Annotated in this window: 42 protein-coding genes (2 of these 42 only partly in view); 31 read left to right on the plus strand and 11 right to left on the minus strand. The window is 70.7% G+C overall.

Going from position 1 to position 57,671, the window contains the following annotated elements; genetic code table 11:
• The 4 genes from RUR_RS07895 to RUR_RS07910 all read left to right on the plus strand — a co-directional run.
• Positions 1–39: the final stretch of an ArsR/SmtB family transcription factor gene (locus tag RUR_RS07895; protein WP_283134253.1), read on the plus strand. It extends 657 nt beyond the left edge of the window; 39 of the gene's 696 nt are visible here — the last part of the coding sequence; its start codon lies beyond the left edge, outside the window; the stop codon is at positions 37–39.
• Positions 40–279: 240 nt separating this feature from the next.
• A complete protein-coding gene (locus RUR_RS07900) occupies positions 280–1,026 on the plus strand; it encodes an IclR family transcriptional regulator (RefSeq protein ID WP_283134254.1) in 747 nt (248 codons plus the stop codon).
• Between the two features lie 54 nt (positions 1,027–1,080).
• The gene (locus RUR_RS07905) at positions 1,081–1,422 is read left to right on the plus strand and encodes a hypothetical protein (protein ID WP_283134255.1); all 342 of its coding nucleotides are present in this window, start codon (positions 1,081–1,083) and stop codon (positions 1,420–1,422) included.
• A gap of 172 nt (positions 1,423–1,594) precedes the next feature.
• Positions 1,595–1,786 carry a hypothetical protein gene (locus RUR_RS07910; RefSeq protein WP_283134256.1) on the plus strand — a complete coding sequence of 64 codons (192 nt, stop codon included), beginning with the start codon at positions 1,595–1,597 and terminating at the stop codon, positions 1,784–1,786.
• A gap of 173 nt (positions 1,787–1,959) precedes the next feature.
• Here the strand turns inward: RUR_RS07910 and recD2 are convergent, their stop codons facing one another.
• The gene (gene recD2, locus RUR_RS07915; RefSeq protein ID WP_428846980.1) at positions 1,960–4,212 is read right to left on the minus strand and encodes an SF1B family DNA helicase RecD2; all 2,253 of its coding nucleotides are present in this window, start codon (positions 4,210–4,212) and stop codon (positions 1,960–1,962) included.
• A gap of 213 nt (positions 4,213–4,425) precedes the next feature.
• Between recD2 and RUR_RS07920 the strand changes: the two genes are divergently transcribed.
• On the plus strand, positions 4,426–5,781 hold the full coding sequence (locus tag RUR_RS07920; protein ID WP_283134364.1) for a sensor histidine kinase: 1,356 nt from the start codon (positions 4,426–4,428) through the stop codon (positions 5,779–5,781).
• Here the strand turns inward: RUR_RS07920 and RUR_RS07925 are convergent.
• From RUR_RS07925 to RUR_RS07935, 3 genes are all read right to left on the minus strand, one after another.
• Positions 5,771–7,267, minus strand: coding sequence for a phosphodiester glycosidase family protein (locus RUR_RS07925; RefSeq protein WP_283134258.1), 1,497 nt, complete (start codon positions 7,265–7,267; stop codon positions 5,771–5,773). The two genes, RUR_RS07920 and RUR_RS07925, sit on opposite strands and share 11 nt — an antisense overlap.
• An 82-nt stretch (positions 7,268–7,349) precedes the next feature.
• Positions 7,350–8,963, minus strand: a complete 1,614-nt coding sequence (locus RUR_RS07930; RefSeq protein WP_283134259.1) for a PucR family transcriptional regulator — start codon at positions 8,961–8,963, stop codon at positions 7,350–7,352.
• 105 nt (positions 8,964–9,068) lie between these two features.
• On the minus strand, positions 9,069–9,845 hold the full coding sequence (locus tag RUR_RS07935) for a TetR/AcrR family transcriptional regulator (RefSeq protein WP_283134260.1): 777 nt from the start codon (positions 9,843–9,845) through the stop codon (positions 9,069–9,071).
• Between the two features lie 110 nt (positions 9,846–9,955).
• Here RUR_RS07935 and RUR_RS07940 point away from each other — a divergent pair, with 110 nt between their 5' ends.
• The 5 genes from RUR_RS07940 (at position 9,956) to RUR_RS07960 (ending at position 17,162) form a co-directional block, all read left to right on the plus strand.
• On the plus strand, positions 9,956–11,434 hold the full coding sequence (locus RUR_RS07940) for an MFS transporter (protein ID WP_283134261.1): 1,479 nt from the start codon (positions 9,956–9,958) through the stop codon (positions 11,432–11,434).
• 85 nt (positions 11,435–11,519) lie between these two features.
• On the plus strand, positions 11,520–12,842 hold the full coding sequence (locus RUR_RS07945; protein ID WP_283134262.1) for an aspartate aminotransferase family protein: 1,323 nt from the start codon (positions 11,520–11,522) through the stop codon (positions 12,840–12,842).
• Positions 12,839–14,350, plus strand: a complete 1,512-nt coding sequence (locus tag RUR_RS07950; RefSeq protein ID WP_283134263.1) for a CoA-acylating methylmalonate-semialdehyde dehydrogenase — start codon at positions 12,839–12,841, stop codon at positions 14,348–14,350. The genes RUR_RS07945 and RUR_RS07950 overlap by 4 nt, the downstream gene beginning before the upstream one ends.
• A 590-nt stretch (positions 14,351–14,940) precedes the next feature.
• Entirely contained in the window at positions 14,941–15,786 is an 846-nt protein-coding gene (locus tag RUR_RS07955; RefSeq protein ID WP_283134264.1) for a siderophore-interacting protein, read from the plus strand.
• A 164-nt stretch (positions 15,787–15,950) separates the two neighbouring features.
• A complete protein-coding gene (locus RUR_RS07960) occupies positions 15,951–17,162 on the plus strand; it encodes an extracellular solute-binding protein (RefSeq protein ID WP_283134265.1) in 1,212 nt (403 codons plus the stop codon).
• A gap of 823 nt (positions 17,163–17,985) precedes the next feature.
• Here the strand turns inward: RUR_RS07960 and gabT are convergent.
• Positions 17,986–19,326 carry a 4-aminobutyrate--2-oxoglutarate transaminase gene (gabT, locus tag RUR_RS07970; protein WP_283134267.1) on the minus strand — a complete coding sequence of 447 codons (1,341 nt, stop codon included), beginning with the start codon at positions 19,324–19,326 and terminating at the stop codon, positions 17,986–17,988.
• Between the two features lie 116 nt (positions 19,327–19,442).
• Here gabT and RUR_RS07975 point away from each other — a divergent pair, with 116 nt between their 5' ends.
• Positions 19,443–20,888 (plus strand): PucR family transcriptional regulator, encoded by a 1,446-nt coding sequence (locus tag RUR_RS07975; RefSeq protein WP_283134268.1) that lies wholly within the window; start codon positions 19,443–19,445, stop codon positions 20,886–20,888.
• Between the two features lie 18 nt (positions 20,889–20,906).
• Here the strand turns inward: RUR_RS07975 and RUR_RS07980 are convergent, their stop codons facing one another.
• A complete protein-coding gene (locus RUR_RS07980) occupies positions 20,907–21,494 on the minus strand; it encodes a TetR/AcrR family transcriptional regulator (RefSeq protein WP_283134269.1) in 588 nt (195 codons plus the stop codon).
• Positions 21,495–21,758: 264 nt separating this feature from the next.
• On the opposite strand from RUR_RS07980, the gene RUR_RS07985 reads away from it, so the two are divergent.
• Positions 21,759–23,186 (plus strand): aldehyde dehydrogenase family protein, encoded by a 1,428-nt coding sequence (locus RUR_RS07985; protein ID WP_283134270.1) that lies wholly within the window; start codon positions 21,759–21,761, stop codon positions 23,184–23,186.
• Between the two features lie 16 nt (positions 23,187–23,202).
• Here RUR_RS07985 and RUR_RS07990 read toward each other — a convergent pair whose 3' ends face one another.
• Positions 23,203–24,186 (minus strand): trypsin-like serine peptidase, encoded by a 984-nt coding sequence (locus RUR_RS07990; RefSeq protein WP_283134271.1) that lies wholly within the window; start codon positions 24,184–24,186, stop codon positions 23,203–23,205.
• Positions 24,187–24,295: 109 nt separating this feature from the next.
• Here RUR_RS07990 and dxr point away from each other — a divergent pair, with 109 nt between their 5' ends.
• From dxr to RUR_RS08065, 15 genes are all read left to right on the plus strand, one after another.
• Positions 24,296–25,477 (plus strand): 1-deoxy-D-xylulose-5-phosphate reductoisomerase, encoded by a 1,182-nt coding sequence (dxr, locus tag RUR_RS07995; RefSeq protein WP_283134272.1) that lies wholly within the window; start codon positions 24,296–24,298, stop codon positions 25,475–25,477.
• 13 nt (positions 25,478–25,490) lie between these two features.
• Positions 25,491–26,687, plus strand: coding sequence for a M50 family metallopeptidase (locus tag RUR_RS08000; RefSeq protein ID WP_283134273.1), 1,197 nt, complete (start codon positions 25,491–25,493; stop codon positions 26,685–26,687).
• Positions 26,684–27,850, plus strand: a complete 1,167-nt coding sequence (gene ispG / locus RUR_RS08005) for a flavodoxin-dependent (E)-4-hydroxy-3-methylbut-2-enyl-diphosphate synthase (RefSeq protein ID WP_283134274.1) — start codon at positions 26,684–26,686, stop codon at positions 27,848–27,850. Before RUR_RS08000 ends, ispG begins: the two co-directional genes overlap by 4 nt.
• Positions 27,851–27,941: 91 nt before the next feature.
• Positions 27,942–29,537: an alpha/beta hydrolase gene (locus tag RUR_RS08010; RefSeq protein ID WP_283134275.1), complete on the plus strand. Its 1,596-nt coding sequence runs from the start codon at positions 27,942–27,944 to the stop codon at positions 29,535–29,537.
• Between the two features lie 55 nt (positions 29,538–29,592).
• On the plus strand, positions 29,593–30,435 hold the full coding sequence (locus RUR_RS08015) for a GNAT family N-acetyltransferase (protein ID WP_283134276.1): 843 nt from the start codon (positions 29,593–29,595) through the stop codon (positions 30,433–30,435).
• A 110-nt stretch (positions 30,436–30,545) separates the two neighbouring features.
• The gene (locus tag RUR_RS08020; RefSeq protein WP_283134277.1) at positions 30,546–32,417 is read left to right on the plus strand and encodes a S9 family peptidase; all 1,872 of its coding nucleotides are present in this window, start codon (positions 30,546–30,548) and stop codon (positions 32,415–32,417) included.
• Complete coding sequence (locus tag RUR_RS08025; RefSeq protein ID WP_283134278.1) at positions 32,366–33,691, plus strand: serine hydrolase domain-containing protein; 1,326 nt, start codon at positions 32,366–32,368, stop codon at positions 33,689–33,691. Before RUR_RS08020 ends, RUR_RS08025 begins: the two co-directional genes overlap by 52 nt.
• A gap of 9 nt (positions 33,692–33,700) precedes the next feature.
• Positions 33,701–35,056 (plus strand): serine hydrolase domain-containing protein, encoded by a 1,356-nt coding sequence (locus RUR_RS08030; RefSeq protein ID WP_283134279.1) that lies wholly within the window; start codon positions 33,701–33,703, stop codon positions 35,054–35,056.
• 73 nt (positions 35,057–35,129) lie between these two features.
• On the plus strand, positions 35,130–36,005 hold the full coding sequence (locus tag RUR_RS08035) for a serine hydrolase (RefSeq protein ID WP_283134280.1): 876 nt from the start codon (positions 35,130–35,132) through the stop codon (positions 36,003–36,005).
• Positions 36,006–36,040: 35 nt separating this feature from the next.
• The gene (locus RUR_RS08040) at positions 36,041–37,630 is read left to right on the plus strand and encodes a PucR family transcriptional regulator (RefSeq protein ID WP_283134281.1); all 1,590 of its coding nucleotides are present in this window, start codon (positions 36,041–36,043) and stop codon (positions 37,628–37,630) included.
• Between the two features lie 94 nt (positions 37,631–37,724).
• Positions 37,725–39,311, plus strand: coding sequence for an ABC transporter substrate-binding protein (locus RUR_RS08045; protein WP_283134282.1), 1,587 nt, complete (start codon positions 37,725–37,727; stop codon positions 39,309–39,311).
• Positions 39,311–40,243 (plus strand): ABC transporter permease, encoded by a 933-nt coding sequence (locus RUR_RS08050; RefSeq protein WP_283134283.1) that lies wholly within the window; start codon positions 39,311–39,313, stop codon positions 40,241–40,243. The genes RUR_RS08045 and RUR_RS08050 overlap by 1 nt, the downstream gene beginning before the upstream one ends.
• Complete coding sequence (locus tag RUR_RS08055) at positions 40,243–42,090, plus strand: dipeptide/oligopeptide/nickel ABC transporter permease/ATP-binding protein (protein ID WP_283134284.1); 1,848 nt, start codon at positions 40,243–40,245, stop codon at positions 42,088–42,090. The genes RUR_RS08050 and RUR_RS08055 overlap by 1 nt, the downstream gene beginning before the upstream one ends.
• The gene (locus RUR_RS08060; RefSeq protein WP_283134285.1) at positions 42,087–42,779 is read left to right on the plus strand and encodes an ABC transporter ATP-binding protein; all 693 of its coding nucleotides are present in this window, start codon (positions 42,087–42,089) and stop codon (positions 42,777–42,779) included. Before RUR_RS08055 ends, RUR_RS08060 begins: the two co-directional genes overlap by 4 nt.
• Before the next feature lie 127 nt (positions 42,780–42,906).
• A complete protein-coding gene (locus tag RUR_RS08065; protein WP_283134286.1) occupies positions 42,907–44,496 on the plus strand; it encodes an ABC transporter substrate-binding protein in 1,590 nt (529 codons plus the stop codon).
• 38 nt (positions 44,497–44,534) lie between these two features.
• Here the strand turns inward: RUR_RS08065 and RUR_RS08070 are convergent, their stop codons facing one another.
• Entirely contained in the window at positions 44,535–45,362 is an 828-nt protein-coding gene (locus RUR_RS08070; protein ID WP_283134287.1) for a helix-turn-helix transcriptional regulator, read from the minus strand.
• 117 nt (positions 45,363–45,479) lie between these two features.
• Here RUR_RS08070 and RUR_RS08075 point away from each other — a divergent pair, with 117 nt between their 5' ends.
• The 4 genes from RUR_RS08075 to RUR_RS08090 all read left to right on the plus strand — a co-directional run bounded on the left by RUR_RS08075 (position 45,480) and on the right by RUR_RS08090 (position 52,754).
• On the plus strand, positions 45,480–46,172 hold the full coding sequence (locus tag RUR_RS08075; protein ID WP_283134288.1) for an SDR family oxidoreductase: 693 nt from the start codon (positions 45,480–45,482) through the stop codon (positions 46,170–46,172).
• 644 nt (positions 46,173–46,816) lie between these two features.
• Entirely contained in the window at positions 46,817–48,583 is a 1,767-nt protein-coding gene (locus RUR_RS08080) for a serine/threonine protein kinase (protein ID WP_283134289.1), read from the plus strand.
• Positions 48,584–48,655: 72 nt separating this feature from the next.
• Positions 48,656–50,899 (plus strand): MMPL family transporter, encoded by a 2,244-nt coding sequence (locus tag RUR_RS08085; RefSeq protein WP_283134290.1) that lies wholly within the window; start codon positions 48,656–48,658, stop codon positions 50,897–50,899.
• An 82-nt stretch (positions 50,900–50,981) separates the two neighbouring features.
• Entirely contained in the window at positions 50,982–52,754 is a 1,773-nt protein-coding gene (locus tag RUR_RS08090) for a serine/threonine protein kinase (RefSeq protein ID WP_283134291.1), read from the plus strand.
• Here RUR_RS08090 and RUR_RS08095 read toward each other — a convergent pair.
• The 3 genes from RUR_RS08095 to RUR_RS08105 form a co-directional block, all read right to left on the minus strand.
• On the minus strand, positions 52,735–53,685 hold the full coding sequence (locus tag RUR_RS08095; RefSeq protein WP_283134292.1) for a CHAP domain-containing protein: 951 nt from the start codon (positions 53,683–53,685) through the stop codon (positions 52,735–52,737). The genes RUR_RS08090 and RUR_RS08095 overlap by 20 nt on opposite strands.
• Positions 53,686–54,235: 550 nt before the next feature.
• Entirely contained in the window at positions 54,236–57,283 is a 3,048-nt protein-coding gene (locus tag RUR_RS08100) for a serine/threonine protein kinase (protein ID WP_346349025.1), read from the minus strand.
• Between the two features lie 381 nt (positions 57,284–57,664).
• Positions 57,665–57,671, minus strand: partial view of a CHAP domain-containing protein gene (locus RUR_RS08105; protein ID WP_283134294.1) — the end only. 665 nt of this gene lie beyond the right edge of the window; only the last 7 of its 672 coding nucleotides appear in the window; the start codon falls outside the window, past its right edge; it ends in the stop codon at positions 57,665–57,667.

Here is a 57,671-nt window from a genome sequence, read left to right on the forward strand (position 1 = left end):
TTCCGTACCCCGCTCGGCGACGCTTTGCTGCAACGGTGAGGCGGATCCGCTGTCACCATGGGTTCCGCCCGCCGCAATCAATCGGGTGAGGCCGGAGACGGCACCGTCGCCCGCGGGAGGCCGATCGGGGGTCTTCAGACGCGCTGACTCCCAGCAGACGATCAGCACAAGGACTAAATCCTCCAAGCCCCTACATATCTCGAAACCATGCCGCATAACGGAACGTGGGTGCCATAATCCGTTGGGCTGACCCTGAGAAGCCGACTGGGGAGTCAACGTATGCGTAGCGTGACGATCGCCTTCGCCGTACTGGACGAGGTCGCCGTCCACCAGCCGGTCGGGGTCAGCGAACTCGCCCGCCTCCTCGACCTCCCCAAGAGCACGGTGCAGCGGAGCCTGCGGGTGCTGGCGGAGGTGGAGTGGATCCGGCCGTCCAAGCACGGGGAACAGACGAGGTGGATGCTGACCAGCCGTCCGCTGGTGATGGCGGGGCTGCTGCAGCGGCGCGAGAAGACCCTGCGCGCGGCCGCGACACCGATCATGCATGAGCTCGGACGGCAGACCAAGGAGACGGTACGCCTGATGGTCCACGACCGATCGTGGATGGTCCTGCTGGACAAGGTGGAGAGTACGCAGCCGGGACGGAGCCTGACCTGGATCGGAGCGCAGGCGCCGATCCACGCGAGCGCGGCCGGTCTGGTGCACCTGGCCTATCTGCCCGAGGAGCGGGTGGAGCCGATCGTCGCGGGCCGGCTCGAACGCTTCACCGAATCCACCGTGACCGAGCTCCCGGCGCTGCTCGCCGCACTGGAGGAGGTACGGGCCCGCGGGTACGCCGTCAACGCGGGAATGTGGCGCGACGAGGTCAACGCCGTGGGGGCGGCCGTGCTGGACCCCGAGCGGCGTCCTATCGCGGCCATCACCGTGTCGACCCCGGCGCAGCGGCTCCCCCGGCGCCTGTGGCCGCAGTACGGGGCGATGATTCATGAGGCCGCGATGCGGATTTCTCGCGAAATGTATGACTAGACGGGACGGGTTGATCGGCTCGCGTTCGGAAAACTCGCGATGTATCGTGAACGCATGCTCAACCTGCCGCCCGACGAGGTCGCCTCCACGCTCGCCGCACGAAGCGAGCTGGGGTCACAGTATGACAAGGCGCTCGCGGAGAGCTTTGTCGAGCGGGTCGGCGAGGAGATCGACAAACGGGTCGACGCCCGGCTGGCCGCCTCCGGTGCCGCCAAGCGCCCAAAGTCGAGCCACGGGGCGGCGGTCGGGCTCGCACTCGGCTCCATGGGCATGGGATTGGTGATCACCGCGATCGCGCTCGGCGCCGCAGGTGGGTTCGCCGGTGTCCTCGTCGTCCTCATCGCCTGGATCGCGATCGCGGTGGTGAACATCAGCTTCAACAATTCGCGTTCCTGATCAGCCGTAGCTGATTAATCAGACTAAAGCCGCATTTGCCTACAATCCATCTGGTCATTGCGGGCTAAATCCCATGGTCTCTCAGCGCGCCGCCGTCCCTTGGTCGTAACCTTCGGCGCAAGCCTGTTCCCGATCCACGGAGCAGGGGCTCTTTTGCGTGGAGGCAGCCGTCATGGGCCTCGGACTTCTTCTCTCGATCCTCGCCAGCCTGCTCTTCGGATTCATCGTCGGCGCCGTGGTCACCCGCCCACGGCGCTGGGTGGGTTACGGCTGCGAACACCGCTACCACGACCTGGCCGGCGCCCCGGTCCGACCCCGCCTGGACGAAGCCGCGGACGGGGTGGGAACCGGCGCCACCCGCTGACCGACCCGGCCCGGCGGCATTTCACCGAGCCGGTGCAGCCATCCGTGTCGACCGACCGTCGGCCGACCTCGGTTGCATCAGCACGGGTACGGCCACCGCAGTCCGTGACATCCTTCGACACCGTACGCCGATGGTCCGTACGGCCGCCGCGGGGGACCGGGCTGGGCCGAGCGTCAGCGGTTGAGGCGGTGGTCCAGCGCGGTGTGCCGTCGTCCGGCCCCGACGGTCCGTACGGCCACCGCGAGCGCGCGGCGGGAGCCGACCAGGACCACGAGCTGCTTCGCCCGGGTGACCGCGGTGTAGAGCAGGTTGCGCTGAAGCATCATCCAGGAGCTTGTGGTGATCGGGATGACCACGACCGGATACTCGCTCCCCTGTGAACGGTGGATCGTCACCGCGTAGGCGTGCGCCAGCTCGTCGAGTTCGTCGAAGGCGTAGTCGACGGACTCGTCCTCGTCGGTGAGCACGGTGAGCTTGTGGTCCTCCGCCGACAGGTCGGTCACCACGCCGACCGTGCCGTTGAACACCCCGGCGGCACCCTTGTCGTAGTTGTTGCGGAGCTGGGTGACCTTGTCGCCCACGCGGAAGACGCGGCCGCCGTACCGGCGCTCCGGCTGTCCTTCGCGGGAGGGGGTCAGGGACTGCTGGAGCAGGATGTTGAGGTTGCCCGCCCCGGCCGGTCCGCGGTGCATCGGGGCCAGCACCTGGATGTCCCGCCGGGCGTTGAAGCGGAACTTCCGGGGGATCCGCCGCGCGACGATGTCGACGGTGAGCGCGGCGGTCGCCTCGGCGGGATCCTCTTCCGGCTCACAGGCGAAGTAGTAGAAATCCGGATAGCCCGTGAGGTGGGGTGACGAACCGGAGTTGATCCGGTGGGCGTTGACCACGATGCCGGACTGCTCCGCCTGACGGAAGATCCGCGTCAGCCGTACCCGCGGGATCGCCGGGGAGGCGAGCAGGTCGCGCAGCACCTCGCCGGCGCCGACCGAGGGGAGCTGGTCCACATCGCCCACCAGGAGCACGTGGGCACCGCGGGGCACCGCCTTCACCAGCTTGTTCGCCAGGATCAGATCGAGCATCGAGGACTCATCGACGACGAGCAGGTCGACGTCGAGGGGGTTGTCGCGATCGTAGGTCGGGTCGCCGCCGGGCCGGAGCTCCAGCAGGCGGTGGACGGTGGCGGCCTCGTGCCCGGTGAGCTCGGAGAGCCGCTTGGCCGCCCGCCCGGTCGGCGCCACCAACGTGATCTTGGCTCGCTTGGCCTTGGCCAGCTCCACGATGGAGCGGACGGTGAAGCTCTTGCCGCACCCGGGACCCCCGGTGAGCACCGCGACCTTGGAGGTGAGCGCCAGTCGTACCGCCTCCTCCTGCTCGGGGGCGAGATCGGCGCCGGTACGGCCGCGCAGCCAGGCGAGGGCGCGCTCCCAGTCGACGCCCGCGAACTCCGGCATCCGGTCCTCGGTGGTGCCCAGCAGGTCGAGCAGCCCGGAGGCGAGCGAGCGTTCGGCGCGGTGGAAGGGGACGAGGTAGACGGCGGGCACGGTGGGCGGAGGTTCGTCGGCGGGCTGCGCGGGGGAGCCGCCGACCGGTACGTCCTCGCGGACCACGCCCTCGTCGGCGACGAGCTCGGTGAGGCAGGGTGCGATCAGCTCGTGCGGGACGTCGAGGATCTTGGCGGCGTCGGCGACCAGATTGGGGTCGGGGAGGAAGCAGTGACCGTTGTCGGCCGCTTCGGAGAGGGTGTACTGGAGGCCCGCCTTGATCCGCTCCGGACTGTCGTGCGGGATGCCGACCGAGCGGGCGATCGTGTCCGCGGTCTTGAAGCCGATGCCCCAGACGTCGGAGGCGAGCCGGTACGGCTCGTTCTTGACGACGGAGATCGACGAGTCGCCGTACTGCTTGAAGATTCGGACGGCGAGGGAGGTGGAGACGCCGACCCCTTGGAGGAAGACCATCACCTCCTTGATCGACTTCTGCTCCTCCCACGCCTTGGCGATCATTTTGGTGCGCTTGGGGCCGAGGCCGGGGACCTCGATGAGCCGGGCGGGGGACTCCTCGATCACCTCCAGGATGTCCGTGCCGAAGTGGCCGACCATCCGCTCGGCCATTTTCGGGCCGATTCCCTTGATCAATCCCGAGCCCAGATAGCGCTGAATACCTTGAATGGTGGCGGGAAGTATCGTGGTGTAGGAATGGACTTCGAACTGTTTGCCATATTTTGGGTGAGATGTCCATCGACCGGTGAGCCGCAGACTCTCGCCGGGCTGGGCGCCCAGCAGCGGCCCGACCACGGTGAGCAGATCGGCCCCGCTTCGGTCGGCGGCCACCCGGGCGATCGTGTACCCGGTCTCCTCGTTGGCGTAGGTGATGCGTTCGAGAACCGCTTCCAGGACGGCGGCGGACGGGGCACTGGACACGCCTGACATTCTGCCCGACCAACCGGGCGCCGAGGGTCGTTTGACCCAGGCCTCGCGAGGCGGCCGATGGGATGTCGCTCAGGGTCACCGCCGAATCCCACTAGGGTCATATATTACTATTTGAGGTAAGTGGGTAACCTATGGTTACCACTGGGGGATTGTGGCTTGATCTGATCGGGGGATCATCGTGAAGGCTCAGACAACCCTGCACCGGTGACGGCGATGTCGGTTTACCTCTGGCCGCGATCCATCCGCGGGCGGATCACACTGATCGTCGGCGTCATCACCGCGCTGCTGCTGATTCCGCTGACCATCGGAGTGGATCTGACGGTCCGCGACGTCATCACCCGCCACATCTTCAACGACGCGCATCTGGCGGCGGCGCGGACGAGCACCGCGATTCCGGCCATGATCTCCCGGATTCCGGAGACGGTGCACGGGATCAACCTGATCCAGGTGGTCGACAAGGACGGCCGGGTCATCGCCGCCAGCAAGGACGCCTCGCCCGTCAAGCCGATGAACACCGTCCGCCCGTCGGCGACGGATGGGACGTGGAACCTGCTCACCTGTGACAACGGTACCTGCCTGATGCTGGCGGCGGTCCGGGTGAACGTCGGGCCGGACTCCCCGGTGGTTTACGCGGGCAAGGTCCGGCCGCCGATTCTGGCCGGCGGGTTCATCGAGGCCGTGAGCGTCGCGGCGGCGGCCGCGCTGACCGGCCTGGTCAGCTGGTTCACGTGGGCGGTGACCGGCCGGACCCTGGGACCGGTGCGGGCGATCCGCGCCCAGCTCGCCGAGATCAACGAGAGCGACCTGAGCCGCCGGGTCTATCAGCCTCCGGGCGAGGACGAGGTGGCGCTGCTGGCCAGGACCGCCAACGCCACCCTGGACCGGCTGGAGCGCGCGGCCGAACATCAGCGGCGGTTCGCCTCCGACGCGTCCCACGAGCTCCGCTCGCCCATCACCGGGCTCCGCCTGGAGCTTGAGGACGCACTCGACCACCCGTACGACACCGATTTGATCGCGACGTTGAAGGCGGCGCTCCGGGACACCGAGCGGCTGGAGGCGATCGTCACCGACCTGCTGCTGATGGCGCGGATCAGCACCGGCGGCGTCGCGGACAAGGAGCGGATCGACCTCGCCGAGCTGGTCGCCGCGGAGCTAGGCACCCGCCACCCCCAGGTGGAGATCCGGACCCGTCTGGTGAAGGGAACGGACGTCGTCTGCGCCCGGATGCAGATCGCCCGCGTCGTCACCAACTTGATGGACAACGCCGAACGTCACGCCCGGGGCCTGGTGGAGGTGGAGGTACGACCTGACGGCCCCTTCGGTCTGCTCAGCGTCACCGACGACGGGTCGGGCATCCCCCCGGAGGACCGCGAACGGGTGTTTGAGCGGTTCGTCCGGCTGGACGAAGGGTGGCGGCTGGACGAGCGGGGGAGCGGTCTCGGCCTGGCGATCGCCCATGACATCGCCGCCGCGCACCAGGGCACCCTCAAGGTCGAGGACGGCCCCGCAGGCTGGGGCGCCCGCTTCGTCCTGCGGCTCCCCCTCGTCCGGGAATCGGCTAGGGGGTGACCAGGAGGGCGTCGCCCACGGTCCGCTCGCGCCCGTCCGAGGGGCGGTTCCGCACCTTGTTTCCGACGACCATCGTGGTCGAGCCGCCGCCGTCGAGGTTGATCGCCTCCCGTGCGCCGAGCCAGAGCATGAGCCTGGCCGCCTCGTGCATCGTGGCGCCGACGCTCGACTCCGGCTTGCGCCCGTCGACCGTCACGAGGATGAGCCTGCCGCCCCGGCCGACCCCCGCCAGGGTCCGCGGGTGGCGCCGGACGAGCATGTTGAGCGAGGCGTGCCCGTTGGTCTTGGCGTTGATCCAGGTTTTTCCGTTCCGGACGACGGCGATCCCCCCGCCGACGATGTGGGTGGTCGGGTCGAGGGTGATCCGGCGCTTGGCCCGCAGGTCCACCACACTCGTCGTGACCTTCAGGGTCGCGCCCACCGCGACGTTCTGCTCCAGCCAGGCGACGCCCTCGCCGACCCCCTGGATCACGCTGCCGCCTGCGGGGACCTTGCCGCCGCGGGGCCGTAGCTCGGTCACGGTCCCCGCCGCGTCCAGCACGGCCTCGGTCCCGTCGCCCGCCGGGGTGGCGACCCCCCATTCCGCGGTGTACTGCATGATCCGGTCCGCCTCGACGGCCGGGCGGTTGACGCCGTCGACCCGGTGGTGACCACCGTTCGGGGTGTTCAGCCGGACCGTCGCCGACAGCTCGGTGACCTGGGCTTTCTTGCCACGCAGCACCAGTGCCGTCCGGCCGCTCACGCCTTCGCTGAGCAGTTTGCCCGCGACGACCGAGATGCCCACCGGCTCACCGCGCATTTCGGCCGGGGCGTGGATGTTGAAGAATCCGCCGTTGATCGCGGCGATCGCCTTGCGCGCCTTCGCCATCGACGTCGTGGTCTCCCGGGCGGCGACGCTCTTGCCGAGCGAGGCCTCGAATGCGCCGCCGAACCTCCTGGGGTCGACGGTGACGACCCGGAGATCCCACGGTCCCCCCGCGGTGTCGGCCCCGTCGTCGCCGAGGAAGTCCACCTTCGCGGGGATCTGGGCGTCGGCGAGCTCCTTCTGGAGGTCCGTCGCGAGCTTCTTCTCGGTGGGCCCGAACATCCCCACCCGGACCGTGTAGCCGGCGATCCTGGCCGGCGCGTCGGCGACCGCGCGCTGGTTGATCGGCTCGACCCGGGGTTCGAACCCGGCGGCGATCACCTCCTGCGCCTTGCTTTCTGCCATTGCGAGCGTGCCGTACTCCCGGCCGCGGTTGACGATGACCGACACCGTCCAGCCGTCGGAGGCGACGCCGTGCGTGTACTTGTAGAGGTCGACTCCCGGGCCGACCCGGGTGAGCGTCGCGGCCGTCTTGCCCTGCGGCCCGAGGGGGAACCGGGTCACCTCGACGACCACGGGTGGCGGCGGCGCCGAGGTCGCGGCGACGCTCTGCGGGGCGATCACCAAGGGGGCGGTGAACGTCGAGGCGGCGATTCCGGCGAACAGGGAGCGGCGCACCATGAAGTCATTCCTTCCATAGATTCGCTCCATCGTGTCGGCTCGACACGCCCGGCGAGGGCGATTCCGTGGAATTCGGCGGTGCTCAGGGGTGCTCTCGGCGGAACGACTCCAGGGCGAGGAGGGCGACGTGGAGCGACAGGCACGACTCGATGTCGTCCAGATCGGTGTTGAGGACCCGTTCGAGGCGGCGGAGCCGTTCGTAGAAGGCGGGGCGGGACAGATGGGCCCGCCCCGCGGCGACCGCCTTGTTCCGGCCGGACTCCAGATAGGCGGTGAGGATGCGGGTGAGGTCGCCGCCCCGGGAGGCGTCGTGGGCGAGGAGGGGTCCCAGCTCGCGCTCGGCGAAGGTCTGCAGGCGGGCGTCGTCGCGGAGCAGGTGGAGCAGGCCGCGGAGCCTGAGGTCGGGGAGGCGGTAGAAGGGGCGACCGTCCGGCCGCCGGACGGCGACGTCGGCGACCTGCTCGGCCTCGGAGAAGCTGCGGCGGACGTCGCGTACGGCGTCCACCAGCGAGCCCGCGGCCAGCACGAACGGCGGGGCGAACGCCGTACGGAGCCGGCCGGCCAGCGCGGTCAGGGTGGCCTCGGCCGAGGAGCGGGGCGGCAGGGGGAGCAGGACGCCGACCCGGCTCTGGTCGAGGGCGCCGACGAGCGCGGGCAGCCGCGCCTCCCGGCACGCCGCGGCGGTCGCCTCGGCGAGCTCGCTGAGCAGGGCTTGGGCGTCCAGGGTCTGCTCGGTGGCGACCTCGCGCAGCCGCAGGACCACCCCGAGCAGTTTCTTTCCGCTGAGCGTGACCCCCATGGCCCGGGCCCTGGCCGCGGCTTCGTCGGGGTCGGAGTAGGCGTGGGTGAGGATGCCCGCGATGATCGTCCCATGGGCCTGGCGCTCCAGGCTCTCCTGATGGCGTTCGAGCAGGCGGCCGAGGGCGAGGGTGGTGGCGGCCCGCTCGGCGAGCACGATGTCGCGCGGGCCCGGGGCCTGGTCGCAGAGCAGGATCAGCCGGCCCCAGTCCTGCCCCCGGGCGCCCACGGTGGTGACGAGCCAGCCGCTCGCCGGGTCGTAGGCGGTCCGCTCCGCCGGGGCGACGGTCCTCGATCTGATCTCCCAGCTCGCCAGCAGGGCCGACGGGTCCTGGTCGGCCGAGTCGCAGGCGAGCACCTGGTGGGCGAGGTTCTCCAGGATGCAGGGACGGCCGGAGAGCCTGGTGACCTGGGCGATCACCTCGGCGGGGGAGGCGCCCTCCACGGAGAGTTCGGTGAACACCTCGTGCAGCTGCTTGGAGGCGCGCAGCTCCTCCAGCTGGATGTCGATGATCCGGGCGTGCACCGACTCGGTGATCTGGACGAACGGGGTCTCCCTGGCCAGGGTGATCAAGGGCAGGCCGTGCTCCTCGGCGGCCTTCACCACTTCCAGGGGGAGTTCACCGACGAACTTGCGGCCTAGCTCCACGATGAGCCCGGAGGCGCCCACCTCGGCGAGTTCCACCACGTAGTCGACGAGCCGCTCGGGCTCGTCGGGCATGGCGATCCCGGTGGTCAGGATCAGCTCGCCGCCCTTGAGCAGGTGGGCGATGTCGGTGATCTCTCCGACGTGCACCCAGCGGACGCGGGTCTCCAGCCGGTCCGAGCCCGCGACGACCCGGGGGTTGCCACGACGCAGCGCGTCCAAGGCGAGGACGTCGGCCAGCGTGGGGAGCATAGGCCCGAGCGTAACCCACCAATGTGTAAGCGAGACCAGACGAGTGTTAGCAGTCTGTTATCCGATGTACATCATCGGACGCTACCGTTGCGCCGCCTCGGCCGATCAGCCGGGTGCCGACCGGTGGTCGAAGGCCGGCCTGTGCGCGGGCGCCGGGGGATCGGGGCGCAGGCGGGCCTCCAGGCCGTCGAGCACCGCCAGGAGCCCGAAGTCGAAGGAGACCGCCTCCTGCTGGGCCGAGGTGGTGTGCCCCAGGTCGTCGAAGCGGCGGAGAATCCGCCGGTGCTCGGGGGAGGCCGTCCGCAGTGCGGCCTTCACCGCGGCCATCCAATCCTGCTGGGTCATCCCGGAGCGGATCGCCGAGGTGTGCCACGAGACCTCCCCGTGCGTGGCCCCGATGACGTAGGCGGTGAGTGCCTGGAACGCGTAGTGCACCTGTAGCCCGGTGAACCCGGCCTTCTCCATGAGCGTCTGGACCCAGTCGGTCACCCGCACCGCGTTGGGCCCGAAGTCCGGACGGGTGTAGATGAGCGTGACCACCCAGGGGTGCTTGAAGATCATTTCACGGGTGCGGTACGCGAACACGTTGGCGCCCTCCCGCCAGGTGACCGTCGCCACATCGGGGAGGCGCACGGTCCCCCAGATCTCGTCCAGGACGAGCTCCAGCAGGTCGTCTTTGCCGGGGACGTGCCAGTAGAGCGAGGTGGCCGCGGAGTCGAGCCGGGTCGCCAGCCGCCGCATGCTCAGCGCGTCGAGCCCCTCGGCGTCGAGCAGGCCGATCGCCTCGCGCACGATCTGGGCGCGGCTCAACGCGGGGCCGCGTCCCGCGCGGGGATCGGCCGCCGTCCTGACCCAGATCGAGGTGAAGGGCTTGTGCGTCATGCGCCCAAGGATAAGAGCGAAACGCCTCGACGGCACACTGTACGATCCTGTCGTACAGTGTTCGAGGCATCGAATGCCGTACGAGAGCCGCACGAGAGAGGGCACCCCCCGTGAATCACCCCCGCCGCTGGTGGATCCTCGTGGTCCTATGTCTCAGCCTGATGGTCGTCGTCGTCGACAACTCGGTGCTCAACGTCGCGATCCCATCCCTGATCAGGGACCTCGGCGCCACCAACGCCGACATTCAGTGGATCATCGACTCCTACGTGCTCGTCTTCGCCGGGCTCCTGCTCACCGCCGGGAGCCTGTCCGACCGGTACGGCCGGCGGCGGGCGCTCGTCGTCGGCCTCGTGCTCTTCGGCGTGGCCTCCGCGGTGGCGGCGCTGGCCCGGACCCCGGAACAGCTGATCGCGGCCCGCGCCTTCATGGGCGTCGGGGGCGCGATCCTGATGCCGAGCACCCTCTCCATCCTCGTCACGGTCTTCGACGACCGGGACCGCAAGAAGGCGATCGCGATCTGGAGCGCCGTCGCCATGGTCGCCGTGATCGCCGGTCCGGCCTTGGGCGGGCTGCTGATCGAGCATTTCTGGTGGGGATCGGTCTTCCTGCTCAACATCCCGGTGGCGGTGGTCGCCTTGATCGCCGCGCTCGTGATCATGCCGGAGTCCACGGGCGGGCGGCGGCGCCTGGACCCGATCGGCGCGCTGCTGTCCATGGTGGGGATGTCGGCCCTGGTGTGGGCGGTCATCTCCCTGCCGCAGCACGGCTGGACGGACTACCGGACGCTCACGGCCTTCGGGGTGGCCCTGGTGGGGCTGACCGCTTTCACGCTCTGGGAGCTGCGCCGCAGCGAACCGATGCTGCCGCTCGCGCTCTTTCGCGACCGTGACTTCAGCGGCGCGAGCCTGTCGATCGTGCTGCTCTCCTTCGGCAGCGGCGGGCTGACCCTGGTGCTTACGCAGTATCTGCAGTTCGTGCTGGGTTACGGCGCCATGCAGGCCGGTTTCGCCCTGGCCCCCATGGCCGTGACCGCGCCGATCTTCAACGGTGTGGGGGTCGTGCTGGACCGGCGGATCGGCAGCCGCTTCACGATCGTCGTCGGGTTCGTCCTGATGGCGGCCGGGTTCGGGGTGCTGACCTCGGTCGACGGCTACCCGATCCTGGTGGCCGCGCTGATCGTCATGGGGATGGGCGCCGGTGTCGCCACCCCGGCCGCCTACGGCACGATGATGGGCGCCGTTCCGCGGGAGCACGCGGGGGTGGGCTCCGCGGTGAACGACACCGTGCAGCAGGTCGGGTACGCGATCAGTGTCGCGGTGCTGGGGAGCGTGCTCGCCGCCGCCTACCGCGCCGAGATGCCGGCCGGGACGCCCGCCCAGGCGCTCGACTCGATCGGGGCGGCGCTCGCGATCGGGGATCCCGGCCTCGCCGAGACGGCCAAGGACGCCTTCACCTCGGCCATGACGATCGGCTCGATCGTCGGGGCCGTCGCCGCCCTGGGAGCTGCCGTGGTGGCGTTCGCACTGGTCAGAGCAGGTAAGCCGAATGCACAGGCCGACTCGCAGGAGCCCGAGAAGGTAGGGGTCTGACCCCTGACAAACTGTGAAGCCATTCCGAGAAATACTGACACTGTGCTTGGTATGAGCATGCACCTGGACAAGTGATACTCAAGGCATGCCGACAGAGCCCTCCCCCGAGACCCCCGACCTGCTCGCCCGCCATCGCGCAGTGATCCCGAACTGGGTCGCCCTCTACTATGACGAGCCCATCGAGATCGTCTCCGGCCGCGGCAATCGGGTCGTCGACGCCACCGGCAAGAGCTACCTCGACTTCTTCGCGGGAATCCTCACCAACATGATCGGCTACGACGTGGCCGAGGTACGGGAGGCCGTCGAGCGTCAGCTCGCCACCGGTGTGGTGCACACCTCCACCGTCTATCTGCTGCGCGGTCAGGTGACCCTGGCCGAGAAGATCGCGAGGCTCTCCGGCATCCCCGACGCGAAGGTGTTCTTCACCAACTCCGGCACCGAGGCGAACGAGACCGCGCTGCTGCTCGCCACCTACGCCCGCAAGACCGACCAGGTGCTGGCGATGCGGCAGAGCTACCACGGCCGCTCCTTCGGCGCGATCGGCGTCACGAGCAACCGGTCCTGGAAGAACAACTCCTACTCCCCGCTCAACGTGCACTTCCTGCACGGCGCGGACCGGCACCTGCCGCAGTTCCGGGGGATGGGCGACGCCGACTACATCGAGGCGTGCACGGCGGACTTGAGACACGTGCTCGCCACCGCGGTGGGGGGCGACGTGGCAGCCTTGATCGCCGAGCCCATTCAGGGCGTCGGCGGGTTCACCACGCCCCCCGACGGACTCTTCGCCGCCTACCGCGAGGTCCTCGCCGAGGAGGGGATCCTGTTCATCTCCGACGAGGTGCAGACCGGGTGGGGCCGGACCGGTTCGGCGTTCTTCGGCATTCAGAACCACGGGGTCGTCCCCGACATGATGACCTTCGCCAAGGGGCTGGGCAACGGCTTCGCGGTGGGCGGCGTCGTCGCCCGCGGCGACCTGCTGGACGCGCCGCACGCGATCGGCCTGGCGACCTTCGGCGGAAACCCGATCTCCATGGCCGCGGCCAACGCGACGCTGGACTACGTCCTCGACCACGACCTCCAGGCCAACGCCCTCAAGACCGGCACTTTGATCATCGAGGGGCTGCGCGAGGCCGCCCCGCGCCTGCCGATCGTGAAGGACGTCCGGGGCAAGGGGCTGATGTTCGCCGTGGAGATCGCCGACCCCGCCACCGGCGCCCCCTCTCCCGCCCTCGCCACCCGGCTCATGGAGGAGACCAGGCGGGCCGGGCTGCTCGCCGGCAAGGGCGGCCTGTACGGCAACACGTTGCGGATGGCCCCGCCGCTCACCCTCACCCTCGACGAGGCCGCCGAGGGTCTGGGCATCCTGGTCGCCGCGCTGGAACTCGTCAACGCGGAGGCGTCGGCATGAAGCACATCACGCATTGGATCGGCGGCGCCCCGGTCGGCAACACGGCCGAGGGCAGGCGGGGCGACGTCTTCGACCCCGCCGTCGGCGAAGTCCGGGGCCGGGTGGACCTGGCGACCGAGACCGAGGTCGACGCCGCCGTCGCGGCGGCGCTCGCCGCATTCCCCGCCTGGCGGGACACCTCCCTGGTGAAGCGGGCCCAGACGCTGTTCGCGTTCCGTGAGCTGGTCCACACCCACCAGGGCGAACTCGCCGAGCTGATCGGCGCCGAACACGGCAAGGTCCGCTCCGACGCCCTCGGCGAGGTGGCCCGGGGGCTGGAGGTCGTGGAGTTCGCCTGCGGCATCCCCCAGCTGCTGAAGGGCGGCTTCTCGGAGAACGTCTCGACCCGGGTGGACTCCTACAGCATCCGCCAGCCGCTCGGGGTGGTGGCCGGGATCACCCCGTTCAACTTCCCGGCCATGGTGCCGATGTGGATGTTCCCGGTGGCGATCGCCTGCGGGAACACCTTCGTCCTGAAGCCGTCGGAGAAGGATCCGTCGGCGTCGCTGCTCATGGCCGAGCTCTGGCGGCGGGCGGGTCTGCCGGGCGGGGTGTTCAACGTGGTCCAGGGCGACAAGGTCGCGGTGGACCGCCTGCTGTCCCATCCGGATGTGCGTGCGGTGAGCTTCGTCGGTTCGACGCCCATCGCGCGCTACGTCTACGAGACCGGGACCGCGCACGGCAAGCGGGTGCAGGCGCTGGGCGGGGCGAAGAACCACATGCTGGTGCTCCCCGACGCCGACCTGGACCTGGTGGCCGACTCGGCGGTGTCCGCCGGGTTCGGCTCCGCGGGGGAGCGCTGTATGGCGATCTCCGTGGTGCTCGCGGTCGACCCGGTCGGCGACGAGCTGGTCGAGAAGATCGTTTCCAGGGTCTCCCGGCTCACCGTGGGCCCCGGGGACGATCCCGCCGCGGAGATGGGCCCGCTGGTCACCGCCGCCCACCGGGACAAGGTCGCCTCCTACCTCGACCTCGCCGCCGACGAGGGCGCGACGGTGGTGGTCGACGGGCGGGACACCCCGATCGCCGGGGGGAGCACCGCCGCGCGAACGCCCGGCTTCTGGCTGGGCCCGACCGTCGTCGACCGGGTGAAGCCCGGCTCGGCCGTCCACACCGATGAGATCTTCGGCCCGGTTCTGTCGATCGTGCGGGTCTCCTCCTACGAGGAGGGACTGCGCATCATCAACGAGTGCGAGTACGGCAACGGGACCGCCGTGTTCACCAACGACGGCGGCGCGGCGCGGCGTTTCCAGAACGAGGTCGAGGTCGGCATGATCGGCATCAACGTCCCGATCCCGGTGCCGATGGCCTTCTACTCGTTCGGCGGCTGGAAGGCGTCCCTCTTCGGCGACACGCACGTGCACGGCACCGAGGGCGTGCACTTCTACACCCGGGGCAAGGTCGTCACCTCGCGCTGGCCGGACCCCTCCCACGGCGGCGTCAACCTCGGCTTCCCCGTCAACGGCTGATCGGGTCCCGGGTGCGGGCCACACGGTGGGTCCGCGCCCGGTACGGCCTGCGGCGGCGGAAGCCCGCAGGCCGTACATCCGCGATGTGTACATCGTTTGTCCCCTGAGCGTCGCCTCGTCGAGGCGACGGGCGACGGCGCTTCAGGCGCCGGGTACGCCCTCGTCCTTATGGTCGTTTAACGCCTCTGGCCCGATAGTCCCCTGAAGCAGGGCAACGAGGAGGGTGTTGATCGAGCTCCGGCTCGCCGAAGGGGATTTCGGGTCCGGTGCCGTCCGGCAGTCGCTGTTCGCGCTGCAGGTCGGCCTGCTCCGGGAAAGCAGCCGGTTCCGAGCGTCAGGAAGGCGGCTCGATGGTCGATCAACCCCGACTCGGTGTTCAAGGCCGTCCGCGACGCGAGAGCACCAAGTCGGCCTGGCCTGGACCGCCGTGTTCCCACCGGGTGCCGAGTACCTGGCGGCCGGATGCGCCCCCGGGGCGCCGACGGCCGTACCGGATGAACGGGAATGTCTTTCCCATCCACCGATGAACTAGGAGATTCCTTCCATGAATGTTAGGTTTGCCTTGCCTAACTTGACCTTGGAGGCGTCTCATGGCCTATTCGGCGCTCGACCGGCTTCAGCTCAAGGTGGTCGGCAAGGTGGCGTCCCTGATGATGGCGATGCCGGCCCCACGGGAGCACCACGAGCAGTTCCGCATGACGGTCGTCCGCGCCGAATGGGCCGGGCCGCACATCAGGCGGATCACCTTCGCCGCCGAGGAGTTCACGGCCTACACGGTGACCGGGCCGGACGAGTACTTCGGCCTGATCATGCCGCCCCCCGGCGAGGCCGAGCCGGTCATGCCGCCCGAGCGGCTCAACGTACGCCAGGCCATCCAGAAGATGCCCGCGGATCGGCGGCCCGATCTGCGCTGGTACACGGTACGCGCCCACCGCCCCGAGGCGGGGGAGATCGACGTCGACTTCATCCTGCACGGGGACGCCGGGCCCGGCTCGCGCTGGGCCGGGGCGGCGGAGCCGGGGTGGGTCGCCGGGTTCCGGGCCGGCGGCTCCTCCTATCGGCGGGCCGCTCCCGGGGAACGGCAGCTCCTGGTCGCGGACGAGACCGGGATGCCCGCGCTCTCGGCGATCCTGGAGAGCCTCCCCGCGCCGGCGGAGGGGATCACGGCCCTGGTGGAGGTACCCGGCGAGAGCTACCGCCTGCCGGTGACCGCCGCCGTGGAACCGCGGTACCTGTATCGGGGCGAGGCGCCCGCGGGCACGCTCGCCCTGCCCGAATTGGCCGGGGAACCGATGGCCGATCTCGGCTACGCCTGGGTGTGCGGGGAGGCGGGCCTGGCGAGCGGGGTCCGGCGCCACCTGGTGAAGGAGCGCGGGGTGGACCGCCGCCGCATCATGTTCTCCGGCTACTGGAAGGTGGGCCAGGCCCGGCTCTGAGCGTGTCCCGCCGACCGGCGAGCATGTCCGCGGTCCGGGCGAAGACCGCCTCCCGCCGGTTCCGGGGGCGCCCCCGGTGATGCCACGTCCGGCGTGACACGGACGGCGGCGGCCCCTCTTGCCGTTAGTCTCGGTTGAGTCGGCGACGGGAGAGGCGGAAGGGCGTGAGCGTGGTGAGGGGAAGCCGTACGCCTGCCGCGATCGCGGGGCTGGTCGTCTGCCTCGCGGTCTCGGGCTGTGGGGTGGGTCCGGCGGAGGCGTCCGCCGCACGGGGAACGGTCTTTGTGGCCGGGCCGGGGGACGGCACCCCCGGTCCTCCGGTCGCTCCGAAACCGACGCCGACGACGACCCCGACCCCGCCCGCAGCGCTGGGTCCGCCGGAGTCGACGCTGAACATCGTGACGTTCCCGGGTTACGCGGAGCGCGGGGGAAACGACCCCAGGGTCGACTGGGTCACGGAGTTCGAGCGGGAGACCGAGTGCAAGGTCGGCATCCGTGAGGTCGAGTCGGTCGAGGAGATGGGCGCCCGCTTCGATCCCGAGGCGTATGACTACGATGTCGCATTGGTTCCGCCCGAGCTGGCGGATGAGTTGATTGCGGCGCGTCGAGTTGAACCGCTGAATTTCGCATTGATAGACGGATACGACGCGACTATTCCTCGGCTTCGCAATTTACCTGGGATAAAAGGGTACGGGGTCCCATTCGTCTGGTCGGTGAACCGGATCGCTTACCATACATCGGCGGTGAAGTCCGCGCCTGAAGACGCCCGTGGACTGTTCACGGCGGACGGTGGCGTGGTGATGCGGGATCATCCGCTGACGATCGCGGACGCGGCCCTCTATCTGCGGGACCGGCGGCCCGACCTGCGGATCTCCGATCCGTTTCAGTTGACTCCGGCGCAGCTGGAGGCGGCGGTGGACACGCTGGCGCGGCAGCGGGAGGCGGTCCGGTTGTACTGGCGTCGCGCGGTCGAGGTCGTGGAGGCGTTCGTGGGCGGCGAGGTCAGGGTGGGCCAGATGGCGCCGTATCACGCGCAGCTGCTGGCGAGGGCGGGGCAGCCGGTGAAGACGGCGCGGAAGCCGCCTGCGACCGGATGGGTCGACTCCTGGATGGTGGCGGCGCACACGTCCCGTCGGACCTGCGCGTACAAGTGGCTGAGCTGGACGGCCTCACCGGAGGTGCAGCGGCGTGCGGCGGCGTGGACCGGGACCGCGCCGGCGAACAGGGACGCCTGCGAGGGGCTCGGCGGCGAACTCTGTCCGGACATCCGTTCTGTGGAGTTCGCCCGGCGTCCCACCGCGGATTGCGGTGGCACGGGGCAGGGGTGCACCACGTATGCCACGTGGGCCACCCGATGGCTGGAGATCGCGAAGTGACGTGCTCCCTGGTGAAGGCCGGGGATTCAGCCTGTGCCGCAGGTGCGGCACTTCTGCGGCTTCCTGTTTCACCGACCCGTGCCACCGAGGTGGTCCTAGCAGGTCTCCGCAGGCTTTCGAGCGCCCGGCGGTCCCTGACGCGGTCACTCTGCCGAACGCCGATCCGCCCCCGGGGGCGAATCGGCCCCTCCCCGTTCCGCCACGCGGGAGAGTCCGCTTCACCTCCGGCCTGAAGGCCGGAGCACTGCGGGCGAACCCCGGTGGCGGACTCCGGGCGACCGGCCCCCGTGGCGTCGCCGATCGTCAGGGAAGCGCCGCGCGAGACCGTCGAGGGCGCGGTATCGAGCTGGGTTCCAGCAGGTCCGCGCACTCCCCGCAGGCGTAGACCGGATGGTTGTCGCGTAGCTGGCCCACTCGGACGCGGGGTCGGGGCCATCGTTTCAGGCAGACGACACACGCTTCTCCGTCACGCTGTGCACTTGTCAGGCCGTCGGGATCGAATGTCAGCATGCACCGTGTCGATCCGGCCGGGTCCAGAGCCATCACCCTCCTTGTGGAAAGCTCATCCGCCGAATCTGTTATAGATCAGTTGCGTTCCGTAATGGCCTATGGCAAAACCAAACGACATCCAAATCCGGCTTGAGTAGCAAAGCCGTGTAGTGCAAACCCCGCTCACGCTGACATATCTGGCACCGTTAACCGCGGCCAATTCACATGTCATTCCACAGCAAACACTCATCCGTCCGACAAAGCCGGGATTTCCACGGCGAACATCAAGGATGACCGGCCGCGTTCGCGAGCCGGTCATCCTCCATCGCAGCGATCAAATCTCGGAGAAGGCCTTCTCCAGAATGCCGAGGCCCTCCTCCAGAAGGTGGTCGGGGATGACCAGCGGCGGCAGGAACCGGAGCACGTTGCCGTAGGTCCCGGCCGTGAGCACCACCAGACCCTGCGCGTGGCAGCGCCGGACGACCTCGGCCGTCACCGCGGGGTTCGGCTTCTTGGTCCCCGGCTCGACCAGCTCGATCGCGATCATCGCGCCCCGGCCGCGGACGTCGCCGATGACGTCGTGGCGTTCGGCGAGCGCGCGGAGCCGGGGGAGCATGACGGAGCCGATGTGCTCGGCGCGCTCCACCAGGCGCTCGGCCTCGATCGTCTCCAGGACGCCCAGGGCGGCCTCGCAGGCGAGCGGGTTGCCGCCGTAGGTGCCGCCGAGCCCGCCGACGTGCACCGCGTCCATGAGCTCGGCCCGGCCGGTGACGGCCGCGAGCGGCAGCCCGCCGGCGATGCCCTTGGCCGTGCAGACCAGGTCGGGGACGATCCCCTCGTCCTCGCAGGCGAACATCTTCCCGGTACGGGCGAAGCCGGTCTGCACCTCGTCGGCGATGAAGACGATCCCGTTGGCGCGGCAGAACTCCAGGATCCTGGGGAGGAACCCGCGGGCCGGTTCGATGAAACCGCCCTCGCCCTGGATCGGCTCGATCACCACGGCGGCGACGTTCTCCGCGCCGATCTGCTTCTCGATGGCGTCAATGGTCTGCGCCGCGGCCTCCTCGGCGCACCGCTCCGGCCCGGTGGGCCAGCGGTACGGGTAGGCCATCGGCATCCGGTACACCTCAGGGGCGAACGGCCCGAACCTGTGCTTGTAGGGCAGGTTCTTCGCGGTGAGCGTCATGGTCAGCAGGGTCCGGCCGTGGTACCCGTGGTCGAAGACGACGACGGCCTGGCGGCCGGTGGCGTGCCGGGCGATCTTGACGGCGTTCTCGACGGCCTCCGCGCCGCTGTTCACCAGGAACGAACGCTTCTCGTGGTCGCCGGGCGTGAGCTCGTTGAGCTTCTCGCACACCTGGACGTAGGACTCGTACGGCGTGACCATGAAACAGGTGTGGGTGAACTCCTCCACCTGCCGCCGGACCCGCTCCACCACCCGGGGGGCCGCGTTGCCGACGCTGGTCACCGCGATGCCGGAGCCGAAGTCGATCAGCGAGTTGCCGTCCGCGTCCTGGACGATCCCCCCGCCCGCCCGCGTGACGAACACGGGGAGCGTCGTCCCGATCCCGCCCGGCACGGCGGCCTGCTTGCGGGCGAGCAACTCACGAGATCTCGGGCCGGGGATCTCGGTGGCGAGGTGGCGCTCCTGCGGGAGCCGGCTGTGCGTGGTCATACCTCGACGTTACGCGGAGAGAGGTAAAGAGCCGATTCGCCGCCCTGGTTAAGCTAGAGGAGTCCTTTATGCGGTATGGATAAGCCATCCGATCCCGCAGCGTCACCGGAGGGGCCATGGCTCCCACTCTGCTCACCGTCGTCAACCGGACCCAGCTCAATCTGAAGGTGCTGACCGGCCGGGAGTCGCTCGACCGGGCGGTGCGCTGGGTCGCGGTGAGCGAGCTGGAGGACCCCACCCCGTTCCTTGAGGGCGGCGAACTGGTGCTGACCACCGGGATGCGCATGCGTCCCCGCGGGGCGAAACCGTACATGGAGCGCCTGGTCGCCCGGGGCGTCGCCGGGCTCGGCTTCGGGGTCGGGCTCGGGCACGACGAGGTGCCCGCCGCCTTGGTCCGGGCGGCGGAACGGTGCGGCCTGCCGCTGGTCGAGGTGGGGCGGGCGACCCCGTTCATCGCGATCGGCAAGGCGGTGAGCGAACTGCTCGCGGCCGAGCAATACGAGGAGATCACCAAGGCCTTCGCCGCGCAGGGCCGGCTGACCCGGGCCGCCCTGCAGGACGAGGGGGTCGGAGCCGTCGTCCAGCGGCTCGCCCGGGAGATCGGCGGCTGGGCGGTGCTGCTCGACGAGACGGGGGAGCTGCGGCACGCGGCCCCGGCCCGGGCCGCCGAGCGGGTCGGGTATCTGCGGGCGGAGCTCGACCGGCTCCGTACCCCGCCCTCGGCGAGCGTCTCGGTCGTGACGCCGGGCGAGCACGTCGTGATGCAGCCGCTCGGGGCGGGCCGCCGGGTCCGGGGCTTTTTCGCCGTCGGGGTCGGTCGCCCGATGTCGTCGGCGACGCAGACGGTGGTCAACGCCGCGGCCTCGTTGTTGACGCTCTCCTTGGAGCGTGGGCGGGAGCAGCGGTCGGCGGAGCGCCGCCTGCGGGCCGCGCTGGTGGAGCTGCTGCTGGCAGGCTCGCCCGACCTGGCGCGGGATGTCGCGGATCAGATCGGCGGCCTGCCGATTCCCCCCGTCCGGGCGATCGCGGTCAGCGGGGGCGATCGGAACGGCCTGCTGGAGGCGCTCGACGAGCGGAAGGCGTTCTCGGCCGTGAAGGACGGCAAGGTGATCGTGATCGTTCCCTCGGAGGAGCCGGCCGAGGTGAAGGGCGGCACGGTCGGCGCGGGCTCCTCGGGTGAGCTGGAGGAGGTTCCGCGGTCCTACGCGCAGGCGCTGCAGGCGCTCGCCTCGGCGGAGCGGGGGCGCAAGCCGTACCTGCGCTTTGAGGATCTCGCGGGACAGGGGTTGATCGGCATGCTCGACCGCGCGGTGGTGGAGGGGTTCGCCGCCTCGACGCTCGCCCCGCTGCGAGGGTACGGCTCACGGGCGGATCTGGTGGAGTCGCTCCGCGCCTATCTCGCGCACAACGGCCACTGGGATTCTTCGGCTCAGCAACTGGGCATTCACCGCCATACGATGCGTTATCGCATGCGCAGGGTGGCGGAGCTCCTCGGGAGGGACATCGACGATCCGTCGGTACGCGCCGAACTGTGGATCGCGCTGGGTGTCTCCGGCGGATGAGGGACGCGGGCCGGTGGGTCAGCGGGTCTTGGTGAGGAAGTGGGAGACCGCGGCCATCGTCACCGTCTCGTAGGTGTCGCCGTCCTGGAGGTGCCCGGCCCGCTCCAGGCTGATCGCCCCGTGCGCGGCGGCCCACACCGTGTCCGCGATCTTCTGCGGGCTCGCCGGCCCGACGCCGCGGCCCGCGGCCACGCACTCGGCGACGGCGCGGTCGAGGATGTTGAGGGAGGCGCGGGCGATGGTGCGCGCCCGCTCGCTCGGCACGAAACCGGGGATCGTCTTCTCGAACATGAGCCCGTAGTGGTCCGGGTTGGCGAGCGCCGCCCGCCGGTAGCCGTTGCCGATGTCGATGACGTAGTCGACGGGGTCGCTCCGGCGCGGCACGGCTTCCAGATACCGCCGGAACCGGTCGAATCCCTCCAGGTAGAGCGCTTCGACCAGACCTTCCTTGGTCCCGAAGAGCGTGTAGATGTAGGTGGTGGAGCAGCCGGCCTCGGTGGCGATGCGACGGATGGACAGGGTGTGGGGTCCGGCGGTCGCCAGGAGTTTTCCGGCGATGTCCAGCAGATCACTACGGAAAATTTCGGATTCATCCCCGATTCGCACGTCGTCACTGTCGTGGGCGGCCGTAGAGACCATCGACGCGTGTCCCTTCCCGTTCAGGGTCGTGTGGCTATCCGCGTTCGAGACTTTGCCATCCGTGTCCGCTGGCAAACCATTCGGTCATAAAAAACATCGGTATACAGGAAAAAGTCGCCTGTGTGGGGGGGATATCCCCACCCCTGTTTGTCCTGGTCGGCGGTCCTTAGGTTCATGATTTGTACGAAATGGAGTGAGGGTTCTCCCTAGACCGCGGGATACCGTCTGGGCATGGACGTGCGCCCCTTCTGGCTCGCCGGTCGCCCCGCCGTCGGAGCCGACGAGCTGACCGTGACCAACCCCTACGACGGCCGCGTGGCAGGCGTGGCGAGCGTACCCACCGCGGCCCAGGTCGAGGAGGCCGTGGCGGCGGCGGCCGCGACGGCTGCCGCGGCGGCCGCGCTCCCCGTCCACGTCCGGGCCGACGCCCTCGCGCATGTCGCCGTACGGCTGAAGGAGCGGTCGGAGGAGATCGCCCAGATCATCAGCGCGGAGAACGGCAAGCCGATCTTCTGGGCGCGCGGCGAGGTCGCCCGGGCCGCCTCGACGTTCCGGTTCGCCGCCGAGGAGACCCGCCGGTTCAGCGGCGAGGTGCAGCGACTCGACACCGAACCCGCCGCCCAGGGGCGGCTCGCCTACATCTCCCGCCGTCCGCACGGCCCGGTCCTCGCCATCACCCCGTTCAACTTCCCGCTCAACCTGGTGGCGCACAAGGTCGCGCCGGCGATCGCCGTCGGCGCCCCCGTGATCGTGAAGCCGGCTCCGGCGACGCCGCTCTCCGCCCTGCTGCTGGGGGAGCTCCTGGCCGAGACCGGCCTGCCCGAGGGGATGTTCTCGGTGCTGCCGGTGCACAACTCCGAGGCGGGTGCCCTCGTCGACGACCCCCGGCTCCCGATCGTCTCCTTCACCGGCTCCGGGCCGGTCGGTTACGCGATCATGGATCGGGTGCCGCGTAAGCACGTCACCCTGGAGCTCGGCGGAAACGCCGCGGCGGTCGTCCTCGACGACGCCGACCTGGACTGGGCGGCGAGCCGGATCGCCCTGTTCGCCAACTACCAGGCCGGGCAGAGCTGCATTTCGGTCCAGCGGGTCCTCGTCTCCGAAGCCGTCTACCCCGCCTTCGCCGAGAAGCTGGTGCGGGCCGTCGCCGCGCTGGTCACCGGGGACCCGGCCGACGGCGCGACCCAGGTCGGGCCGCTCGTCTCGGTCGAAGCGGCCGAGCGGGTCCAGTCCTGGATCGAGGAGGCCGTGGCCGACGGGGCGACCGTCCTGGCCGGAGGCACCCGGGACGGCGCGACCGTCGCCCCGACCGTGCTCGCCGGCGTGCCCCGGACCGCCAAGGTCTGCGCCGAAGAGGTCTTCGGGCCGGTGCTCGTCCTGTCCCCGGTCTCCGGGGTGGACGAGGCGTTCCGCCAGGTCAACGCGTCCAGGTACGGCCTGCAGGCGGGGGTGTTCACCCGCTCCCTGGACATCGCCTTCCGCGCCAACGCCGAGCTGGAGGTGGGCGGCGTCGTCATCGGCGACGTCCCCTCGTTCCGTGCCGACCAGATGCCGTACGGCGGGGTCAAGGAGTCGGGGGTCGGTCGGGAGGGTGTCCGCTCGGCCATGCACGACTTCACCTACGAGAAGGTGATGGTCCTCACCGGCCTCTCCCTCTGACCGCCGGGCGGCCCGCTCAGGAGTGCTGCGCCCTGCCGTACAGCTCCCTGATCTCCTCGCCGAAATAGGGGCCGTACATCGTGCCCAGGTCGTCGCTGTACTTGAAGCTGCTCACCGAGGTGATCGTGCCGGCCCCGGTGGCGGGGTCGAAGGCGCTGAGCCAGGGACCGCCGCTGGATCCGGCGGTCATGTCGCAGCGCAGGCCCTGATCGGTGGTCTGCCGGTGCGGGTCGGGGCGGACCTGGCCGCTGCAGTAGACCAGGTGGTCCCCGCCGTACGGCGGGTCGGCGGGGAAGCCGAAGCCGTAGGTCTGGCCGCCCCGGACCGGGTTGAACGCGATCTGCTGCGCCCCGACCACGTCGGCGACGTGCCTGCCGTCGGAGGTGTTCAGCGCGACCATGGCGACGTCGAAGCTGTCGTCGCCCCGTTTGGACCACGGCGCCGCGACGAACATCCGGCGGGCGGTGAAGGAGCCGTACGGCCCCCGGCCCGAGCTGTAGCCGGGGACGAAGAGCCAGTTGTCGGCCCACGAGCCGGTGCCGTTCTTGACGCAGTGCCCCGCCGTGACCACCAGGTCCCGGTTGGCGCTGCGCACGGTGCTCGCCGAGCAGACGAAGTCGGTCCGGTCCATGGTGAGGAAGACCCGGCCGGTGGTCCTGGCCACCTGGCCGTCGCCGAGCCAGCGGGAGCCGCCGACCGCGCTCGGGGCGGCGGCCGCCCGCTGCGGCTCGGCGGACCGGGGGAGCAGCGCGCCGACGGCGCCGTCCAGGAGGTCGACGGGGAGGGCCCGCGCCATCCGCTCGGGCGTCCAGTAGCCGGGGTCGGCCCGGCGGGCCGCGTGCTCGACGACGTCTCCGGGGGCCCCGGCCGCCACGCCCCGATCGGCCGAGCCCGCCGGGGCCGGGGGGCCGTACGCCGCGGTGGTGGCGCCGAGCAGCGGCGCGCTCACGACACCGCCGAGCAGGGAGGCCGTCAGGAGCAGGGGAAGACTCGACGTCATGTAACCGAATTCTGGACTACTTTTTGTGTTTCCGTGACTACTTTCCGTCAATCGGTGTCGATGGGTTCGGCGGGTGCGGGAGGGCCGGACGCGCGGTCACAATGGAGGGGTGCAGGATTTCCACGACTCCCAGCGCTGTGTGACCGTTCTCGGTTCCACGGGCTCCATCGGGACCCAGGCCCTCGACGTCATCGCGCGCAACCCGGGCCGCTTCCGCGTCGCGGGCCTGGCCGCCGGCGGCTCCCGGATCGATCTGCTCGCCCGTCAGGCGGTGGAGTTCGGCGTCGAGGCGGTGGCGGTGGCCGACCCCTTCGCCGTACCGGCGCTGCGCGAGGCCCTGGCCGGGCATCCGGTGAAGGTGCTCGCCGGCCCGGAGGGGGTGGCCGAGGCCGCGGCCTGGCCGGGCGACGTGGTGCTCAACGGGATCACGGGCGCGCTCGGGCTGACCTCGACCGTCGCCGCGCTGCGGGCCGGCCGGGTGCTGGCGCTGGCGAACAAGGAGTCGCTGATCGCCGGCGGGTCGCTGGTGAAGCGGCTGGCCGGCCCGGGGCGGCTGCTCCCGGTGGACTCCGAGCATTCGGCGCTCGCCCAGTGCCTGTGGGGCGCGAGCCCCTCCGGGTACCGGCCGGAGGCGGTGCGCCGGCTGGTGGTGACGGCGAGCGGCGGGCCGTTCCGGGGACGGACCCGGGACGCCCTGGCCTCCGTCACGCCCGAGCAGGCGCTCGCCCATCCGACCTGGAGCATGGGGCCGGTCATCACGGTCAACTCGGCGACCTTGGTCAACAAGGGCCTGGAGGTGATCGAGGCGCATCTCCTCTTCGACATCGGGTTCGACCGGATCGAGGTCGTGGTCCACCCGCAGTCGGTGATCCACTCGATGGTGGAGTTCGTCGACGGCTCGACGCTGGCGCAGGCGAGCCCGCCCGACATGCGGCTGCCGATCGCGCTCGCGCTCGGCTGGCCGGACCGGGTCCCCGAGGCGGCGCCGGCCGTGGACTGGACCCGGGCGCACACCTGGACCTTCGAGCCCCTCGACGACGCGGCCTTCCCCGCCGTCGCGCTCGCCCGCCGGGTCGGGACCGCGGGGGGTACGGCTCCCGCGGTGTACAACGCGGCGAACGAGGAGTGCGTGGCCGCGTTCCTCGCCGGGCGGCTGCCGTTCCCCGGCATCGTGGACACGGTGGCCGCGGTGGTCTCCGAACACACCGTGACCGAGGTGACCTCGGTGGAGGAAGTGCTCCAGGCCGATTCCTGGGCACGTATCCGGGCCAGGGAGCTGACGCGAGGCTAGGGGTGGGGGCCGCATGGGATTCTGGCTGGGGGTCTTCGCGTTCATAGCCGGAATCACCGTGTCGGTGGTGCTCCACGAGGCCGGTCACCTGGTCTTCGCCCGCCGGTTCGGGATGAAGGCCACGCAGTTCTTCGTCGGTTTCGGGCCGACGATCTGGTCCTTCCGGCGGGGCGAGACCGAGTACGGGTTCAAGTGGATCCTCCTCGGCGGCTACGTCAAGATCCTCGGGATGACCCCGCTGGAGCCGCTCGACCCGGCCGACGAGCCGCGCGCCTTCCATCGGGCCAGGCCGGTCCATCGGGCGATCGTGCTCGCCGCGGGGTCGCTGGTCAACGTCCTGCTCGCCTTCGTGCTCCTGGTCCTGCTCGCCTCGACGCTGGGCGTCCGGGGCCCGGCCGACGTCGTCACCGTCGTCGCCAAGGTCTCCGCGTGCGTGCCCACCGTCCCGGGCGAGCCGTGCCGGCCGGGCGACCCCGTCTCGCCCGCACGGGCGGCGGGGCTGCGGAGCGGAGACCGGATCGTCGCCTTCGCGGGCCGTCCGGTCGGGAACTGGGCCCAGCTGGAGGCGGCCCTGCGCCGGGCCGCGCCGGGGCCGACGCCGATCACGGTGGAGCGGGACGGGAGCCCGGTCGTCCTCGACGCGGTGCTGGTTCGCTCGCCTACCGGGCACGGCGCCTTCCTCGGGATGAGCCCGCGGGTCATACCGGGTCGGCTGGATCGCATGAATCCGATCGAGGCGGGAGGTTACTCTCTTGGCGCCATCGGTCAGCTGGTATCGGGAATGGGGGGCGTTGTGGCCGACCTGCCCTCGGCATTGCCTAAACTGTTCACACCGGAGCGGGCGTCGACGCCGGGTGGTGAAGTGGCCAGCATCGTCGGCGCGGGGAGGCTCTCCGGAGAACTGGCCGAAGCGGGTGGCACATGGCAGGACGGGGTGCGGGCCATCCTGCTCCTCATCGCGTCGCTCAACGTCTTCCTCGGTCTGTTCAACCTCCTCCCGCTGCTTCCCCTCGACGGAGGGCATCTGGCGGTGCTCGCCTATGAGCGGGGACGCGCCGGTGCCGCCCGCCTCCGCGGGAGGCCGGACCCGGGACCGGTCGACTACGCAAAACTCACCCCGATCACCGTCGCCGGCCTGCTGCTCCTGCTGGGGCTGGGCCTGTTGCTGATCGCCGCTGACATAGTCAATCCACTGAAGGTGCTTCAATGACCGTCTCACTTGGAATTCCCTCCGTACGGCCGAAGGCCGTGGCGAAGCGGCGTGAATCCCGGCAGATCATGGTGGGTTCCGTGCCGGTGGGCGGTGACGCCCCGGTTTCCGTGCAGTCCATGACCACCACGGTCACCTCCGACGTCAACGCCACACTCCAGCAGATCGCCGAGTTGACCGCGTCGGGCTGCCAGATCGTCCGGGTGGCGGTCCCCTCGCAGGACGACGCGGACGCGCTGCCGATCATCGCCAGGAAGTCGCAGATCCCGGTGATCGCCGACATCCACTTCCAGCCCAAATACGTCTTCGCCGCGATCGACGCGGGCTGCGCCGCGGTCCGCGTCAACCCCGGCAACATCAAGAAGTTCGACGACAAGGTGGGGGAGATCGCCAGGGCCGCCGCGGCCGCCGGCACCCCCATCAGGATCGGCGTCAACGCCGGCTCGCTCGACCCCCGCCTGCTGGAGAAGTACGGCAAGGCGACCCCGGAGGCGCTGGTGGAGTCGGCGCTGTGGGAGTGCTCCCTCTTCGAGGAGCACGGGTTCCGGGACATCAAGATCTCGGTCAAGCACCATGACCCGGTGGTGATGATTCAGGCGTACCGGCAGCTCGCCGCCCGCTGCGACTACCCGCTGCACCTGGGGGTGACCGAGGCCGGCCCCGCGTTCCAGGGGACGATCAAGTCGGCCGTGGCGTTCGGCGCGCTGCTGGCCGAGGGGATCGGCGACACGATCCGCGTCTCGCTCTCCGCGCCCCCCGTGGAGGAGGTCAAGGTCGGGAACCAGATCCTGGAGTCCCTCGGGCTGCGTGAACGCGGTCTGGAGATCGTCTCCTGCCCCTCCTGCGGCCGGGCCCAGGTCGACGTCTACACCCTCGCCGAACAGGTGCACGCCGGGCTCGACGGGCTCAAGGTGCCGCTGCGCGTGGCCGTCATGGGCTGTGTGGTGAACGGGCCGGGCGAGGCGCGGGAGGCCGACCTCGGGGTCGCCTCGGGCAACGGCAAGGGGCAGATCTTCGTCAAGGGCCGGGTCATCAAGACCGTACCGGAGTCGCAGATCGTGGAGACCCTCATCGAGGAGGCCCTGCGGCTCGCCGAGGAGATGGGTGTCGAGGTGAACCTCGACGACGACGACCTGGTCGGTCCCGAGATCGTCGTACTCTGACGATCACTTTGGGCAATCGGTTGATTACACATTGGTAAGCATCCCGGTGAACGCCCGGCGCGTCTGACCGCACTCGGGAAGCATCGCCGGGATGAGACGCGTCATCGGAGTAGTGCTGGGAACCGCGGTGCTGTCGGCCGGAGCGACGGTCGGCCTTCCCCACCGGGTCGGGGCGGAGCCTCCCCGGCCCTCGGGGATCGGCTGGACCGCGTGCGCGGAGCCGGCCGGGGAGCGGCGGGAGCGGGGCGAGGCCCCCGTCGAGTGCGGGACGGTGGAGGTCCCCCTCGACCACGCGGCTCCGGGCGGCTCCCGGATCACCCTCGCGGTCAACCGGGTTCGGGGGTCCGCGCGCCGGGACGGCACCCATTTGGGCGCGCTCCTGGTGAACCCCGGGGGACCCGGTGCGTCGGGGCAGGAGCTGGCGAAGTTCGTCGCCGCGACGCTCCCCGCCGAGGTCGCCGCGCGCTTCGACGTGATCGGCTTCGACCCTCGCGGGGTGGGGGCGAGCAAACCGGCGCTGAGCTGTGTGGATCCGGAGCGTCACTACGCCGCCCCGCGGCCGGACAACGTTCCGCGCGGCGCAGCCGAGGAGGCCGCCCTGGTGGCGCGGGCGCGGGACTTTGCCGCCGCCTGCGGGGAGAAGGCGGGCCGCCTGCTGCCGTACCTGGACTCGGCGGCCACGGTGCACGACATGGACGCGATCCGGGCGGCGCTGGGAGAGGAGAAGATCAGCTACTTCGGCTATTCCTACGGCACCTACCTGGGCGCCGCGTACGCGACCGCCTACCCCCGGCGGATCTTCAGGCTCGTCCTGGACAGCGTGGTCGATCCGGCGGGGGTCTGGTACCACACCAACCTCACCCAGAACCTGGCCTTCGACCGGCGGCACAAGCGGTTCCTCTCCTGGGTGGCCAAGCACCACGACGTCTACCGGCTGGGGAAGGACCCCAAGCAGGTGGAGTTCGCCTGGTACGCGATGCGGGGGCGGCTCCGCGCCAAACCCGCGGGCGTCCTCGGCCCGAGCGAGCTCGACGACGTGTACACCGTCGCCGGATACACCGACGCCGTCTGGCCGAAGCTGGCCGCGGCGTTCTCCGCCTACGCGCTGCGCGGCGAGACCGAGAAGCTGCTCGCCGCCCGGCGGGAACACGCCGTGATCGGCGCCAAGGAGGAGAACAGCTACGCCGTCTACACCAGCGTGGAGTGCCGGGACGCCGCCTGGCCGCGCGACTGGGGTGTCTGGCGGGCCGACAGTCGGCGCATCTACGCCCGAGCACCCTTCCTGACCTGGGCGAACACCTGGTACAACGCCCCCTGTGCATTCTGGCCCGTCCCGTCCGGCCGTCCCCCCGCCGTCGGCACCGGCGACCTGCCGCCCGTCCTGCTGCTCCAGGCCGAGCAGGACGCCGCGACGCCGTACCCCGGAGCGCTCCGGGTTCGGCGTCTGTTCCCCACCGCCCGCCTCGTCGCCGAAGGCGGGGGCAACCACGGGGTCGGCCTCGCCGGGAACACCTGCGTCGACCGGCACCTGACGCGTTACCTCACCGAAGGCGTCCTCCCGGCGCGGCGCGCCGGATCGGCCGCGGACGCCCGATGCGCCGGGCGGCCCGATCCGTCGGCCGCTTTGCGCATGGCGGCCGGACACTCCGCCCATCTGCGATTGATCCGGGCTCTCCGAGGTGGGTGAACCCGTGGCGGCCGAGTGAGGCGGATCGGCGGGCAGGGGAGCGTAGGCTTGGGGCGTGAAGTTGCGCACAACCGCGCTGCGCGTACTCGACGACAGTGATCGTGCCGAGGTCCTCGAACTCCTCGACGCCGATCCGGTCTCCAACGTCTTCGTCTCCGCGCGGGTCCGCGCGGTGGGCCTCAGCCCCCTGCGGCTCGGCGGTCAGATGTGGGGGTACGGCTCCCGCGGCGGACTCACCGCGCTCTGCTACTCCGGCGCCAACCTGGTCCCCGTCGCCGCCAGGCCGGACGCGATCCACCTCTTCGCCGATCGGGCCCGCAAAAGGGGTCGACGCTGCTCCTCGATCGTGGGGTCGCGCTCGGCCGTGCAGCTGCTGTGGGAGCAGCTCCGGCCGTACTGGGGGCCGGCCCGGGCGATCCGCGCCGTCCAGCCGGTCATGGCCATGTCGGCGCCCGCCGCGATCCCCGCCGACCCGCTGGTCCGGCGGGTGCGGCAGGAGGAGTTCTCCACCCTGCTCCCGGCCTGTGTGGCGATGTTCACCGAGGAGGTGGGCGTCTCGCCCAACCACGGTGACGGCGGTGCGCTCTACCGGGCCAGGGTCGCCGAGCTGATCCGGATGGGCCGTTCCTACGCGCGGATCGAGGGCGGCCGGGTCGTCTTCAAGGCGGAGATCGGCGCGGTGACCCCGCACGCCTGCCAGATCCAGGGCGTCTGGGTCCACCCCGAACTCCGCGGCCGCGGTTACGCCTCGGCCGGCATGGCGGCCGTGGTGAACGAGGCCCTCCAGATCGCCCCCGTGGTCAGCCTCTACGTCAACGACTACAACATCCCCGCCAGAGCCGCCTACACCCGAGTCGGCTTCCACGAAGTGGATGTGTTCACCTCGGTGCTTTTTTAGGCCGCAGCCTGTGGGTATGTCTCACATGTTGGTCAATCGGACAAACCGGGCGGTGCTCGTTCGTTCGACCGGCTGAAGCAGCGGGGGCACGTCGTGCCTACGGTCAAGGCATGGCTCGCCTCACTCTAGACGACCTGTATCGGCTTAGGATTCCCAGCGATCCCCAACTGCGTCCGGACGGCGATGCCGTCGCCTACACCCTCACCCAGGCCGACCCGGAGAGCGACGAAAACCGGTCGCAGATCTGGCTCGCCGAACCGGGCGCGAAGCCCCGGCGGCTGACCGGCGGCCCGTCCGACTCCGCCCCGCGCTGGTCCCCCGACGGCCGTACCCTCGCATTCCTCCGCGCGGCCGGCGGGCCGCCGCAGATCTGGCTGCTGCCGATGGACGGCGGGGAGCCGCGGGCGCTCACCGAGGCCCCGCTGGGCGCGGGCGCGCCGGTCTGGTCGCCGGACGGGACGGCCCTCGCCTACAGCGGGCCGTGCGGCGACCCGGACCCGAACGCCCCCGTCGCCGACGACCGGCTCGGCCACAAGGCCGACGGGTCGGGGCTGCTGCGCGGCCTCACCGTCCACGTCCACGTGGTGACCGTGGCGACCGGGGAGGTCGTCCAGGTCACCTCGGGCGACTTCTTCGCGGGCGCCCCGACCTGGTCGCCGGACGGGACCGCCTTGGCGTTCGTCGCCGACCTGGGCGAGGACCGCGATCTGGTGCCTTCCGGCGTGGTCTGCTCGGTCGAGGCGGGCGGCGGGGAGCCCAAGGCCTTGACCGGGCCGGACACGATCTGCACCGGTGCCTGGTGGCGGGGCGACCGCCTGCTGGTGACCGGGCACTCCGGCGGTCCCACCGGCCATGCCCGCCTCTTCGAGCTGGTCGGGGGCGAGCTGGTCGAGCTCGCCGGGGAGCTGGACCGCAACGTCATGGTCGGGTCCGCAGCCTATCCCGGCGGGGTTCCGCAGCTTCTCGGCGACGACGTCGTCTTCTGCGCCCGGGATCGGGGGTTCACCCACGTCTACCGCGCCCCCGGCGAGAAGATCGTCGGAGGCGACCGGGTCGTCGCCGGAGTGAGCGTCGCCGCGGGAAAGATCGCCTACGTCGCGGGGAGCCCGCACTCCGCGGGGGAGGTGTTCCGCACCGACCTCGACGAGACGATCGCGCTCACCGACCACGCGCTGCCCGGGGTCGAGCTGTTCACCCCGTCGACCCGGGTCTTCACCGCCCCCGACGGCACCCCGGTGGAGGCGTTCCTCCTCGCAGACCCCGACCGGGAGCCCGGCCCGGCCCCGCTCCTGCTGGACGTGCACGGCGGCCCGCACAACGCCTGGGCACCCGTCTTCGACGGCGTCCACCTCTACCACCAGCTGCTCGCCGAGGCGGGCTGGACGGTGCTCACGGTCAACCCGCGGGCGAGCGACGGGTACGGCGAGGCGTTCTTCACCGGGGCGATCGGGGCCTGGGGGATCGCCGACGTCGACGACCTGCATACCCCGGTCGACGTGCTCGTCGCGGAAGGCGTGGCGGACCCGGCGCGGCTGGCGGTGACCGGCTACAGCTACGGCGGCTACATGACCTGCCGGCTCACCGCGATCACGGACCGGTTCGCGGCGGCGATCCCCGGCGGAGTGGTCACCGACCTGATCAGCATGGCCGGGACCTCCGACGCGGGCTACTTCCTCAAGGCCTACGAGTGCGTGGCCGACCTCCCCGCCCAGTCGCCGATGACCTTCGTCGACCAGGTGGTCACCCCCACCTTGATCCTGCACGGGCAGGACGACGACAGGTGCCCGATCGGCCAGGCCGAGCAGTGGTTCGCGGCGCTGCGCGAACGCCGGATCCCGGTGCGCCTGGTGCGCTACCCCGGCGGCTCCCATCTCTTCATCGTCAACGGCCGCCCGTCGCACCGGCGGGACTACAACGAAAGGATCATCACGTGGCTGGAGCAGTGGATCCCGGGCGCTGGCATGCCCGGCTCGCCGAGCTGATCGCCCAATACGAGATCCCGGGTGCGACGCTCGCGTTTCTGCACGAGGGGCGGATGCACGAGTTCGCCGCCGGCGTGCTCAACGTGGACACCGGGGTGGAGACGACCACAGACTCGATCTTCCAGATCGGCTCGATCACCAAGGTCTGGACGGCCACCCAGCTCATGCTCCTGATCGAGCAGGGCCGCCTGACCCTGGACACCCCGGTGGCCGAGGTACTGCCCGAGTTCAAGACGGCCGACCCGGAGGCGACCAAGTCCGTCACCGTACGGCATCTGCTGGCGCACACCTCCGGTATCGACGGCGACCTGTTCGTCGACACCGGGCGCGGAGACGACTGTGTGGAGAAGTACGTCAACCTGTTCGCGGACCTCCAGCAGAACCACCCGGTCGGTGCGACCCACTCGTACTGCAACTCCGGCTTCGTCCTCGCCGGGCGCGTCATCGAGGTGCTGACCGGCAAGAGCTGGGACGACGCGCTCCGCGAGCAGATCATCGAGCCGCTCGGCCTGACCCACACGTGGACGCTCCCCGAAGACGTGCTGCGGTTCCGCGCGGCGATGGGGCACATGGGCGGCAAGCCCGCTCCGCAGTGGATGCTGCCCCGCCCGCTCGGACCGGCCGGGCTGATCTGCGCCACCGCCGCCGATGTGGTGAAGTTCGGCGCGGCGCACCTCGGCGAAGGGCTGCTTCGGCGGCCTGAGGCGATGCGTGAGCCGCAGGTGGCCATTCCCAACCCGTACACACTGGGCCCGCAGTGGGGGATCGGCTGGATCCTGGACGAGTGGGACGGGCACCGGGTCTTCTCCCACGGTGGCAACACGATCGGCCAGGCGGCGATGCTGTGGGTGCTGCCGGACACCGGCACCGTGGCCTGCCTGCTCCTCAACGGAGGCGACACCTCGGCCTGTGAGCACGCGGTGGCCGTCGAGCTCTTCGCGGAACTGGCCGGAGTGGCGGTACCACCCGTTCTCGGACCTCCCGCGGAGCCGGTCACGGTGGACGTCGAGCGTTACGCCGGACTCTACGAGCGGGTGGGCACCCGGACGGAGTTCACGGTCCGCGACGGCGTGCTGCACATGTACACGGAGGCCACCGGTGCGATGGCCGGCCTCTCGCCGCCGATGGAGTGCGACCTGATCCCGGTGGACGACACCACCTTCGTCGGAAAGCTGGAGATGACCGCCCTGTGGGTCTCCTTCGTCTTCTACGAGTTGCCGGACGGAAGTCCGTACGTTCACTTCGGCGTGCGCGCCACGCCCAAGGTCGCCTGAGGGGAAACGATGATCACAGATTTGCGGCGGCGGCTCGACGAGGCGATCGCGAAACACGGTGTGCCGGGTGCCTCGATCGCGGTGAGCCGGGACGGCGAGGTCGTCGCGGTGGCTTCGGGCGTGCTCAACCTCAACACCAAGGTGGAGGCCACGACCGACGCGCTGTTCCAGGTGGGGTCGACCACCAAGGTGTTCACCGCGGCGTTGATCATGCAGCTGGTGGAGGAGGGCCTGCTCGACCTGGACAAACCGGTACGGACCTACCTGCCGGAGTTCGGGCTCGCCGACGAGGCGGCTTCGGCGAGCGTGACCACCCGGCAGCTGCTCACCCACACCGCCGGGTTCGAGGGCGATGTGTTCGAGGACACCGGGGTCGAGGAGGACTGTCTCGACAGGTACCTGAAGTTCCTGGCCGGGGTGGGCCAGGTGCACGCCCCCGGTGAGCTGATGTCCTACTGCAACGCGGGCTACGTGGTGCTCGGAGCGCTGGTGGCCAGGCTCCGCGGGACCACCTGGGAGCAGGCGATGCGGGAGCGGCTCTTCGCCCCGTTGGGGATCGGGCATTCGGCGTTCTCCGCCAAGGAGGCGATCGTGTACCGGGTCTCGGCCGGGCACATCCCCGGTCCGGACGGGCCGGCGGTCTCCCCGGACTGGGAGATGGCGCGGTCGAACGCCCCGGCGGGGTCCACGATGTGCCTCACCCCGAGCGATCTGCTGCGGTTCGGCCGGACGCTGATGCGCGGGGGTGTGACCGACGACGGCTCCCGGATCCTGTCCGCCGAGTCGGTCGCGGCGATGCTCACCCCGCAGGTCTCGGTGCCGGGGGTGCTCTTCGGGGAGGGCGCCCACTGGGGGCTGGGGATCGCGCTCTACGGCTGGGGCGACGGCGCGTACGGCCACGACGGCGGCACGATCGGGCAGTCCACGACCTGGGTGATCCTGCCCGGGGCGGGGCTCACACTCGCGATGACGATGAACGGCGGGGATGTGATGGGTCTGATGCACGATTTCGTGCATCCGATCTTCCGTGAGCTGGCCGGGGTGGAGCCACCGGCCTCGCCGGTTCCGCCGGCCGACCCTGTCCAGGTGGATTTGTCAGCCTATGTTGGCGCTTATGAGAGCGGGGTGGCCAGATACGAGGTCGAGCTCGCCGAGGGCGGCGGCATCGACGTCACCCTGGTCCCCAGCGAGCTCATGGTGAAGCTGGGGAGCACCCGGGAGACCGTCAGGTACCTTCCCCTCGGCGGACACGCCTTCGTCGGCGAAAAGCCCGAGCGGGGCCGCCATCCCGTCCTGGCGTTCGTCATGGAGAACGGGCAGGCGAGCTACCTGCACAACTCCCGGGCGCTGGCCCGCGTCCCGTAACCGGTGGCGGGGGTCCGGTGGCGGGCCCCCGCCGTACGCCGTTTGAAAACGTACGCCGCGCAAAGGAGCCCCGATGCCCGCCGAGCAGCTCAAGAAGATTTTCGACGACGCCGATGCCGAGGGGTTCGTCCATGTCCGCGAGGTGGACGGACCCGGTGAGGTGGGGCTGAACCCCGACGCCCCGGTGGTTCTGGCCTCGGTGTTCAAGGTCCCGGTCGCGCTGGAGTACGCCCGCCAGGCGGCGGCCGGGCTGATCGAGCGCACCGAGCGGCTCACCGTGACCGCCGCCGACAAGGACGGCGGCATCGGCACCTCGGGATGCGCCGACGACGTCTCCCTCACCCTGCGGGACCTGGCGCACTTCATGCTCACCCAGAGCGACAACGCGGCGACCGACGTACTGCTCCGCCGGGTCGGGCTGGACAACGTGCACGCCACCCTCGCCCAGCTCGGGCTGACGCGCACCCGGCTCATCGGGGGGTGCAGGGAGCTGCTGGACACGGTCCTCACCGATCTCGGTGTCTCCTCCTGGGAGGAGATGGAAGGGATGGGGGAGGAACGGATCCGGGGCCTGTCGGTGCTCGACCCGGAGAAGACCACCTCCGGTACGCCCAGGGAGACCACGAGCCTGCTCGCGGCGATCTGGCGGGACGAGGCCGGTCCCGCCGAGGCGTGCGAGGAAGTCCGGAGGATCATGGGCAACCAGGTCTGGCCGCACCGGCTTTCCTCGGCGTTCCCCGACGGGATCCGGATCTCCGCCAAGACCGGCACGCTGATGGGGGTCCGCAACGAGGCGGGTGTCGTGGAGTACCCGGACGGGAAACGGTACGCCGCGGCGGTCTTCGTCCGGACCCGTTCGCTCGGCGGGCGCCTGCCCCGGGCGGACGCCTCGATCGGGCGGGCCGCGCTCGCCGCGATCGAGCACCTGCGTGCGGAGGGGAGGCCCTGATCTCGCGTTCCGTCCACTCCCGTTATCGTGAGGAGATGACGTTCCGTCCGCGTGCCAGCCTGCGGCGGATCCTGGATGACCTGGGCCGCACCGTGCTGGACGTCGCGGTGGCCCCGGACGAGCTCGACGCCGAGGTGACCGGGGTCCACATCCACGACCCCCTCGACGACCTTCCCCCGCCGCCCGGCTGCCTGCTGCTGGCGGTCGGCGTGGAGGGAGCGGACCGGCTCCGCGCGCTGCTTGAGGCGGCCGGTCCGGTCGCGGGGGTCGTGGTGAAGCAGCCGGTCGCCGTGGACGACCGGGTCCGGGCCGCGGTGGCCGGGAGCGGGGTGGCGGTGCTGGGACTCACCCGGGCCGCCTCCTGGTCCCAGGTGGCGGCGCTGATGCGCTCGCTGCTCGCCGAAGGCGATATCGCCGACCCCGGCAGCAACGGGCCCGACGACCTGTTCGTGCTGGCCAACGCGCTCTGTGACCTGCTGGACGCGCCGGTCACCATCGAGGACCGCTCCTCCCGGGTCCTGGCCTTCTCCGGGCGGCAGGACGAGGCCGACTACGGCAGGGTGGAGACGGTCCTGGGCCGGCAGGTGCCGGACAAGTATCTGCGCGAGCTGGATGAGGTCGGCTTCTTCCGGCGGCTCTACCAGAGCCGGGAGCCGATCCAGATTCAGCTGAAAAAGGACTCGATCCCCCGGGTGGCGATAGCCGTGCGGTCCGGGGACGAGATCCTCGGCTCGATCTGGGTCGCGGTCCACGAGCCGCTGTCCGAGCAGCGGCTGATCGCGCTGACCGACGCGGCCAAGATCGTGGCTCTTCAGCTGCTCCGCCAGCGGGCCGGTGCCGACACCCAGCGCAGGCTCCGCGCGGATCTGCTGGCCACGGTGCTGGAGGGCGGGCCGAACGCGGCCGAGGCGGCGAGCAGGCTCGGCATCGGCACCGAACGGCTGTCCGTGCTCGCCGCGCAGCCGCGGGAGTGGGAGCACGGCGACGTGGCCGGGCGGGAGGCCGATCGCCAGCGGTTCTGCGACGCGTTCGCGCTCCATCTTGGAGCGATCCATCCCAAGGCGGCCGCGGCCCTGGTCGGTTCGACCGTCTACGCCGTCCTGCCCCTGCCCGTCGGCGACGCCGAGGAGTCGCGCGCCGTCCAGGTGGCGCGGAGCTTTCTGAATCGGGTCGGTCCCCGGCATTCGGGCAACATCGGGGTGGGCCGGCCCGCGGCCAGCCTGACCGATGTGGCCAGGTCCCGCGCCGACGCCGACCGGGCGCTTCGGGTGCTGGGCTCCCGGGGAGTCTCCGGACAGGCCGCAGGCTACGCGGAGTCGCACTTCGAGTCGCTCCTGCTCCAGCTGGGCGATCTCGCCGCCGAGCAGGAGCAGGCGCCGACGGGGCCGTACCGGCGGCTGCTCCGGCACGACGCCGAGCACGGCACGGGCCTGGTGCCCACCCTCAAGGCCTACCTGGACGCCTTCGGCGACGTACGGGCCGCCGCGGCGGCCGTACACGTCCATCCCAACACGTTCCGCTATCGGCTGCGGCGGCTGTCGGAGATCGGGGAGTTCGATCTGGACGACCCCGAGGCCCGGCTCGCCGTCACCCTGCAAATACGGATTTTTGAGTATCGGCACTAGTCACTTCATCCTTTTTGTCCGATTGGACGAAGACCGATACGGCGCCTGCGGGTGAGGGTGAGTGCACACCCCCTTCCCTCCCCCTGGAGCCCCCATGAAGAGAGCCGGAGCGGTCGCCGCCGTCGGTGTGCTGGGTCTGCTCGCCGCCGCGTGCGGATCCTCGTCCAGCGGAGAAGCGGGCAAACCCGCGGAGAACTCCACGTTCACCTACGCCATGGTGAGCGACCCCGGAGCACTCGACCCCGCGACGGCGGCCTCGGGATTCGCCAACGCGACCCTGTACTTCGCCTACGACACCCTGGTGCACGCCGGCGAGGACGGGAAGAGCGTTTCGGGTTTGGCCGAGAAGTGGGATGTCAAGCCCGATTCGGTGACCTTCACTCTCCGTAAGGACGTCACCTGCGCCGACGGGTCCAAGGTCACCCCCGTTGACGTCGCGGCGAACTTCACCTACATCGCCGACCCGGCGAGCAAGTCCCCGCTGCTCGGCATCATTGTGCCGGCCGGGCTGAAGGCCGCCGCCGACGACGCCGCGGGAACCGTCACCCTGAGCACCCCGCAGCCGCACAGCTTCATCCTGGAGAGCACCCACAACGTCTTCATCGTCTGCGGCAAGGGGCTGAAGGACCGTTCCGTTCTCGCCAAGGGGACCTCGGGCACCGGACCCTATGTCCTGAACGAGGTGGTCTCGGGGGACCGCTACACCTTTACCCGGCGGGAGGGCTACACCTGGGGGCCGGGCGGGATGACCAACACCGAGCCCGGCCAACCCGGCAAAGTAGTGCTGAAGATCGTCTCCAACGAGCAGACCGCCGCGAACCTGCTCTTTTCCGGTGCGGTCAACCTGGGGGTCTTCTTCGGGCCGGACCGGCCGCGGGTGGAAGCCGCTCCCGGGCTGGCCAAGGACACGGTCCCGATCGCCGTCGAGCAGATCTACTTCCATCAGGGCGTGGACCGGCCCACCAAGGAGCTCACCGTCCGCAAGGCGCTCGTGCAGGCGCTGAACATGGAGGAGCTGGGCCGGATCACCACCAGTGGCACCGGGCGGCCGCCCAAGAGCCTGATCATGCACCCCGGGCCCTGCCCCGGCGACAACGTCTCGGGCGCCCTGCCGGCGTACGACGTGGCCGCCGCGACCGCGGCGCTGGACTCGGCGGGCTGGAAGGCCGGGCCCGACGGGATCAGGGTCAAGGACGGCAAGAAGCTCACCCTCAGACTCGCCTTCTCCACCGCTTCGGGTTCGGGCGGGCAGGCCGGCGTGGAGTACATCGCGGACGCCTGGAGGAAGGTGGGGGTCGACACCCAGATCAACGCCCAATCCACCATCAAGATGAATGAGACGATGACCGTCACCGGGAACTGGGATGTGGGCCTGTTCGGCATCGGTCTCCCGCTGCCCTCCCAGTTCGTCGGATTGTTCTCCGGCACGCCGGCCCCCAAGGGCGGCAATTTCGCCCACCTGGCCAATGAGCGCTACGACCGGCTTGTCGCCGAGGCGGCCAAGCTTCCCGGCGAGCCGGGCTGCGCGAAGTGGAACGAGGCGGAGCGTGCCCTGGTCGAGAACGTGGACGTGTACCCGTTCGTGGGCACCACCTGGCTCACCGCCGGCAAGAACGCCACCGCGAAGACGCAGGGCTTCCTGGTCATCCCGTCCTCCATTCGAATGACCAAGGGGAGCTAGTGTTCGCGCTGCGCCGCCTGATCCGCTTCGCGGTGTCGATGGTCGTCCTCATCACGGCCTCGTTCGCGATGATCCATCTCATCCCCGGCGACCCGATCCGGGCCGCCCTGGGGATGAACGCCCCGCTTGAGCTGGTCAATCAGCGGCGCGCGGAGCTCGGCCTGGACGACCCGATCCCGATGCAGCTGCTCGCCTACGTGCAGCAGATCCTCGGCGGGGACTTCGGCACCTCGTTCATGACCAGGGAGCCGGTCGGCCAGATCATCGCCGACCGCCTCCCGCACACCCTCGCCCTGGCGGGCGCGGCCACGATCTTCACCCTGATCGTGGCCGTCCCGCTGGGCATGTGGGCCGGTATCCGCACCGAGAACGGGAGGAACCGGGGCACCGAGCTGGGCTTCACCTCCGGCACCGGCGCGCTGACCGTGGTCCCGGAGTTCCTGTACTCGATCGCGTTGATCGTGGTCTTCTCCATCGCGCTCGGCTGGCTCCCCCCGGCCGGGCGGGACGGCCTGGACTCCTACATCCTTCCCGTCCTCGCGCTCTCCATCGGCGCCATCGCCATGGTGGCGCGGCTGGCCCGGGTGGAGACCCTTCGCGAGCTTGGCGCCGACTATGTACGGCTGGCGCGGGCCAAGCGCCTCCCGGTGCTGCGGATCTACCTCCGCCACGTGCTGCCGAACACGCTGACCTCCACCCTCACCGTGGGCGGCCTGCTGCTCACCGGTCTGATCGCGGGGAGCGTGCTGGTCGAGTTCGTCTTCGCCTGGCCGGGCCTGGGCGGGCGGATGGTCGAGTCGATCACGCAGAAGGACTATCCGGTGGCCCAGGCGATCATCTTCGTCTACGGCGCGATCGTCCTGGTGGTCAACCTCATCGTGGACCTGCTGCTCAGCAAGCTGGACCCCAAGTCGACGATCAAGGAGACCTGATGCGCCAGCTGCTGCGCACACCGACCGGGGTGATCGGGCTCGCCCTCGTCGCCGCCACCGTCATCCTGGCGATCGTCGGCCCGCCGATCTGGGGTGAGGCGGCCGAGACCATCGACGCGGGCGCCGCGCTGCAGGGCGCTTCGGCCGAGCATCTCCTGGGCACCGACAACCTGGGCCGGGACATCCTGGCCCGAGTCCTCGCCGCGACGCGGTTCAGCCTGCTGCTCGCCGTCCTGGCCACCGTGATCGGCGTCGGCCTCGGCCTCTTGCTCGGCGTGCTGCCCTCGGTGCTGCCAAGGCGGGCCGCGCGGCTGGTCACCGGCGCGGTCAACGCCCTGGTGGCCTTCCCCGCCCTGCTGCTGGCCATGTTCACCGCCGTGGTGAGCGGCCTCGGCGCCCGGGGAGCCGTGCTCGGCATCGGCATGGCCATCGCGCCGGGGTTCGCCCGGCTCACCCAGACGCTGGCCGCCTCGGTGGCCGGGGCCGACTATGTCGCCGCCGCCCGGCTGCTCGGCGTGCCCCGATGGAAGATCGCCACCCGGCACGTGCTGCCCAACATCGCCGAACCGGTCATCCTCAACGTCACCGCGGTGCTCGGCACGGGCCTGGTCGCGATGGCGGGCATGTCCTTCCTCGGGCTGGGCGTCCAGCCGCCGGAGTACGACTGGGGCCGGCTGCTGAACGAGGGATTCGGCCGGATCTACCTCGACCCGGTGGTCGCGCTCGGTCCCGCCGCCGCGATCATCCTGGCCGGGCTGGGGTTCAACATGGTGGGCGAGGCGCTGGCCAAATCGGCCGCCCGGACCTCGGCCTCCGCGGGTCCGGTGAGCGCGGCCGAGGTCGCCCCGGACGACTCCGCGCCCGATGCGGACGCGGTGCTGGAGGTGAAGGACCTGACCGTCACCTTCCCCGGCGGCGTGACCCCGGTCCGCGGCATCTCGCTGACCCTCGCCCCGGGGGAGATCGTGGGGCTGGTGGGCGAGTCGGGCAGCGGCAAGAGCCTCAGCGCCTTCGCGATCGGCGGGCTGGTGCCGTACCCGGGGACGGTGACAAGCGGACGGCTGCGGCTGAACGGCACCGAGCTCACCGAGCTGGGCCAGGCCAAGCGCCGAAAGCTGCTCGGGACTTCGATGGCGATGGTCTTCCAGGACCCGATGGCCTCACTCAACCCGGCGCTCACGGTGGGCGGCCAGCTCGCCGAGGTGGCCACCGTCCACCAGGGCGCCAAGCGCTCCGCGGCCTGGGCCAGGGCGGTGGACCGGCTGAAGCACGTGCGCATCCCGGATCCGGAGAAGCGGGCACGGCAGCATCCGCACGAGTTCTCCGGTGGCATGCGCCAGCGCGCGGTCATCGCCATCGGGCTGATGGGCAGCCCCAAGCTGATCATCGCCGACGAGCCCACCACCGCGCTCGACGTCACCGTGCAACGCCAGATCCTGAAGCTGCTCCGGGAGGTGTCGGCGGACACCGGCGCCGCGGCGCTGTTCATCTCGCACGACATCGCCGTGGTGAGCGAGCTGTGCCATCGCGTCGTGGTGATGTACGCGGGGCGGATCGTGGAGGAGCTGCCGGTCTCGGAGCTGGCGGGAGGCGCCGCCCACCCCTACACCAAGGCGCTGGTGGCCTCCCTGCCCGACCTGGACACCGACAAGGGCGAGCCGCTCGCGGCGATCCCCGGCACCCAGCCCGCGCCCGCCGAGGCCGGTACGGGCTGCGCCTTCGCGGCGCGCTGCGCGCTCGCCGACCAACGATGCGGTGAGCGTCCGCCGCTCAAGGAGTTCGGAAAGGCCCACACCGTCGCCTGCTGGCACGCGGGGACCGTGGAGATCGAGGTGGCGACCCGATGATCATCGAGAACCTGACCGTGCGGTTCGGCTCGTTCACCGCCGTCGAGAACCTGACGCTGGAGATCCCGCCGGGGTCGGTCGTCGGGCTGGTGGGGGAGTCCGGCTCCGGCAAGTCCACCGTGGCCAAGGCGATCTGCGGTCTGGTGCGGTACGAGGGCCGGATGAGCGGGGTCGACCCCAAACGGGTGCAGCTGGTGTTCCAGGATCCCTACGCCTCGCTCAACCCGCGGATGACGGTCGGCGCGTCGGTGGAGGAGGGGCTCTCGGCCCTGCCGCGCGGGCGGCGGAAGGACGAGGTGGAACGGCTGCTCTCGCTGGTCTCCCTGCCTCCGGAGTTCGCCGGGCGCTATCCCCGGGAGCTCTCCGGCGGGCAGCGCCAGCGGGTGGCGATCGCCCGTGCCCTCGGCGCCCGGCCGGAGCTGCTGGTGGCCGACGAGATCACCTCGGCGCTGGACGTCTCGGTCCAGGGCGCGGTGCTCAACCTCATCCGCGGGCTGCAGGCCGAACTCGGTCTGTCCATGCTGTTCATCTCGCACAACCTCGCCGTCGTGCGGTACGTCTCCGACGTCGTGGCGGTGATGCACCGCGGCAGGCTGGTCGAGATCGGCCCGGCTGAGCGGGTGGTCGGGGCGCCGGAGCACGCCTACACGCGTGAGCTGCTGGCGGCTGTACCCCGGCTCAGGCACTGATCGCACTTTTCACTCTGATACGAGGTATTAAGTCCATTTTGTCCGGTAGCACGAAGACCGGTACGCCCCCAGCGGGGAGGGTGGGACACACACCTTCTTCCTCCCCTCCCTCCCCCAGGAGCTCCCCATGCGAAACACCGGAGCGGTCGCGACGATCGCCGTACTGGGCCTGCTCGCCGCCGCCTGCGGGTCCTCCTCAAGCGGCGGCGGCGGTGGCGTCGACGCCGGGAACGCCGTCTTCAGCTTCGCCGTCTCCGCCGACCCGGGGGCACTCGACCCGGCCATGGCGATCACCGGGGAGACCCGGGCCACCGTGTACATGGCCTACGACACGCTGGTGAGCACGGACCCCGCGGGGAAGACCGTCTCCGGCCTGGCCGAGAAATGGGACGTCACCCCGGACGCGGTGACCTTCACCCTGCGCGGGGACGTCACCTGCTCCGACGGGTCCAAACTGACCGCCTCGGACGTCGCGGCGAACTACAACCGCATCGCCGACCCGGCGACCAAGTCCCCGCTGAACGGCGTGCTGGTGCCGGCCGGGATGAAGGCGACGGCGGACGACGCGGCCGGGACCGTCACCCTGAGCATGCCCGAGCCGTACAGCTTCATCCTGGAGAACGCCCGGGACGTCTTCATCGTCTGCGGCAAAGGCCTGAAGGAGCCCGCCCTGCTCGCCAAGCAGACTTTCGGCACCGGGCCGTACGTGCTGGCCGAGACGGTCTCGGGTGACAGCTACACCTTCACCAAGCGGAAGGGTTACACCTGGGGGCCGGGCGGGGCGACGACCGACGACCCGGCACACCCCGGCAAGGTCGTGGTCCGGGTGGTGCAGAAAGAGCAGACCGCGGCGAACCTGCTGATCTCCGGTGGGCTCAGCATGGCGCTGTTCAGCGGGACCGACCGGGCCAGGCTGGAGGCCAATCCCGCGATCACCAAGAAGGTGCTCCCCTACGTCAACGGCGACATCATGTTCAACCAGGGCAAAGGGAAGCTCGGCGCCGACCTCGCGCTGCGCAAGGCCCTCATGCAGGCGGTGAACCTGGACGAGGTGGCGAGCCTCGCCTCGCTCAAGACCGGCCGGACGCCCACCGGGATGACCATGAAGCCGAGCCCGTGCACCGCGGACTCCGTCGCCGGCAACCGTCCCGTCTTCGACGCCGCGGCCGCCGACGCGGCGCTCACCGCCGCCGGATGGGCCCGCGGCGGTGACGGGATCAGGGCGAAGGACGGCGCGAAGCTGACCCTGAACTTCCTCTACACCGACCAGCTCGGTCCCGGCGCGCAGGTCGGAGCCGAGTACATCGCGGACGCCTGGCGCAAGCTCGGCGTCGACATCAAGCTCACCGGCGCCCCGTCGACCAAGTTCTACGAGACGCTCAACACCACCGGCGACTGGGACGTGACCTGGAGCTCACTCGGGGTCACGCTCCCCTCCCAGCTGGTCGCCCTCTACTCGGGTAAGGGGGCCCCGGACGGCGCCAACTTCGCGCACCTGGCGAACGAGGAGTACGTCGAGCTCACCGGCAAGGCCATGAAACTCACCGGCGAGCAGGCCTGCGCGCTGTGGACCCAGGCCGAGACATCGCTGATCAAGAACCTGGACGTGCTCCCGGTGGTGGAGACCACGAACCTCGTCGCCTCCAAGGACGCGACCGCCGAGCTCTACTCCGGCTCCGTCCTGCCCCACTCCATCCGCATGACCACGGGCAAGTGAGCGCCGGGTACGGCGGCCGCGGCCGCCGTACCCGGCGCTCAGACTCCGGCCGCGGCGTCGTACAGGGTCCGCAGGGCTTTGTGCGACGCCGATCCGGGTTCGGCGACGTAGGTGACCAGCCGCTGGTCGGTGTCCGGGATCAGGAGCATCTGGCAGATCACCCGGATGGCGCCGGTCAGCGGGTGGTACACGAGCTTGTGCCGGTCACGCTCGACCACCACGTCGTAGGCGGCCCACAGTTCGGCGAAGGCCGGGCTGAGCGCGGTCATCTCGGCCACCAGTTCCTGAATGCAGACGTCCCCCGGGTAGCGGGCCGAGGCCGCGCGCAGGTCCGCCACCACCATCCGGGCGAAGCAGTCCCGCTCCTGCCGCCCCGCCCATCGACGTCCCCCGGCGCGGAACGTCCAGCGGATCACGTTGCGCTGGGGTCCGGGGGTGGTGTCCAGATCCCCGAAGAGCAGATTCGCCATGCGGTTCCAGGCGAGGATGTCATAGCGCGCGTCCATCACGAAGGCCGGCACCGTGGTCATCGACTCCAGCAGGAGCAGGACCCCGGGGGCCACCTCCCGGCCGGGCCGGGTGCCGAGCGGCTGCTCCCGCCCGGCCAGGTGGAACAGGTGTTCCCGCTCGTGCGCGGTGAGCATCAGCGCGCGGCCCAGCGCGCTCAGCACCTGGCGGGACGGCCGGGGGCCGCGGCCCTGCTCCAGCCGGATGTAGTAGTCGATCGACATCCCCGCGAGCTGCGCCACCTCCTGGCGGCGCAGCCCCGGGGTACGGCGGGTGCCCCCCTCGGGGAGGCCCACCTCACGCGGGGTGATTCGCGCCCGGCGGGAGCGTAGGAAACGGGCGAGCTGCTCTTTGTCCACCCCTCCAGCATGACGTGGATCGCGGGTTCGCAGGGTGGTACGGCCGATCCCACCCTCGCCGGTCCCAGGCCCGGCGGGTCTCTCCCGCCGTCGATCCGGGCGGGCCAGGATGACCGCATGATCGCTCTCATCACCGGGGGCAACCGGGGCATCGGCTACGAGACCGCCCGGCTGCTTCTCGACAGGAACGTCACCGTCGTGATCGGCGCCCGCGACGCCGACCGCGGATCGGCGGCGGCCGCCCGGCTCGGCGCCCGATCCGTCCGGCTGGACGTCACCGACCCCGCGTCCGCCGCGTCCGCCGCCGACTGGGTCGCCCGGGAGTACGGCCGGCTGGACATCCTGGTCAACAACGCCGGGGTGGGCGTCTGGGACCAGGCCCCCGCCGACACGACGCCGGACACGATGCGGACGGTCTACGAGACCAACGTCTTCGGGCCCGTCTTCGTCACCAACGCCATGCTCCCGCTGCTGCGCAAGGCCTCCGCGGCCCGGCTGGTCTTCGTCTCCAGCGGCCTGGCGTCCATCGGGCTCGCCCTGGCGGGGGACGAGGGGTTCCTGAACAACCTCTCCTACAACTCCTCCAAGACCGCGCTCAACGCAGTCGCCGTCTCCTACGCCCGGGACCTCGCCGACACCTCGATCAAAGTCAACATCGCCGACCCCGGCTACTGCGCCACCGACATGACCGGCCACGCCTCCCCCCGCTCCGCCGCCGAGGGAGCCGCGGTCATAGTCCAGCTGGCCCTCCTCGACAAAGACGGCCCCACGGGCACCTTCATCAGCGAGGACGGCCCTCACCCCTGGTAAAGACGGCCCACGTCCGTTGTTCTTTCCCCGATCGCTCCTAGGTGGGTGGCCACGTGCGCGCTCGAAACGCCCCCGCGATCTGGACTGAGGGAGGCGTCGCCGCGCTAGCGGCGGCGCCTGACGAGGGAAGACGCGGGTATCCGGTGTTTCGAGCCGGCCGAGCGGAGGCTCGGCCAAAAGACGCTGGTTCTTGACGGTGACCGTGCCTAACGCGGTGAGCACCTCCGGGTTGTCACCTTGGCCGGGACTACAGGGCCAGGCAAGCAGGTGTGGTCGGGCTCGCAACCACGCACCTGCTCACCGCCTTAGGAGAACCCGCTCTCACAAGCCTGTATTTTCAACATCGACCGCGATCGGTTCGTGCCGCGCAAACACCGCGCGGCACGAACCGCCGCGCGCATTCTCGCGCCGCCAAGAGCGCGGCGCGAGAAGTGCGGACGTAGCGCGACCGACCCTAAGATCCAGCCGTGCCTGCGACCCTGCCGGGGCGAATACCCCAGGGCGGCACGCCTAGGGCCCGGAGCTCGGTCTGAGGTACGGGAACATCACGATTGTCGCTGGCATCCTGGACTTGAGTCGGCTTGGGTATGACTTGACGGAGGTATCACTGCTGATTTGTGTTGGTATCAGAGCCGGAGGCGCCCATGCCGATCGCCCAGCCGCTACGACCGGAGGATCCGGAGCGGCTAGGCAGGTACCGCCTGGCCGGTCGGCTGGGTGAGGGGGGCCAAGGCGTGGTCTACCTGGCCGCCGACCCCGGGCGTGGGCCCGAGCCGCTCGCGGTCAAACTCCTGCGTACCGCCTTGGACGGCGAGCAGGCGCTGTTCCTGCGGGAGGCGGCCGCGGCTCAGCAGGTGGCGCGGTTCTGCACCGCGCAGGTGCTCGACGCCGGGGTGGCCGACGGCCGTCCGTACATCGTCAGCGAGTACATCGAGGGGCCGTCGCTCCACCGTGAGGTCTCCCGGAACGGGCCCCGCGCCGAAGGGGCGCTGGAGCGGCTGGCCATCGGTACGGCGACCGCGCTCGCGGCGATCCACCACGCGGGCATCGTGCACCGCGACTTCAAGCCGCAGAACGTGCTGCTCGGCCCGGACGGGCCGCGGGTGATCGACTTCGGCGTGTCCAGCACGCTCGACGCGGTGGCGACCGTGACCGGCCGGGTGATCGGCACCCCGGCCTACATGTCCCCCGAACAGGTGAGCGGGGAGCAGGTGGGTCCGGCCGCCGACGTGTGGGCGTGGGGGGCGACGATCGCGTTCGCCGCCAACGGCTGGCCGCCGTTCGGGGGAGACTCGATCCCCGCGGTCCTCCATCGGATCGTCTACGAGCCGCCGGACCTCGGCGCGCTCTCCGGGCCGCTGGCCGACCTGGTCGCCCGGAGCCTGGACAAGGATCCCCGGCGGCGTCCGACCAGCCAGGAAATCATGATCCTGCTGCTGCACGCCCCGGACCCGGACACCGGCGCCGGGCCGCTCCCCGAACGTCCGGCCCGGCCGCGCCGGACGGGCGACCGGGAGCGGCGGCTGCGCTCGGCCGCGCTCGCGGCGTCCGGCTCGCTGCTGGCGAGTGTGGGCATCTTCGCGGTGGTGCTCTATCCCGTCCTCACCGGAACGCCGCGCCGGACCGTCCAGGAGGGGGCGGCCGCCCCCGTGCCCCCCTCCACCGTCGCGACCCCGTCTCCGACCAAGGGGAAGGCCGGCGCCAAGTCACCCGGTCCCCGGGCCTCGCCCACGGAGGCGTCGTCCCCGGTCCGGGTGCCGCGGGTGAACGGGCTGAGCCGCGCCGCCGCGGAGAACGCGCTCCGGCGGAACGGGCTTGTCGTCGGCGCCGCGGTCAAGGTGGATTCCCGCCTCCCCATCGGGCAGGTGGTCGCGGCGTCGGTGGACTCCGGGGTACGGGTGGAGCGGGGTACCCGGGTGGATCTGGAGATCTCCGCGGGGATCGCCGTACCGGGCCTGGCGGGGCTTTCCCGCGAGGCGGCGGAGGCCAGGCTCAGTCGGGCCGGGCTGGCCACCGGGGAGGTCGGCTCGGCGTGCGGGGAGGGGCCGGCGGGGCGGGTGCTGGCGACCAACCCGGAGGTGGGCGGGCGGTTGAGCGGCGGCGGCCGGGTCGACCTGGTGCTCGCGGCGCCGGGGGGTGAGGTCCCGGACGTGGTCGGCCTCGGTGAGGACGAGGCGAGGGGCGGGCTGCGGGAGTTCTCGGTGAAGGTGCGGACCAGGGTGACCAACGTCGATTCCGACTACGGCAAGGTGGTCGCCCAGTCCCCGGCGGCCGGGTCCTGCGCCGAGTCGATTGTGATCACTGTCGCCGTGTTCGAGGAGCCCTCCGACGGGAGTGGCCCCTCCGGGGACGGGACGCAGGGCGGATACGTGGAGCGGCTGAGTTTCCGGGTGCCCTCGTCGACGAACTGACCCCCGTGAGCCGTACTGTTTGTACGGAAATTTCGGGTGGGACGGCTAAGTGAGGTAGGCACTGTGGGCTCCATGCTGGGTCGGCTGGGTGGCTGGTGCGCACGACACGGGAAGCTGGTCGTCGCGTTGTGGATGGCCGCGGCGATCGGGCTGACCGTGCTCTCCTTCGGCGTGGGGCGTCCCGTCAGCAACGACGTCCGGCTCCCCGGGACCGAGTCCCAGCGGGCCATCGACCTCGCCCAGGAGAAATTCGGCCCCGGATACGGCCCCGGCGGCCTGGTCCATCTGGTGCTCTACACCGGCCGTGGCAAACTCACCGGGACGCCGGAGCGAAAAGCGGTCGACCGAGCGCTGGAGGAGATCCGCAAGCTGCCGAACGTGGTCTCGGCCGAGAGCCCGTACCGGTTCGGCGGCATCTCGGCGAACCAGCAGATCGGCCAGGTCCTGGTCCGCCTCACCGGCGTCGACTCCAGCCGGCTGGGCGAGGTGGGCAAGCGGATCTCCGCGGCGGCCGAACCCGCGCGGGCGGCGGGCGTCGAGGTGGTGCCGGTCGACAACGGCACCCCGGCGGACAAGGAGATCAAGACCGGGACCAGCGAGATCATCGGCTTGCTCTTCGCCGCGGTCATCCTCGTCGCCGCCTTCGGCAGCGTGGTGGCCGCCGGGATCCCCATCTTCGCGGCGATCCTCAGCCTCGGCGCGGTACTCGCCGTGATCGGCATGCTCGGCCACGTGGTGGACGTGCCGCAGACCGCGCCCGTGATGGCGTCGATGATCGGCCTCGGGGTGGGGATCGACTACGCGCTGTTCCTGCTCTCCCGGCATCGGCGGCTCCTGCAGGACGGGATCGACGTACCCGAGGCGGTCGCCCGTACCGTCTCCTCCTCCGGCGGCGCCGTCGTGTTCGCCGGCGGGACCGTGATCGTCGCGCTGAGCGGGTTGATGCTCGCCGGGTTCCCGATGCTCATCACGCTCGCCTGGACGACCGGCGTCGCCGTGCTCGGCGCCGTCCTCGCGGCGATCACCTTCGTCCCGGCGCTGCTCGGGCTGCTCGGCCACCGGGTGAACGCGCTGCGGATCGGCGGGACGCGGCGCGGCCGCCGTGGCGCCGGCTCCGGCGGAGGGTGGGGCGCGATCGCAGGGTGGGTCTCCGCCCGCCCGTGGCGGGTGCTGATCGGTACGGTGGTGGTGCTCGGCCTGCTTTCCGCGCCCGCGCTGGGGCTGGGGATAGGGCAGCTCGACGACGGGTACGCCGACCAGGGCACCTCGACCAGGCGGGCCTACGAACTGATCTCCGCCGGGTTCGGGAAGGGCGCCCCCGCCCCGATGTTCGTCGTCGCCGAACTCGGCACCCCCGCAGCCTCCGCCGAGACGGATCCGCGGCTGGAGGCGCTCGAAGAGCGGCTGAAGCGCCAGGACGGGGTCGCCCACGTCACCTCCTACACGATCGCGGACGATCGGACGGCCGCGCTCCTCACAGTGATCGCCGAGACCGCGCCGAGCGATCGGGAGACCGTGGAGCTGGTCGACGCGCTCCGCGACCTGGACCGGCGGCCCGACCCGGCCATGCCGGATGTGAAACTGCTCGTGGGCGGGGAGGTGGCCGGACTCGCCGACGCCGGTGACCTCATCCTCGGCAACACCTGGCCGGTCCTTTGCCTGGTGGTCGGACTCAGCGCGCTCCTGCTCCTGTTCGCCTTCCGGGCGCCGTTGGTCGCGCTGAAGGCGGCGCTGATGAACCTGATCTCGCTGGGGACGGCGTTCGGCGTGATCACGGTCGTGTTCACCTGGGGCTGGGGCACCTATCTGATCGGCCTGGACCCGCCGCCCTCGGCCTACGCCGGGTATGTGGAGCCGCTGGTGTTCTCGATGCCGATCGACGCCTACGTCCCGCTGCTGCTGTTCGCGGTGCTCTTCGGGCTCTCCATGGACTACGAGGTGTTCCTGCTCACCGCGGTCCGGCAGGCGTTCCTGCGGACCGGGGACAACCGGGGGGCCGTCGCCGAGGGGCTCGCCGCGACCGGGCGGGTCATCACCTCCGCCGCCCTCATCATGGTGGTGGTCTTCGCCGCGTTCGTCGCCTATCCCGATCCGGTGGTCAAAGTCTTCGGCATCGGCCTCATGGTCGCCATTCTGGTGGACGCCACGGTCATCCGCGGCCTGCTCGTCCCGGCTACGATGATTTTGCTGGGACGGTGGAACTGGTGGTGCCCGCGCTGGCTCGACCGGCTGCTCCCCGACCTCTCGATCGCCGATCACGGGGACACGCCGGAGGCACCACCGACTCTCCGGAAACCCGACAACGTACTGGTGTGACCTTGCAAGTGGGTTTTAGGTCGATTGCAAGGCGACGGGAGCAGAGTCGGAGTGTCAGGTCTAGGCCCTGCTGGAGGCGAGCATGCCCGACATCACGTCCTTACGCAGGGATGATCCGGAAAGTCTGGGTGGCTACCGGCTGCTCGGCCGACTCGGCGATCTCTACGTAGGCGAGGCCGCGTCCGGGATGCGGGTCGTGATCAGACCGCTCGGCCCGTACCTCCGGCGCCGGCTCGTTCCGGAGGTCACCGCGGCCCGGCAGGTCGCGTCCTTCTGCACCGCGCAGGTGATCGACGCGGACCTCGACGCCGAACCGCCCTACCTCGTCAGCGAGTACGTCGACGGCCCCGCGCTCAGCACCCTGGTCGAGACCGAGGGCCCCCGCCAGGGCAGCGCGCTCTCCCGCCTGGCGGTGTGCACGGCCACCGCGCTCGACGCGATCCATCGGACGGGAACGGTACACCACGACTTCACCCCCGAACGGGTTCTCATCGGCGCCGCCGGGCCGCGGGTCATCGGCTTCGGCGTGCCCCGGCGGCTGTCGGTGACCTCCTACACCGCACCCGAGCAGCTGACGGACATCTCCGCCGATCAGGCGGCCGACATGTTCAGCTGGGCGGCGACGATCCTGTTCGCCGCGGGCGGGCGGCCGCCCTACCGGCCCGATCGGGTCCGCCCGCACATCACCGGGGAGCTCGCCGAAGTCCTCGCCGCCTGCCTGGACCGGAAGCCGGAGCGGCGGCCCAGCGCCAGAAACGTCCTCCTCCAGCTGCTCGGCCAGGAGGAGCAGGTGGGCGAGGAGTCGATTCCCACCCGCGAGCTGCCCCGCAGGCCGGTGGCCCGAAGCGCCGTACCGCCCACCCGGGAGCACCGCGTCGCCGCCGCGTCCGAGGCCCCCGGCGGCGGACCCGTTCCCGGGCCGGGCGCCCCGGGTCCCACGCCGGGAGGATCCGCTCCGGTACAGGCCGGATCCGTTCCCGCGCAGGGCGGGCCGGGGAACTTCGGGGTGGATCCCCAGGCGGACACCGTGCCGAGGAGGGTGATCCCGGCCCAGGCCCCCGCTCCGACGAAGGCGGCCGCGCATCCGAGCGTGGTGTACCCGATTCCGGCGGGGCCGCCGGTGGGGGCTCCCGCCGTACCGGCCAAACCCCGGCGGAGGATTCTGCCCGCCGCGCTCGCCCTCCTGGCCATTCCGACCCTCGCCGTTCCCGTACTCATCGTGCAGTCGGGATGGCTTGCCGGCTCCCCCAGCGGTGTGGCGGCCGTGTTCACCGGCCAGACGTCGCAGAGTCCGGTCGCGACCACGGGGGAGGCCCCGGCCGGTGGGCCGCCGGAGTCGGACGCACCGGCCGAAGCGGAGAAGACCACGGTCACCGGTGAGCCGGCGCCCTCGGCCGTCCCCCGGGAGCCCGAAGCGACGGAGCCACCGGCTCCTTCGCCGTCCTTGGCGGAGTCCCCGCCGACGGCCGAGCCGGGCGTCGGCCGGCCCGCGCAGGGTTCGCCGGACGCGACAAAGGTGTCACCGGCCCGATGGGAGGGGGTGGTCGGCACCTGGCGAGGCCGGGCGACCAACCCCCGCACCCGGGAGAAGTCGCTGTTCACGGTGCAATTCGCCGGGGACCGGGAAGCGGGGAGCGCGACCTGGGGAACCGGCCCGCGCTGCCGGTACGAGCTGGTCTTCGACGGACGGGTCGGCACCGGCGTCCGGGTGAAGGTGGAGCGCGCGGACACCGCCCGAGGGTGCGAGGCGGCCGCCGTCATCGTCTTCACACCGGCCGACGGCCGCCGGTTGAGCTACACCTCGGACGGCGGTCTTCCGCCGGGGAGCGGGACCCTCACCGACTTCGGCGGTTGACCGCGGAACGGCGATGGCGTCCGCGCGCCGCGGCGAACACTCCCGGGACGGCTGGGATCGGCAGCCGGGTCCGCGTGGTGAGGTAGGCGATCGCCACCGCCGCGGAGAGCAGCAGGGCGGTGGGTTCGACGGGGGAGTCCACCGAGGGCGCGAACGGCGAGCCGGCTTCGGGTCCGGCCGGGTGCGAGACCTGGGTGAGCGCCTTGAGGGGGAGCGGCTCCTGCGGCCGTTCGGGCTGAGGGGGCGCGGATGTCGTGGCGACCCGTCCGGCGGCGGCCGCGGGGGCGGGCTCCGTTGCGCCGGCCTGTCCTGCCACGGAGAGAGTCTGCGCGCTCTGGTACACGGCCGGAACGGTGGATACGGGGTGGATCGGGGGAGTGAGCGGCTGGGCGGGCTCCGGTTCGGATGCCGTGCTCAGCAGCCGGGCCTCCAGACCGGCCGGAGGCGGGGTGTCCGCCTCGGTCAGGGTGGTCTCCTCGGCGGCCTTCCGCTCCTTGATCTTCGCGGGATAGCCGTATCCGGCGACCCTGCTCTCGTCGCGGACCTTGCGCTTGGCCTGGCCGCCGTCGATGTTGCCCTCGATCGTGTGAATCTTGTCGCCGACCACTTTGACCACGATTCCGACATGGTCGACGTCGTCGACGTCGTTGCCGCCGGACCAGTCGTAGAAGACGAGCGCGCCGGGTTCGGGCCGGTCACCCCAGGCGTCCTGCTTCTTGAACCACGCGGCGTGCCAGGGGGTGAACGCGAACTCGCCGATGTACTCCTCGACCCCGGTCTCCCGGGCGGCCCAGGCGAGGAACATGTCGCACCAGGCCGCGGTCTTGAACGCGGGGTCCGTGTCGACGTTCTGGCTGTACCAGTCGCCGAACTTCGTGTAACCGTTTGACTTCTCTTGGTACCCGACCTCATTGGCGAGTAGCTGGATCATCTGTTCTAGTTCAGGGATCATAGTGTGGGGGAGCCACTCCGGCCCGAAAACACATCGCGCCGCCTGCGCGACAGAGCCTGACGAGTCACTTTTGTTGATCTTTGGCGCAGGTGTCCCACCCGGCGAACGGGGCTCGTCGGCGGGACGTGGCGGCGCCATCTGTCCTATGCGGTTTTCCGTGAGAGGGCATATTACCTGCGGAAAGACCAGGTAAAGCAAGCCTCAAGAAATGGTGATCGGGCGTGTCGGACGCCAGGTCTCCGGATCTTCGGCCGTCGGCGGATCGGCCGGGAACCTCAACGGAGTCGCGCTTTCGGGTGTCTGGAGGCCTGTGTTTCGGCTACCTGATTATGGGGAAAACGGGCGTGTAGTCAGGCAAAGAATCTACCAAGCGTATGTTTGGTGTCGACATATCAACGCTACACAATGTATGCGAATGGTCGACAAAACGTAACGTTGCCTGGTCGGAGTCGTGGCTTCGCCCGTACCCGGCGGTTCGGACACGACGATGGCGCGGGACCGGGTCGGTCCCGCGCCATCGTGGACGTCGTTATCCCGGCTCACCCGGCGGCGGGGATTCCTCGTCGCCGCCCGGGGTCTCGCAGTTGTTCCCGACATAGAAGGTGATCGTGGTCCCGCGTTGCACCTTGGTGCCCGCCGGGGTCCGCTGACTGAGCACGATGTTGCAGCGGCCGGGGGCGGAGAGGACACTCGCCCGGAGCCCGGCCTCCTGCAGGGCGCCGATCGCGCTGTCCCGGTTCAGGCCCGTCAGACTCGGGACGTTCACGCAGTTGTCGCCCACCTGGATGGTGACCGCGGCGTTGTCCCGCACGATCGTCCCCGCCTGCGGGCTCTGGCCGACCACCCGGCCACAGGTGCCGGCGACCCGCACCGGGTTGGCGCGAAGCCCCGCCTCCGCCAGGATGCCGGACGCCCGCTCCTCGCTCGCGTTCCGGACGTTCGGGACCTCGATCCCGTACTCCCCGACGGTGATGGTGACCGCCTCACCCCGGAAGCAGGTCTCAGGGGCGGGGTTCTGGGCGAGCACCCGGCCGTGCAGGTCCCGGTTGGTGACGGTCTCGGTGGCGCGTACGTGGCCGAACCCCGCGGCCTTGAGCTTCCTGATCGCCACACCTTCGGTGCCTTCCCGCACATTCGGCACGATCCGACCGGGGTGCTCGTAGGTGCGCTGAGCGGACACCCCCTGATTGGACGCCGCGCGGTCGGTGGTGAGCACGACCTTGCGGAGGAACCGCTGACCGCATTCGAGGCCGGGGAAGCCCGACCGCAGGGTGACCTGATGGGTCTCCTTGCCTGCCAGATTCGCGGTGACGACCTTGGAGTCGGACCCTCCGCCGGCGGAGGCGGCGAAGCCTTCCCCACCGCGGGCGTTGCTGGTGAAGGTCCCGGTGAGCAGGACCGGCTTGGGGTGGTAGGTCTTCACCGTCAGGGTGACGTTCTGCCCGTCGAAGTCGACACCGGAGATCTCCGGCGCCGGGCACTTGGGTCCCTCCACCGTGTAGGTCTTGTTCTGGACGGCCTTGGGCGCGGGTTTGGTCGTGAGGACCACTTCGAAGGTGTTGGGCCGCTCACACAGCAGTGCACCGAACTTGGTCGTCCAGGAGACCTGGTGGGTCGCGGCGCCCTGAACCGTCTTGGAGTCGTCCGCGACTCTGGCACCGTTGAGCCGGTAGGTCGCGACTATCTGCACCGAGCCTTTCCCGTAGGTCGTCACGGAGCCGCGGACCGTCGCGTCGTTCCAGGAGGCGATCGTCACGTCGGGCGCCGGGCAGGTGGGGCCCTTGACCGGACGTACCTCGGAAACCGTCGAGCCCTGCTGCTTGGGCGAGGTCCACGCCCGGATCCGCCGGTAGACCGTCTGGTCGCACTCGGGTTCGGTGAAGGTCTGGGTGAACCGCCGGCTGTAGGAGGTGTCGCCGCCGAGCGGCGTCGAGGTCTGCCCACCCACCGGGGTGAGGTTGCCGGCGCTCGGACCCTGGGCGAACTCGGTGAACAGGGTGACCGGGTCACCGTTCGGCGTCTCGACGGCGACGTCGGCCTGCTTGCCGTCGAACTTGGCGATCTCCACCCGCGGGGGCGGGCACCTGTCGCCCCGTACGGTCTGCGAGGCGGTCCGGACGCCGTTGTCCGAGGCCGGGGAGGTGCTCGCCTGGACCGTCCAGGTCTCGACGGTGCCGCAGGCGGGCTTGGCGAACCGATGGGCCAGCCGCTCGTCGTAGGTCCGCTCGCCCTGGAGCCGCTTCTGGCCGTACCCGATGATCTGTCCGTTCCGCAGGTATGTCGTCATCAGCGTGCCGCGGGCGGGGAGGTTCGCGGCGACCCGCAGGTCGGCCACGCCGTTCTCCCAGTTCAGAATCGTCAGATTCCGGTACGCCAGGTCGGGCGGCGGCGGGGGGACCGTCGGTGGCGGTGGCGGTGGCGGTGGCGTGCTCTCCCCGCCGTCCGTTTCGGTGGGGGTGGGCGTGGGGGTCGCCGTCTGCGGGATCTCGTTGGGCCGGTCGATGGGGTTGATCGCGATGGGCGCCTGCGGCCGTTCCTTGCCCGCGTTGATCGCGTAGGCGACACCGCCGACCCCGGCCGCGATGACCAGCGCCCCCACCGTGAACTGCACCGCGTGCGCACGCAGGGTCCGCAGCACGGTCTGCCCGACCGTGAGCCCGCCCGTCGGGCCCCCGGCGGGACTGAAGGGGAAGAGCAGGACGAGGAGGCCGGCGAGCTCGGCGAGGTGCCGGCGCCCCCGCTCCTCCCAGTCCGGCCCGTACCCGGCGACGGCGGCGGACTCCAGCTCGGCGATGAACGCGGAGGCGCTGACGGGCCGGTCGGTCGGGTTCTTGGCGAGTCCCCGCGCGATGAGCGGGCGCAGCGGGGCGGGTGCCCGCTCCAACGGGATCACGGCGCTCTGGTGCAGGTGCCTGAGCACGGACAGATGCGTGGACTCGTACGGGCGGTGCCCGGTGACGCACTCGAAGAAGACGCAGGTCGCGGCGTAGACGTCCGTGGCCGGGGTGGACATGACCGGGGTGAGCCCGGGCTGGGCGGGCCACTGCTCCGGCGCCATGTAGTACGGGGTGCCCGCGGGGGCGCTCGCCGTGCCCGAGCGGGCGGCGATGCCGAAGTCCACGAGCTTGCTCCGGCCGGCGTCGGTGACGATCACGTTCTCGGGCTTGTAGTCCCGGTGCACGACTCCGGCCGCGTGCGCGGCGGCGAGCCCCTTGAGCGAACCCTTGAGGAGGGCCAGCGCCGCCTCGGCGCCGGTGGCCCCGTTCTCCCGGAGCATCGCGCGCAGGGAGACGCCCTGCACCAGCTCCATGACGATCGCCGCGCCCGCGTCGGTCTCGATGTACTCGTAGAGCCGGGCGACGTTTGGGTCGAGCGTCTCGGACAGCAGGCCCGCCTCATGGCGGAACTGGACGAGGAACTCCGGATCGTTCCGGAGGTTCTCGGCAAGGTACTTGATCGCCACCGGGGTCTGCGTGGCATCATGGGTTGCCAGCATCACTCGACCGCCGGCTCCGGCGCCGAGCTGCCGGATTTCGCTATAACCAGAGACGGACCAGGCGTCCACGTTAGCCTCCACGGATGACCGTGGCCCGATCGTCGCCCTCCCCGTTCCGAGCGTCAAGTGAGTTCCAGGGCCGGTAAAGGCCCGGCAAGCCGCCCGGACGCCCCCTGCGGGCCCGGTACGGCTCAGGCGCGTGGATTACACGCTGTCGACCTGCGAAAACGTCGACCCCGCCGAGGTTTCCCGGCAGGGTCGGGCACTTCTTACAGTTCGGTGAACGTCGGTCTTGACCTCGTGGTTCAGGCCCGGAAACGGGTGACGCCGCCCGGTCGAGACGGTGACTCGACGGGCGGCGTCGTGATCCTGTACCTCAAGCGGGGACTGGTGGCCCCGAAGCGAGACGATCAGGGATTACGCCGGGATGCGGCGGTTGTGCGACGTGTGGGGGGCGGCCGGTCAGCTC

Origin of the sequence: Rhizohabitans arisaemae, assembly GCF_025996515.1 — a bacterium.
GTDB lineage: Bacteria > Actinomycetota > Actinomycetes > Streptosporangiales > Streptosporangiaceae > Rhizohabitans > Rhizohabitans arisaemae.

What these genes read in the sequence shown, in the direction of transcription:
- RUR_RS08010 (WP_283134275.1), top strand. Translation starts at nt 27,942, where the DNA reads ATGAGACGCGTCATCGGAGTAGTGCTGGGAACCGCGGTGCTGTCGGCC.
- RUR_RS07930 (WP_283134259.1), bottom strand. Translation starts at nt 8,963, where the DNA reads ATGCTCCCCACGCTGGCCGACGTCCTCGCCTTGGACGCGCTGCGTCGT.
- RUR_RS08055 (WP_283134284.1), top strand. Translation starts at nt 40,243, where the DNA reads ATGCGCCAGCTGCTGCGCACACCGACCGGGGTGATCGGGCTCGCCCTC.
- recD2 (WP_428846980.1), bottom strand. Translation starts at nt 4,212, where the DNA reads ATGTCAGGCGTGTCCAGTGCCCCGTCCGCCGCCGTCCTGGAAGCGGTT.
- RUR_RS08075 (WP_283134288.1), top strand. Translation starts at nt 45,480, where the DNA reads ATGATCGCTCTCATCACCGGGGGCAACCGGGGCATCGGCTACGAGACC.
- RUR_RS08030 (WP_283134279.1), top strand. Translation starts at nt 33,701, where the DNA reads ATGATCACAGATTTGCGGCGGCGGCTCGACGAGGCGATCGCGAAACAC.
- RUR_RS07975 (WP_283134268.1), top strand. Translation starts at nt 19,443, where the DNA reads ATGGCTCCCACTCTGCTCACCGTCGTCAACCGGACCCAGCTCAATCTG.
- RUR_RS07985 (WP_283134270.1), top strand. Translation starts at nt 21,759, where the DNA reads ATGGACGTGCGCCCCTTCTGGCTCGCCGGTCGCCCCGCCGTCGGAGCC.
- RUR_RS07925 (WP_283134258.1), bottom strand. Translation starts at nt 7,267, where the DNA reads ATGGTGCGCCGCTCCCTGTTCGCCGGAATCGCCGCCTCGACGTTCACC.
- RUR_RS08035 (WP_283134280.1), top strand. Translation starts at nt 35,130, where the DNA reads ATGCCCGCCGAGCAGCTCAAGAAGATTTTCGACGACGCCGATGCCGAG.
- RUR_RS08085 (WP_283134290.1), top strand. Translation starts at nt 48,656, where the DNA reads ATGCTGGGTCGGCTGGGTGGCTGGTGCGCACGACACGGGAAGCTGGTC.
- RUR_RS08095 (WP_283134292.1), bottom strand. Translation starts at nt 53,685, where the DNA reads ATGATCCAGCTACTCGCCAATGAGGTCGGGTACCAAGAGAAGTCAAAC.
- RUR_RS07955 (WP_283134264.1), top strand. Translation starts at nt 14,941, where the DNA reads ATGGCCTATTCGGCGCTCGACCGGCTTCAGCTCAAGGTGGTCGGCAAG.
- RUR_RS08060 (WP_283134285.1), top strand. Translation starts at nt 42,087, where the DNA reads ATGATCATCGAGAACCTGACCGTGCGGTTCGGCTCGTTCACCGCCGTC.
- RUR_RS07920 (WP_283134364.1), top strand. Translation starts at nt 4,426, where the DNA reads ATGTCGGTTTACCTCTGGCCGCGATCCATCCGCGGGCGGATCACACTG.
- RUR_RS07950 (WP_283134263.1), top strand. Translation starts at nt 12,839, where the DNA reads ATGAAGCACATCACGCATTGGATCGGCGGCGCCCCGGTCGGCAACACG.
- RUR_RS08045 (WP_283134282.1), top strand. Translation starts at nt 37,725, where the DNA reads ATGAAGAGAGCCGGAGCGGTCGCCGCCGTCGGTGTGCTGGGTCTGCTC.
- RUR_RS07900 (WP_283134254.1), top strand. Translation starts at nt 280, where the DNA reads ATGCGTAGCGTGACGATCGCCTTCGCCGTACTGGACGAGGTCGCCGTC.
- gabT (WP_283134267.1), bottom strand. Translation starts at nt 19,326, where the DNA reads ATGACCACGCACAGCCGGCTCCCGCAGGAGCGCCACCTCGCCACCGAG.
- RUR_RS08065 (WP_283134286.1), top strand. Translation starts at nt 42,907, where the DNA reads ATGCGAAACACCGGAGCGGTCGCGACGATCGCCGTACTGGGCCTGCTC.
- RUR_RS07990 (WP_283134271.1), bottom strand. Translation starts at nt 24,186, where the DNA reads ATGACGTCGAGTCTTCCCCTGCTCCTGACGGCCTCCCTGCTCGGCGGT.
- RUR_RS08080 (WP_283134289.1), top strand. Translation starts at nt 46,817, where the DNA reads ATGCCGATCGCCCAGCCGCTACGACCGGAGGATCCGGAGCGGCTAGGC.
- RUR_RS07905 (WP_283134255.1), top strand. Translation starts at nt 1,081, where the DNA reads ATGCTCAACCTGCCGCCCGACGAGGTCGCCTCCACGCTCGCCGCACGA.
- RUR_RS08090 (WP_283134291.1), top strand. Translation starts at nt 50,982, where the DNA reads ATGCCCGACATCACGTCCTTACGCAGGGATGATCCGGAAAGTCTGGGT.
- RUR_RS07910 (WP_283134256.1), top strand. Translation starts at nt 1,595, where the DNA reads ATGGGCCTCGGACTTCTTCTCTCGATCCTCGCCAGCCTGCTCTTCGGA.
- RUR_RS08020 (WP_283134277.1), top strand. Translation starts at nt 30,546, where the DNA reads ATGGCTCGCCTCACTCTAGACGACCTGTATCGGCTTAGGATTCCCAGC.
- ispG (WP_283134274.1), top strand. Translation starts at nt 26,684, where the DNA reads ATGACCGTCTCACTTGGAATTCCCTCCGTACGGCCGAAGGCCGTGGCG.
- RUR_RS08000 (WP_283134273.1), top strand. Translation starts at nt 25,491, where the DNA reads ATGGGATTCTGGCTGGGGGTCTTCGCGTTCATAGCCGGAATCACCGTG.
- RUR_RS07935 (WP_283134260.1), bottom strand. Translation starts at nt 9,845, where the DNA reads ATGACGCACAAGCCCTTCACCTCGATCTGGGTCAGGACGGCGGCCGAT.
- RUR_RS07945 (WP_283134262.1), top strand. Translation starts at nt 11,520, where the DNA reads ATGCCGACAGAGCCCTCCCCCGAGACCCCCGACCTGCTCGCCCGCCAT.
- RUR_RS08040 (WP_283134281.1), top strand. Translation starts at nt 36,041, where the DNA reads ATGACGTTCCGTCCGCGTGCCAGCCTGCGGCGGATCCTGGATGACCTG.